Annotated in this window: 59 protein-coding genes (2 of these 59 running past the window's edge); 20 read left to right on the top strand and 39 right to left on the bottom strand. The window is 71.4% G+C overall.

All coding sequences use genetic code 11. The features are described from left to right. Positions 1-540, top strand: the 3' portion of a protein-coding gene (locus tag AAC944_RS20735) for a betaine/proline/choline family ABC transporter ATP-binding protein (protein WP_030621741.1). Its footprint begins 624 nt before the window's first position; the window shows 540 of its 1164 coding nt (coding positions 625-1164); the start codon falls outside the window, past its left edge; it ends in the stop codon at positions 538-540. A 70-nt stretch (positions 541-610) separates the two neighbouring features. Here AAC944_RS20735 and AAC944_RS20730 read toward each other — a convergent pair whose 3' ends face one another. The 6 genes from AAC944_RS20730 to AAC944_RS20705 form a co-directional block, all read right to left on the bottom strand. Next, on the bottom strand, positions 611-1093 hold the full coding sequence (locus AAC944_RS20730; RefSeq protein ID WP_030621742.1) for a DUF3180 domain-containing protein: 483 nt from the start codon (positions 1091-1093) through the stop codon (positions 611-613). A gap of 115 nt (positions 1094-1208) precedes the next feature. Next, on the bottom strand, positions 1209-1802 hold the full coding sequence (folK, locus tag AAC944_RS20725) for a 2-amino-4-hydroxy-6-hydroxymethyldihydropteridine diphosphokinase (protein WP_030621744.1): 594 nt from the start codon (positions 1800-1802) through the stop codon (positions 1209-1211). Further along, complete coding sequence (gene folB / locus AAC944_RS20720) at positions 1799-2158, bottom strand: dihydroneopterin aldolase (protein WP_030260356.1); 360 nt, start codon at positions 2156-2158, stop codon at positions 1799-1801. Before folB ends, folK begins: the two co-directional genes overlap by 4 nt. A gap of 317 nt (positions 2159-2475) precedes the next feature. Continuing rightward, complete coding sequence (locus tag AAC944_RS20715) at positions 2476-2964, bottom strand: nuclear transport factor 2 family protein (RefSeq protein ID WP_030621746.1); 489 nt, start codon at positions 2962-2964, stop codon at positions 2476-2478. Between the two features lie 139 nt (positions 2965-3103). Then, the gene (gene folP, locus AAC944_RS20710; protein WP_196943228.1) at positions 3104-3985 is read right to left on the bottom strand and encodes a dihydropteroate synthase; all 882 of its coding nucleotides are present in this window, start codon (positions 3983-3985) and stop codon (positions 3104-3106) included. A gap of 153 nt (positions 3986-4138) precedes the next feature. Further along, a complete protein-coding gene (locus AAC944_RS20705) occupies positions 4139-5983 on the bottom strand; it encodes a phosphatidylglycerol lysyltransferase domain-containing protein (RefSeq protein WP_030621750.1) in 1845 nt (614 codons plus the stop codon). Between the two features lie 147 nt (positions 5984-6130). Between AAC944_RS20705 and AAC944_RS20700 the strand changes: the two genes are divergently transcribed. Next, complete coding sequence (locus tag AAC944_RS20700; protein ID WP_030621752.1) at positions 6131-7249, top strand: alpha/beta hydrolase; 1119 nt, start codon at positions 6131-6133, stop codon at positions 7247-7249. Positions 7250-7490: 241 nt separating this feature from the next. Here AAC944_RS20700 and folE read toward each other — a convergent pair whose 3' ends face one another. The 6 genes from folE to dacB all read right to left on the bottom strand — a co-directional run bounded on the left by folE (position 7491) and on the right by dacB (position 15313). Next, positions 7491-8096, bottom strand: a complete 606-nt coding sequence (gene folE, locus AAC944_RS20695) for a GTP cyclohydrolase I FolE (RefSeq protein WP_030621754.1) — start codon at positions 8094-8096, stop codon at positions 7491-7493. 187 nt (positions 8097-8283) lie between these two features. Beyond that, positions 8284-10314 carry an ATP-dependent zinc metalloprotease FtsH gene (ftsH, locus tag AAC944_RS20690; RefSeq protein WP_051872226.1) on the bottom strand — a complete coding sequence of 677 codons (2031 nt, stop codon included), beginning with the start codon at positions 10312-10314 and terminating at the stop codon, positions 8284-8286. A 279-nt stretch (positions 10315-10593) separates the two neighbouring features. Continuing rightward, positions 10594-11133: a hypoxanthine phosphoribosyltransferase gene (hpt, locus tag AAC944_RS20685; protein ID WP_030621759.1), complete on the bottom strand. Its 540-nt coding sequence runs from the start codon at positions 11131-11133 to the stop codon at positions 10594-10596. 77 nt (positions 11134-11210) lie between these two features. After that, positions 11211-12224, bottom strand: a complete 1014-nt coding sequence (gene tilS / locus AAC944_RS20680; RefSeq protein WP_030621761.1) for a tRNA lysidine(34) synthetase TilS — start codon at positions 12222-12224, stop codon at positions 11211-11213. 256 nt (positions 12225-12480) lie between these two features. Further along, positions 12481-13626, bottom strand: coding sequence for a zinc-dependent metalloprotease (locus tag AAC944_RS20675; protein ID WP_030621763.1), 1146 nt, complete (start codon positions 13624-13626; stop codon positions 12481-12483). A gap of 88 nt (positions 13627-13714) precedes the next feature. Beyond that, positions 13715-15313 carry a D-alanyl-D-alanine carboxypeptidase/D-alanyl-D-alanine endopeptidase gene (gene dacB / locus AAC944_RS20670; protein WP_030621765.1) on the bottom strand — a complete coding sequence of 533 codons (1599 nt, stop codon included), beginning with the start codon at positions 15311-15313 and terminating at the stop codon, positions 13715-13717. Between the two features lie 87 nt (positions 15314-15400). Here dacB and AAC944_RS20665 point away from each other — a divergent pair, with 87 nt between their 5' ends. Beyond that, on the top strand, positions 15401-15895 hold the full coding sequence (locus AAC944_RS20665) for an inorganic diphosphatase (protein ID WP_030260327.1): 495 nt from the start codon (positions 15401-15403) through the stop codon (positions 15893-15895). A 142-nt stretch (positions 15896-16037) separates the two neighbouring features. On the opposite strand, the gene AAC944_RS20660 is transcribed toward AAC944_RS20665, so the two are convergent. The 3 genes from AAC944_RS20660 to AAC944_RS20650 all read right to left on the bottom strand — a co-directional run bounded on the left by AAC944_RS20660 (position 16038) and on the right by AAC944_RS20650 (position 20188). Continuing rightward, a complete protein-coding gene (locus AAC944_RS20660) occupies positions 16038-17732 on the bottom strand; it encodes a threonine/serine exporter family protein (protein ID WP_030621771.1) in 1695 nt (564 codons plus the stop codon). Between the two features lie 227 nt (positions 17733-17959). Next, complete coding sequence (locus AAC944_RS20655) at positions 17960-19249, bottom strand: VTT domain-containing protein (RefSeq protein WP_051872227.1); 1290 nt, start codon at positions 19247-19249, stop codon at positions 17960-17962. A gap of 180 nt (positions 19250-19429) precedes the next feature. Then, positions 19430-20188: a MerR family transcriptional regulator gene (locus AAC944_RS20650; RefSeq protein ID WP_030621776.1), complete on the bottom strand. Its 759-nt coding sequence runs from the start codon at positions 20186-20188 to the stop codon at positions 19430-19432. A gap of 114 nt (positions 20189-20302) precedes the next feature. Here AAC944_RS20650 and leuE point away from each other — a divergent pair, with 114 nt between their 5' ends. Next, a complete protein-coding gene (gene leuE / locus AAC944_RS20645) occupies positions 20303-20965 on the top strand; it encodes a leucine efflux protein LeuE (RefSeq protein ID WP_030621778.1) in 663 nt (220 codons plus the stop codon). Between the two features lie 16 nt (positions 20966-20981). On the opposite strand, the gene AAC944_RS20640 is transcribed toward leuE, so the two are convergent. The 4 genes from AAC944_RS20640 to AAC944_RS20625 form a co-directional block, all read right to left on the bottom strand. Next, the gene (locus tag AAC944_RS20640) at positions 20982-21632 is read right to left on the bottom strand and encodes a PadR family transcriptional regulator (RefSeq protein ID WP_030621780.1); all 651 of its coding nucleotides are present in this window, start codon (positions 21630-21632) and stop codon (positions 20982-20984) included. Positions 21633-21680: 48 nt separating this feature from the next. Continuing rightward, entirely contained in the window at positions 21681-22262 is a 582-nt protein-coding gene (locus AAC944_RS20635; protein ID WP_030621781.1) for a DinB family protein, read from the bottom strand. Between the two features lie 118 nt (positions 22263-22380). Further along, positions 22381-23838, bottom strand: a complete 1458-nt coding sequence (locus tag AAC944_RS20630; protein WP_030621783.1) for an aldehyde dehydrogenase family protein — start codon at positions 23836-23838, stop codon at positions 22381-22383. A 62-nt stretch (positions 23839-23900) separates the two neighbouring features. Continuing rightward, positions 23901-24764: a Sco1979 family transcriptional regulator gene (locus AAC944_RS20625; RefSeq protein WP_030621785.1), complete on the bottom strand. Its 864-nt coding sequence runs from the start codon at positions 24762-24764 to the stop codon at positions 23901-23903. Positions 24765-25088: 324 nt separating this feature from the next. Between AAC944_RS20625 and AAC944_RS20620 the strand changes: the two genes are divergently transcribed. Next, on the top strand, positions 25089-25637 hold the full coding sequence (locus tag AAC944_RS20620; RefSeq protein WP_196943229.1) for an ATP-binding protein: 549 nt from the start codon (positions 25089-25091) through the stop codon (positions 25635-25637). Positions 25638-25730: 93 nt separating this feature from the next. Here AAC944_RS20620 and AAC944_RS20615 read toward each other — a convergent pair whose 3' ends face one another. From AAC944_RS20615 to rpmG, 5 genes are all read right to left on the bottom strand, one after another. Further along, positions 25731-25970 carry a DUF397 domain-containing protein gene (locus tag AAC944_RS20615; protein ID WP_030621788.1) on the bottom strand — a complete coding sequence of 80 codons (240 nt, stop codon included), beginning with the start codon at positions 25968-25970 and terminating at the stop codon, positions 25731-25733. A 182-nt stretch (positions 25971-26152) separates the two neighbouring features. Then, positions 26153-26389 (bottom strand): 30S ribosomal protein S18, encoded by a 237-nt coding sequence (rpsR, locus tag AAC944_RS20610; RefSeq protein ID WP_030621789.1) that lies wholly within the window; start codon positions 26387-26389, stop codon positions 26153-26155. A 94-nt stretch (positions 26390-26483) separates the two neighbouring features. Further along, positions 26484-27638 carry a CobW family GTP-binding protein gene (locus tag AAC944_RS20605; protein ID WP_030621791.1) on the bottom strand — a complete coding sequence of 385 codons (1155 nt, stop codon included), beginning with the start codon at positions 27636-27638 and terminating at the stop codon, positions 26484-26486. Next, the gene (locus AAC944_RS20600; RefSeq protein WP_030621793.1) at positions 27638-27928 is read right to left on the bottom strand and encodes a type B 50S ribosomal protein L31; all 291 of its coding nucleotides are present in this window, start codon (positions 27926-27928) and stop codon (positions 27638-27640) included. The genes AAC944_RS20605 and AAC944_RS20600 overlap by 1 nt, the downstream gene beginning before the upstream one ends. Positions 27929-27936: 8 nt before the next feature. Next, positions 27937-28101, bottom strand: coding sequence for a 50S ribosomal protein L33 (gene rpmG / locus AAC944_RS20595; protein WP_030260286.1), 165 nt, complete (start codon positions 28099-28101; stop codon positions 27937-27939). A 61-nt stretch (positions 28102-28162) separates the two neighbouring features. Here rpmG and rpmB point away from each other — a divergent pair, with 61 nt between their 5' ends. From rpmB to AAC944_RS20560, 7 genes are all read left to right on the top strand, one after another. Beyond that, the gene (gene rpmB / locus AAC944_RS20590) at positions 28163-28399 is read left to right on the top strand and encodes a 50S ribosomal protein L28 (RefSeq protein ID WP_030621795.1); all 237 of its coding nucleotides are present in this window, start codon (positions 28163-28165) and stop codon (positions 28397-28399) included. 1 nt (position 28400) lies between these two features. Next, positions 28401-28706: a 30S ribosomal protein S14 gene (gene rpsN / locus AAC944_RS20585; protein ID WP_030621797.1), complete on the top strand. Its 306-nt coding sequence runs from the start codon at positions 28401-28403 to the stop codon at positions 28704-28706. A 170-nt stretch (positions 28707-28876) separates the two neighbouring features. After that, positions 28877-29086: a Sec-independent protein translocase subunit TatA gene (tatA, locus tag AAC944_RS20580; protein ID WP_030621799.1), complete on the top strand. Its 210-nt coding sequence runs from the start codon at positions 28877-28879 to the stop codon at positions 29084-29086. Positions 29087-29160: 74 nt separating this feature from the next. Next, positions 29161-30303 (top strand): winged helix DNA-binding domain-containing protein, encoded by a 1143-nt coding sequence (locus AAC944_RS20575; protein ID WP_030621800.1) that lies wholly within the window; start codon positions 29161-29163, stop codon positions 30301-30303. Positions 30304-30369: 66 nt separating this feature from the next. Then, positions 30370-32046: a bifunctional 3'-5' exonuclease/DNA polymerase gene (locus AAC944_RS20570; protein WP_030621802.1), complete on the top strand. Its 1677-nt coding sequence runs from the start codon at positions 30370-30372 to the stop codon at positions 32044-32046. A 182-nt stretch (positions 32047-32228) separates the two neighbouring features. Beyond that, positions 32229-33110 carry a DeoR/GlpR family DNA-binding transcription regulator gene (locus AAC944_RS20565; RefSeq protein ID WP_368396378.1) on the top strand — a complete coding sequence of 294 codons (882 nt, stop codon included), beginning with the start codon at positions 32229-32231 and terminating at the stop codon, positions 33108-33110. A gap of 66 nt (positions 33111-33176) precedes the next feature. Next, entirely contained in the window at positions 33177-33578 is a 402-nt protein-coding gene (locus AAC944_RS20560; protein WP_030621805.1) for a RidA family protein, read from the top strand. A 19-nt stretch (positions 33579-33597) separates the two neighbouring features. On the opposite strand, the gene AAC944_RS20555 is transcribed toward AAC944_RS20560, so the two are convergent. The 4 genes from AAC944_RS20555 to AAC944_RS20540 form a co-directional block, all read right to left on the bottom strand. After that, positions 33598-34422 (bottom strand): arylamine N-acetyltransferase family protein, encoded by an 825-nt coding sequence (locus tag AAC944_RS20555; RefSeq protein WP_030621813.1) that lies wholly within the window; start codon positions 34420-34422, stop codon positions 33598-33600. Between the two features lie 85 nt (positions 34423-34507). Beyond that, entirely contained in the window at positions 34508-35689 is a 1182-nt protein-coding gene (locus tag AAC944_RS20550; protein WP_030621814.1) for an acyltransferase family protein, read from the bottom strand. Between the two features lie 181 nt (positions 35690-35870). Continuing rightward, positions 35871-36761 carry a glycerophosphodiester phosphodiesterase gene (locus AAC944_RS20545; protein WP_030621816.1) on the bottom strand — a complete coding sequence of 297 codons (891 nt, stop codon included), beginning with the start codon at positions 36759-36761 and terminating at the stop codon, positions 35871-35873. 237 nt (positions 36762-36998) lie between these two features. Continuing rightward, positions 36999-40061, bottom strand: coding sequence for an AfsR/SARP family transcriptional regulator (locus tag AAC944_RS20540; protein ID WP_030621817.1), 3063 nt, complete (start codon positions 40059-40061; stop codon positions 36999-37001). A gap of 214 nt (positions 40062-40275) precedes the next feature. Between AAC944_RS20540 and AAC944_RS20535 the strand changes: the two genes are divergently transcribed. From AAC944_RS20535 to AAC944_RS20525, 3 genes are all read left to right on the top strand, one after another. Continuing rightward, positions 40276-40584: a hypothetical protein gene (locus tag AAC944_RS20535; RefSeq protein ID WP_368396377.1), complete on the top strand. Its 309-nt coding sequence runs from the start codon at positions 40276-40278 to the stop codon at positions 40582-40584. 1100 nt (positions 40585-41684) lie between these two features. Next, positions 41685-42446, top strand: coding sequence for a hypothetical protein (locus tag AAC944_RS20530; protein WP_030621822.1), 762 nt, complete (start codon positions 41685-41687; stop codon positions 42444-42446). Between the two features lie 92 nt (positions 42447-42538). Next, the gene (locus AAC944_RS20525; protein ID WP_196943231.1) at positions 42539-42793 is read left to right on the top strand and encodes a hypothetical protein; all 255 of its coding nucleotides are present in this window, start codon (positions 42539-42541) and stop codon (positions 42791-42793) included. Between the two features lie 164 nt (positions 42794-42957). On the opposite strand, the gene AAC944_RS20520 is transcribed toward AAC944_RS20525, so the two are convergent. The 6 genes from AAC944_RS20520 to AAC944_RS20495 all read right to left on the bottom strand — a co-directional run bounded on the left by AAC944_RS20520 (position 42958) and on the right by AAC944_RS20495 (position 46702). Continuing rightward, a complete protein-coding gene (locus AAC944_RS20520; RefSeq protein WP_030621823.1) occupies positions 42958-43341 on the bottom strand; it encodes a rodlin in 384 nt (127 codons plus the stop codon). 426 nt (positions 43342-43767) lie between these two features. After that, positions 43768-44046: a hypothetical protein gene (locus AAC944_RS20515; protein WP_030621825.1), complete on the bottom strand. Its 279-nt coding sequence runs from the start codon at positions 44044-44046 to the stop codon at positions 43768-43770. A 314-nt stretch (positions 44047-44360) separates the two neighbouring features. After that, positions 44361-45164: a chaplin gene (locus AAC944_RS20510; protein ID WP_030621828.1), complete on the bottom strand. Its 804-nt coding sequence runs from the start codon at positions 45162-45164 to the stop codon at positions 44361-44363. Between the two features lie 135 nt (positions 45165-45299). Further along, positions 45300-45533 carry a chaplin gene (locus AAC944_RS20505; protein WP_030621836.1) on the bottom strand — a complete coding sequence of 78 codons (234 nt, stop codon included), beginning with the start codon at positions 45531-45533 and terminating at the stop codon, positions 45300-45302. A gap of 326 nt (positions 45534-45859) precedes the next feature. Next, the gene (locus tag AAC944_RS20500; RefSeq protein WP_030621837.1) at positions 45860-46246 is read right to left on the bottom strand and encodes a rodlin; all 387 of its coding nucleotides are present in this window, start codon (positions 46244-46246) and stop codon (positions 45860-45862) included. 210 nt (positions 46247-46456) lie between these two features. Beyond that, positions 46457-46702 carry a chaplin gene (locus tag AAC944_RS20495; protein WP_030621838.1) on the bottom strand — a complete coding sequence of 82 codons (246 nt, stop codon included), beginning with the start codon at positions 46700-46702 and terminating at the stop codon, positions 46457-46459. Between the two features lie 357 nt (positions 46703-47059). Between AAC944_RS20495 and AAC944_RS20490 the strand changes: the two genes are divergently transcribed. Beyond that, entirely contained in the window at positions 47060-47299 is a 240-nt protein-coding gene (locus tag AAC944_RS20490) for a chaplin (protein ID WP_030621840.1), read from the top strand. Positions 47300-47415: 116 nt separating this feature from the next. Here AAC944_RS20490 and AAC944_RS20485 read toward each other — a convergent pair whose 3' ends face one another. From AAC944_RS20485 to AAC944_RS20470, 4 genes are all read right to left on the bottom strand, one after another. Continuing rightward, positions 47416-47643 (bottom strand): hypothetical protein, encoded by a 228-nt coding sequence (locus AAC944_RS20485; RefSeq protein WP_030621842.1) that lies wholly within the window; start codon positions 47641-47643, stop codon positions 47416-47418. Positions 47644-48314: 671 nt separating this feature from the next. Beyond that, complete coding sequence (locus AAC944_RS20480; protein ID WP_030621844.1) at positions 48315-49148, bottom strand: DUF2382 domain-containing protein; 834 nt, start codon at positions 49146-49148, stop codon at positions 48315-48317. Between the two features lie 689 nt (positions 49149-49837). After that, a complete protein-coding gene (locus AAC944_RS20475; protein ID WP_030621846.1) occupies positions 49838-50398 on the bottom strand; it encodes an LmbU family transcriptional regulator in 561 nt (186 codons plus the stop codon). A gap of 291 nt (positions 50399-50689) precedes the next feature. Beyond that, positions 50690-51376 (bottom strand): response regulator, encoded by a 687-nt coding sequence (locus tag AAC944_RS20470; protein ID WP_030621848.1) that lies wholly within the window; start codon positions 51374-51376, stop codon positions 50690-50692. 210 nt (positions 51377-51586) lie between these two features. Between AAC944_RS20470 and AAC944_RS20465 the strand changes: the two genes are divergently transcribed. Continuing rightward, entirely contained in the window at positions 51587-51823 is a 237-nt protein-coding gene (locus AAC944_RS20465) for a hypothetical protein (RefSeq protein WP_078888864.1), read from the top strand. Here AAC944_RS20465 and AAC944_RS20460 read toward each other — a convergent pair. Beyond that, on the bottom strand, positions 51736-53649 hold the full coding sequence (locus tag AAC944_RS20460; protein WP_368397298.1) for an AfsR/SARP family transcriptional regulator: 1914 nt from the start codon (positions 53647-53649) through the stop codon (positions 51736-51738). The genes AAC944_RS20465 and AAC944_RS20460 overlap by 88 nt on opposite strands. 87 nt (positions 53650-53736) lie before the next feature. On the opposite strand from AAC944_RS20460, the gene AAC944_RS20455 reads away from it, so the two are divergent. From AAC944_RS20455 to AAC944_RS20445, 3 genes are all read left to right on the top strand, one after another. Further along, a complete protein-coding gene (locus AAC944_RS20455) occupies positions 53737-54594 on the top strand; it encodes an LmbU family transcriptional regulator (protein WP_368396376.1) in 858 nt (285 codons plus the stop codon). A gap of 84 nt (positions 54595-54678) precedes the next feature. Continuing rightward, positions 54679-55212: a PH domain-containing protein gene (locus AAC944_RS20450; RefSeq protein WP_051872229.1), complete on the top strand. Its 534-nt coding sequence runs from the start codon at positions 54679-54681 to the stop codon at positions 55210-55212. Beyond that, a protein-coding gene (locus AAC944_RS20445; protein WP_051872230.1) for a PH domain-containing protein crosses the window boundary here: on the top strand, positions 55209-55221 show its 5' end (the start). The gene runs 1589 nt beyond the window's last position; 13 of the gene's 1602 nt are visible here — the first part of the coding sequence; the start codon lies at positions 55209-55211; the stop codon falls past the right edge of the window. The genes AAC944_RS20450 and AAC944_RS20445 overlap by 4 nt, the downstream gene beginning before the upstream one ends.

The raw sequence follows: 55221 nt of genomic DNA, 5'->3' as shown, positions 1-55221 counted from the left end.
GTCTACGGGTCCGGACGCATCGAACAGTTCGACACCCCGGCGACGGTGCTGGGCGCGCCGGCGACACCGTACGTAGCGGAGTTCGTGGGCGCCGACCGGGGCCTGAAGCGGCTGTCCGTCACGCCGATCGAGACCGGGGACCTGGAACAGCCGCCGGTGATCCACCTGGACGACCCGGTGGGCAGCGCGCTGGCGGGCATGACGGCGGACGGCGCCCGCTGGGCGGTCGTCCTGGACAACGAGGACCGGCTGCACGGCTGGGTCGCCGCCGAAACCCTGGCGCAGGCGCCGGACGACGGCACGGTACGCGGGCACGCGCGGCGCATGGAGGCCTGGCTGCCGGTCGGGGCGCCGCTGAAGCAGGCGTTCAGCACGATGCTGCAGCACGACGCGGGCTGGATCGCGGTCCTGGACGGCGACCGCTTCCTCGGCGTCCTCACGCCGGGCCGGCTCCACGAGGCGCTGCGCCGCTCGACCACGGCGGACGCGGCCAACATCCCCCGCGCGGACGTGGACCTGCAGACGATCCTGGACGCGTGAGGGCCGGGGCCGGGCGCCGGCGCACCGGCCCCGTCCGGCCACGCCTCGCGCGGCCCGTCCGGCCGCCCCTTCAGGCCGCCGCCACGCCCGCCTCGTCGTCATCGTCCGGGAGCTTGCAGACGCGCTCCAGGAAGACCGCGGCCGCGACCACGGCCGCGCCGGCGAGCACCGACAGGCCGGCGTACACCGTCTGATCCGTACGTCCCTGGGCCGCCGAGCCCGAGGTCAGCAGGAAGACCGCGACGCCGCCGTACAAGCCGCTCACGAGCGCGGCGACCAGCGCGCTCGCCTGGCCGAAGAGCACGGCCCTGGCCGCCATCATCGGCTCGACACCCTTGGCGCCCGGTACCCGCTCGCGCTGGGCCTTCAGGCGGCTGCGCAGCGACAGGGCCGTCGCCGCGAGCACGGCGGCGATCAGCGCCAGCACGACCGGAGCGGCCAGCGGCACGCTGGGCAGGCTGCCCAGCGCGTCCCACAGCCGGGCGCCGGCCCAGGCCGGCACGCCCGCCACCACGAACAGCCCGACCAGCACTTTGATCCGTAGCTGCTTCACCGAGCTCTTCGCCCCTCACACCGTCCTGGCCGCACGCGCCGCGCGGGCGCGGCGGCCTTCATGTCCACCGGACCATCATCCCTCCGGCGGCCCTCACGGGCCGCACGGACAACGATCACTCGGGCAGTCGGAGTTCCAGGTCCGCACGGGCGGCGACGCCGTCCCGGCCCAGGTCCTCCAGCAGCTCCGCCACCGGACCGTGTCCGGGCACCTTGGCCTCGGGGTCGATGTCGTGCCACGGCACGAGGACGAAGGCGCGCTCGTGGGCGCGCGGGTGCGGCAGGGTCAGCACCGGGTCCTGGGAGACGACGTCCTGGTAGGCGACGATGTCCACGTCGATCGTGCGCGGGCCCCAGCGCTCGTCACGGACCCGCTCGAACGCCTCCTCGATCGCATGGCCGCGCTCCAGGAGCGAGTCCGGCGGCAGCGTCGTCTTGATGATCACCACGGCGTTGAAGTACGTCGGCTGGGAGCCCGGCTCGACGCCCCACGGCTCGGTCTCGTACACCGGCGAGACGGCCTTCACGCGCACGCCCGGGGTGTCCTCCAGGGCGTCGACGGCCCCCTGGAGCGTCTCCAGGCGGTTGCCGAGGTTGCTCCCGAGGGAGATCACGGCGCGTTTGGGGTTGGTGAGCGTCACGTCCGCCGCGTCGACCTGCTCCACCACGGAAGCGGGCACCGGCTGTACGGTCGGGTCACTGCTGGTCATACTCGGCTCCGGGTGATGGTGATGGTCACGTCGTCAAAGGGGACCGTGATCGGGGCGTCGGGCTTGTGGACGACGACCTCGACCTCCTCCACCCCCTGGTGCTTCAGGCACTGGGCGGCGATCCGCTCCGCGAGCGTCTCGATGAGGTCGACCGGCTCGCCCTCGACGATCGCCACGACCTCCTCCGCCACGATTCCGTAGTGCACGGTCTTCGCGAGGTCGTCGGTCGCCGCCGCGGGACGGGTGTCCAGACCGAGCACCAGGTCCACGACGAACGCCTGGCCCGCCTCGCGTTCCTGGGCGAACACCCCGTGGTGTCCCCGGGCCTTCAGCCCGCGCAGCGCGACACGGTCCACGCGAATCACTCCCACTGGTACCACTGATCGTCGGATTACCGGACACGCTCCGGACACCGTCCGGAACCGCCCGGTCATCGAATTTACCTGCGAACACTGACAGTGCTCGCTCACGGGTGCCATGAACAAGCGCCCCGCACAGCCGGGTCCCCGTCCGCGCGGCCACTTACCCCGGGGTCCTTCGGCCCACCCCTACCCGGGTACGACTTGGCTCGAACGAGTGCTCCCCCGGTCACCCCGCTGACCCCGGCCGCTGACCTGCGGGCCACGGTGTACGCGCACGTCAACGCGGTGCACGGACTGCTCCGTGGCCGGCCTCACAGACCGCCCGGCAGACCGCCCACGCCGTCGTCATCGTCGTCGGGGCCGTCCTCGTCGTCCTCGTCGTCCCGGTCCGCCAGCACCGGCGACCCGTGGTGCGACCACACCCGCCAGCCGTCCTCCGTGCGCCGGAAGACGTTGGTCGCCACCACCAGCTGGCCGATCAGCGGGCCCACCGAGCCGTCCTCCTCGGCGGGGCCACCGCTGAGGATGTTCTCCGTGCAGGTCACGAGCGCGGTGTCGGCCACCACGTCGATCTCCACATCGGTGAGGAAGAACTGGATGTACTCGGTGTTCGCCATGATCAGCGCATAGGAGCGCAGCACTTCGCTGCGGCCGCGCAGCACCGGCCAGCCAGGATGCACGACACTGACCTGGCCGTCCAGCCACAGCTCGGACATCGCTTCGTGATCACCGCGCTCGATGGCCTCGTAGAACGCGGTGTTGGCCTGTTCCACCAGCTCGATGTCCGTACGTGGGCTCAATCCGCTCACACCGCTCCCGTCGTGATCCTCGTGCGTGCTACCGGCCGTGCGCAGGCATGTGCACGCCGTCCTGCCTGCGCGGCGGGCACCGGGCGTCCCGTGCGCCGCCTGGCTGCCCTGTGCCCTGCCGGGCCCCCTTCTACGCCGGGCCCGGGTCCCCGGAACGAGCGGCCTCCACGGCCCGGGCCACCCGTACCGCGTCGGCGCTCGCCCGCACTTCGTGCACGCGCACCGCCCAGGCCCCCTCGCGCGCCGACAGGGCGGTGACCGCCGCCGTCGCCGCGTCCCGCTCCCGGGCCGGCGGCACCGAGGCCGAGGCGCCGGAACCGGCCAGCACCCGCCCCAGGAACCGTTTCCGCGAGGCGGCCACCAGCAGCGGGCGGCCCAGCTCGTGCAGCCGGTCCAGGCCCGCGATCAGCGCGAGGTCGTGCTCGGCCGCCTTCGCGAAGCCCAGCCCGGGATCGATCACGATGCGCTCCGGGTCGATACCGCCGGACACCGCCCGGTCCATGCCGGCGCGCAGCTCGGTCACGACCTCCCCGACGACGTCGCCGTAGACCGCCCGGTCGTTCATGTCCACGGACTGGCCGCGCCAGTGCATCACCACGAACGGCGCGTTCGCCGCGGCCACCACCGGGATCATCGCCGGGTCGGCGGCGCCCGCGCTGACGTCGTTGACCAGGTGCGCGCCGGCTTCCAGCGACCGCTCGGCGACGGACGCCCGCATCGTGTCGACGGAGACCACCACGCCGGCCGCGGCCAGCTCCCGTACGACCGGGATCACCCGGCGCAGCTCCTCGGCCTCGTCCACCCGCGCGGCGCCGGGCCGGGTCGACTCGCCGCCCACGTCCACCAGGTCGGCCCCCTGGGCCACCAGGTCCAGCCCGTGCTTGACCGCGAGCTCGGTGTCGAACCAGTCGCCACCGTCGGAGAACGAGTCAGGGGTCACGTTGACCACGCCCATGACCGCGCACCGGTCCCATTCGGGCAGACCGGCCACCCGGCCACGCAAGCTACTCATACTTCCAGCCTAGGCGCTGTGGCCGGTCTCCTCGCCCCGCGCACCCCTCGTACCTGGGCGAACGCGGACGTATAGGCACATCTGTACGCCTGTGTCCGCTCCCGTGCGCGCTCCGAGCGGCCGTTCCCGGACGTCACCGTGCCCGCCCCGGTCTCAGGCGGCCCGCTCGACCGACGCGCCGCGCAGCGCCGTGTGCTGATGCACGCACGGACGCGCCACGGGCTCGGCACGCCGCCGGCGCAGCAGGGGCAGCCCCAGCTGGACGAACCCCTCGGCCTGCATCGCCGCGAAGCCGATCCGCGGCAGGTCGCGGGTGTTGCGGAAGACCACGAAGCGCGGCTCCCAGCGGGGCTGGAACTTGGCGTTGAACTTGTACAGCGATTCGATCTGGAACCACCGCGAGAGGAACACCAGCAGTCCGCGCCACGTCCGCAGCACCGGCCCCGCACCCAGCTTCTCGCCACGGGCCAGCGCCGAGCGGAACATCGCGAAGTTCAGCGACACCCGCTCCACGTCCAGCTTCGGCGCCGCCTGCAGGGCCGCGACGATCAGCAGCTCGTTCATGCCGGGGTCCGCGCTGCGGTCGCGCCGCATCAGATCCAGCGACATGCCGTCCGCTCCCCACGGCACGAAGTGCAGTACGGCCTTCAGGTCCCCGTACGGGCCCGGCGCCTCGCCCTCCTCGGGCGCGCGGTGCGCCGTGGCGATCACCGCGTCGCCGTCCCTGGGGTCGCCGATCCGGCCCAGCGCCATCGAGAAACCGCGCTCGGTGTCGGTCCCCCGCCAGTCCTCGGCGGCCCGCTGGACCGCCTGGAGCTCCTCCGGGGACAGCTCGGCCACCCGGCGCACCTTGGTCTCGTACCCGTTGCGCTCGATGCGCTTGACCATCTGCCGTACGTTGCGCATCGCGCGCCCGGAGAGCGTGAAGTCCGCCACGTCCACGATGGCCTCGTCGCCCAGCTCCAGCGCGTCCAGCCCGGTCTCCCGGGTCCACACCTCGCCGCCGGTCTCCGAACAGCCCATCACCGCGGGCGTCCAGGAGTGCGCCCTGGCCTCCTCCATGAAGCGCTCGATCGCACCGGGCCACGCCTCGACGTCGCCGATGGGGTCACCGCTGGCCAGCATCACCCCGGAGACCACGCGGTAGCAGACCGCCGCCTTGCCGCTGGGCGAGAAGACCGCCCCCTTGTCGCGGCGGAGCGCGAAGTGCCCGAGCGAGTCCCGGCGGCCGTGCTTGGCCAGCAGCGCCCGCAGCCGGTCCTCGTCCTCCTCGGTGAGCCGCGCGACGGGCCGCTCGGGCCGGAACGCGAGGTACGCGGTGGTGATCAGCGTCAGCAGGCCGAGCGCGCCCAGGGAGTAGCCGACGGTGTAGTCGACGTGGTGGGTGAACGCCACCGGGCCCTCGAAGCCGAACAGCCCGACCACGACGTGCTCCAGCTCCGCCCGCACCGACGGGTCGCCGACGGTGCGGTGCGGATGGGAGTTGACGATCACCATGCCCAGCGCGACGCTCACGCCGCCGAGCACGACGAAGTTCAGCAGCGCCTTCCAGCGGCTGCGCGGGTCCGGCAGCGCGGCGAACTCACGCCGGTGCCGTACGAGGTAGGCCAGCAGCGCCAGGGAGAGCACCGCGCCGAAGACGGAGTGGCGGTACGCGAACTGCGCCACGGCCCCCACCGGGAGCAGCGCGACGGCCGCGACCCACACCCGCCGCTTGCGCCGCTTCAGACCGTGCGCCAGCAGCAGGAGCACCAGGCCCACCACGATCGAAGCGGCCGCGGCCAGCGGGCTCACCGCCCCCGGCAGCACCTCCGCCAGTGCGTGCATGCGGCTGTGCCGGAAGCGCGGGAACACCCCGGACGCCACGTCGAGCAGACCGATCAGCGTGCAGGCCGTACCGACGGCCGTGGGCACCGACTCCGGGCGCGGCCCCCGCACCCAACGTGCGCGACGCCACGCAACCACTCCGGACTTTTCGCCCTCTAGCCTGTCAGACATCACTTTCCCGTCGCCCGCTCCTCAGGTCGCCTGGTCTTCAGAACGCGGAGCAGTTACCTGGACAATTCGCGCCCAGTAGGACGGCGCTTCAGGGCCCCGGGTTCCATCAAGCGGTCCGGCCGTCCGGCCGCCCGTCAGGAAGTGGACATGGATCTCACCAGTAAGACCGTTCTGCTGCTCACCGTGCTGGCCGCGGTGGCGCTCTTCGCCTCCACCGTGCTGCTCTGGCCGCGCCTCGCAGGCCGTACCTGGCGCGCCGTGACCGGCCGGATCGGCCTGCTGCTGGCGACCCAGCTGACCCTTTTCGCCTCGGTCGGCCTCGTGGTCAACAACGCCTTCGGCTTCTACGCGTCCTGGGCCGACCTGTTCGGCCAGGAGACCGAGGCCGGTGTCGTGGTCGACCACCCGACCGGCCGGAACGGCACGGACCTCGGACGGCAGGGCGTCCAGCGCACCGGCCTGCCGCACGACAACCGGCGCGCCGACGTCGCCGGCCGCCTGGACAAGGTCCTCGTACGGGGCGAAGAAACGGGCATCACGAGCCCGGCGTACGTGTACCTGCCGCCGGAGTACTTCCATCCCCGGTACGCGAAGAGACGTTTCCCCACAGCCGTCGTCCTCACCGGCTACCCCGGCACCGCCGAAGCCCTCTACGCCAAACTGCACTACCCGCAAACGGAACGCCGCCTGGTCGCCCAGGGAAAGATGCAGCCGACGATCCTGGTCATGATGCGCCCCACGGTCGCCCCGCCCCGCGACACGGAGTGCATGGACATACCGAACGGCCCGCAGACCGAGACCTTCTTCACCAGGGAACTCCGCGCAGACATAGCAGCCCACTACCGGACCGGCACACAGGCCCGTAACTGGGGCATCATCGGCGACTCCACCGGCGGCTACTGCGCACTCAAGATGACCATGCGCCACCCGGAGGCCTTCTCGGCGGGCGCCGCGCTCTCCGGCTACTACAAGGCCCCGCTGGACCCCACCACCGGCGACCTCTTCGCCGGCGACCCCCAGCTGCAGCGCGAGAACGACCTCCTGTGGCGCCAGCGCCACCTACCGCCCCCGCCGGTGAACCTCCTGGTCACCACCAGCAAGCAGGGCGAGACCAACTACACCGACACGATGCGCTTCATACGGGGCACCAAGGCCCCCACCCGGATCTCCTCGATAGTCCTGGACAGCGGCGGCCACAACTTCAACACCTGGCGCCGAGAAATCCCCCCGGCCCTGACCTGGCTGAGCACCCGCCTGAGCGCATGACGATCAGCTCAGCCCCCACCACGTCTTTCCACCCACCACCGACGGGAGGGGACGGGCCGGAGCGGTAGGGGGTCCGGACGTGAAGCGAAGCAGTCCGGACCCCCTGCCGCGGAGGCCCGTCCCCGTAACGCCAAGCCCCGCGCAGCGGCACAGCCCGCCGCAGGCGCAACGGCGCCGCCCCCGGCAACGTACGAAACCCCCCGCGGAGCGACCCCGCGGAGCGACCCCGCGGAGCGAACCCTCAGCGAGCCAGGATCAGACTCATCGCTTCAGCGCGCGTAGCCGCGTCCCGCAACTGTCCGCGCACAGCCGACGTAGTCGTCTTTGCGCCCGGCTTACGCACTCCCCGCATAGTCATGCACATGTGCTCGCACTCGACCACGACGATCACCCCGCGCGGCTCCAGGATCTCCATCAGCGAGTCGGCGATCTGCGTGGTCAGCCGCTCCTGGACCTGCGGACGGCGGGCATAGACATCGACCAGCCGGGCCAGCTTCGAGAGCCCCGTGATCTTCCCGTCGGACGACGGGATGTAGCCGACGTGCGCGACGCCGACGAACGGCACCAGGTGGTGCTCACAGCAGGACATCACCTCGATGTCCTTGACCAGCACCATCTCGTCGTGACCGAGGTCGAAGGTCGTCGTCAGGACGTCCTCCGGCTTCTGCCACAGGCCCGCGAATATTTCCCGGTACGCCCGCGCCACCCGCGCCGGCGTCTCCAGCAGGCCTTCACGGTCCGGGTCCTCGCCGACCGCGATCAGAAGTTCACGCACGGCGTCCGCGGCACGCTTCTCGTCGTACTCGCCGATCGTGCCGTCGCCGTCCAGCGTCACCGGGTCGGTCATCTGGTGCCTCGTTCCTTCTCCATTCCGCTACGAACGCGGAATGCCGCGCCCCCCAGGCTAGAACCTGGGGGGCGCGGCATTCATTCCGGGGCCGGTGTGACACCCGGCGGGCCGGTCACCGTGGCGGTCGGCAGACCGGTCACCGTGGCGGTCGGCGAGCCGGCCACCGTGGTGACCGGCCAACCGGTCAGGCCTCGCCGCTGCCGGAGCTGCCGCCGCTGCCGGAGTCCTCCGGCAGCTCGGCCTTCTCCGTGGAGACGGTCGGCGTCACGGCCGTCGAGCCGTTGGCCGCGGCCAGCTCCTTGGGTGCGAGCACCGGCGGGCGGGTGGACGGCGTACGCCGCGAGGAGCCGGTCCACGCGGGGCGGGACGGGCGCTTCACGATGTGCTTGAAGATCTCCGCGATCTCCTCCTTGCCCAGGGTCTCCTTCTCCAGGAGGGCCAGGACGAGGTTGTCCAGGACGTCGCGGTTCTCGACCAGGATCTCCCACGCCTCGTTGTGCGCGGTCTCGATCAGCTTCTTGACCTCCTCGTCCACCAGCGCTGCGACCTCTTCGGAGTAGTCACGCTGGTGGGACATCTCGCGGCCCAGGAAGGGCTCGGAGTTGTCGGAGCCGAACTTGATCGCGCCGAGCCGCTCGGTCATGCCGTACTGCGTGACCATCGCGCGGGCCGTGGCGGTCGCCTTCTCGATGTCGTTCGCCGCACCCGTCGTCGGGTCGTGGAAGACCAGCTCCTCCGCCGCGCGGCCGCCCAGCATGTACGCCAGCTGGTCGAGCATCTCGTTGCGCGTGGTGGAGTACTTGTCCTCGTCCGGGAGCACCATCGTGTAGCCGAGCGCGCGGCCGCGGGACAGGATCGTGATCTTGTGGACCGGGTCGGAGTTCGGTGAGGCCGCCGCGACCAGGGCGTGTCCGCCCTCGTGGTACGCGGTGATCTTCTTCTCCTTGTCCGACATGATCCGGGTCCGCTTCTGCGGTCCGGCCACGACCCGGTCGATCGCCTCGTCCAGGAAGTGGTTGTCGATCAGCTTCTTGTCGCTGCGAGCCGTCAGCAGGGCGGCCTCGTTCAGCACGTTCGACAGGTCCGCACCCGTGAAGCCCGGCGTACGGCGCGCGACCGCGCCCAGATCGACGTCCGGGGCGACCGGCTTGCCCTTCTGGTGGACCTTGAGGATCTCCAGACGGCCCTGCATGTCGGGGCGGTCGACGGCGATCTGCCGGTCGAAGCGGCCCGGACGCAGCAGCGCCGGGTCCAGGATGTCGGGCCGGTTCGTGGCGGCGATCAGGATGACGCCGCCCTTCACGTCGAAGCCGTCCATCTCGACGAGCAGCTGGTTCAGCGTCTGCTCGCGCTCGTCGTGGCCACCACCGAGACCCGCACCACGGTGCCGGCCGACGGCGTCGATCTCGTCGACGAAGACGATCGCCGGAGCGTTCGCCTTGGCCTGCTCGAAGAGGTCACGGACACGCGAGGCGCCGACACCCACGAACATCTCGACGAAGTCGGAGCCGGAGATCGAGTAGAAGGGCACGCCCGCCTCGCCCGCGACGGCGCGCGCGAGGAGCGTCTTGCCCGTACCGGGCGGGCCGTACAGCAGCACGCCCTTGGGAATCTTGGCACCGACGGCCTGGAACTTCGCCGGCTCCTGCAGGAACTCCTTGATCTCGTGGAGTTCCTCGACGGCCTCGTCCGACCCCGCGACGTCCGAGAACGTCGTCTTGGGGGTGTCCTTGGTGATGAGCTTCGCCTTGGACTTGCCGAAGTTCATGACCCGGGAGCCGCCGCCCTGCATCTGATTCATCAGGAACAGGAAGACGACGACGATCAGGACGAACGGCAGCAGCGAGAGCAGCATGCCCACGAAGGGGCTCTGCTTCTGCGGCGAGACGGTGTACCCGTCCTTGATGTCGCCCGTCTGGTACTTGGCCTGCAGGGTCTTGGCGAGCTCGACGCCCTGGTCGCCGATGTAGCTCGACTGGATCTTGTCGGAACCCTCGACCTTGCCGTCGGAGAGCTCGACCTTGATCTTCATTTCGTCGCCGGTGGTCAGCTCGGCGGACTTGACCTTGTTGTCAGTGATCGCCTTGACGACCTGACCGGTGTCCACCGTCTTGTAGCCGCCGGACGAACTGACGACCTGCATCAACACGACCACGGCGAGGACGGCCAGCACGATCCACATGACCGGCCCACGGAAGTATCGCTTCACGTCCATCCATACGGAGCCTTGAGGCCCCGTCCCTCCTGCCACAGTGAGGCACTCCAGCCCTCGGGGAGGTCTGGTCGTGCGTACGGTGTATTACTGGCCCGAAAAAGACTGACCTTCGGACGGTACCCCAGCATTGTCACCCGACGCCGCTGCCCGTGATGAACAATGCGGCTTGGATTCCGCCCTCCCTGCTCCAACGGCGGGAGACCGCGAAGGGTTCCCGCCGTCCGGCGTGAGGGGCTGACCGGGGGTTCTCCGGGCCCTTCCGTCGCTTCCGACGGGCTGTCAGCCGCCGTAGACGTGCGGCGCGAGCGTCCCCACGAACGGCAGGTTGCGGTACTTCTCGGCGAAGTCCAGGCCGTACCCCACGACGAATTCGTTGGGGATGTCGAAGCCGATCCACTTCACGTCGATGTCGACCTTCGCGGCCTCCGGCTTGCGCAGCAGCGTGCAGACCTCCAGCGAGGCCGGCTCGCGCGAGCCCAGGTTCGACAGCAGCCAGGACAGCGTGAGGCCGGAGTCGATGATGTCCTCGACGATCAGGACGTGCTTGCCCTTGATGTCGGTGTCCAGGTCCTTGAGGATGCGCACCACGCCGGAGGACTGGGTGCCCGCGCCGTACGACGACACGGCCATCCAGTCCATCGTGACGGGGGTGGACAGCGCACGCGCCAGGTCCGCCATCACCATCACGGCGCCCTTCAGGACGCCGACGATGAGCAGCTCCTTGCCCGCGTACTCCGCGTCGACCTTCGCGGCCAGCTCGGCGAGCTTCGCGTCGATCTCTTCTTTGGTGATGAGCACCGACTGAAGGTCGGAACCCATGTCCTTGTCGTCCACCCGTGCCACTCTCGCTCGGTTCGGTGTCATGAGACTCGTCCGGCCGGGCGGTCCCGCGCGGCTCAGCCCTGCCGGATGACCAGTTTGCCACCCTGCCGTCGCACACCCACCAGCCCGGGGAGGTCGATCGCTCCCTGGCCGCGCCAGGCGGTGATCAGCCGGTCGACCTCCTCGATGTGCCGGGCGAAGAGCGAACCCGCAGGTGACCCCGCGCGCAGCAGGGCCCGGCGGAGCACTCGGCGGCGGACCGCCGCGGGGAGGGCGTACAGCGCGGCGACGTCCAGGGCACCGGTGGCGTCGGCCACACCGCGCTCGGCCTCGGCGGCCCAGGAATCCAGCGCGTCGGCATCGTCACGGGAGAGCTGGGCCGTACGGGCGAGCGCCTCGACGACCCCCTTGCCGAGCGCCTTCTCCAGGGCGGGCAGGCCCTCGTGGCGGAGCCGGGAGCGGGTGTACGAGGGATCGGTGTTGTGCGGGTCGTCCCACACGGGCAGCGACTGGATCAGACAGGCCTTGCGGGCGGTCTGCCGGTCGATCTCCAGGAACGGGCGGCGGTAACGGCCCTCGGTACCGGATACGGCGGCCATGCCGGACAGTGAGCGGGTCCCGGAGCCGCGGGCGAGGCCGAGGAGCACCGTCTCGGCCTGGTCGTCGCGGGTGTGGCCGAGGAGGACGGCGTCCGCGCCGTGCCGCCGGGCGGCGGCGTCCAGGGCGGCGTACCGGGCCTCGCGGGCGGCCGCTTCGGGGCCGCCGTCCCTGCCGACCTCGACGGCGACGGCCTCGGCGGGCTCCAGCCGGAGCGCCTGCATACGGAGGACGACCTCTGCGGCCCGGGTGTCGGAGCCGTGCTGGAGACCGTGGTCGACCGTGACGCCTCCCGCGCGGACACCGAGCCGCGGGGCTTCGAAGGCGAGCGCGGAGGCGAGCGCCATGGAGTCGGCGCCGCCGGAACAGGCGGCGAGCACCAGGGGCGGCGGGGCGTCGGGGCCGGACCGCCGGGCGTGTGACGTCAGGACGTCGTGGAGTACGCGGCGGACCGCCAGGCGTATTGCGGCGACCGCTGGATGGGGACCCATGTCCGTTTCCAATCGTTCAGCTGGGGGGAGCCTCGGGCCGGCCGGCGTGTGCCGGCCGGCCCACCGGGACCATCTCGGGAGCGAGCGCCGGGGGATCGCCGGGCGACCCCGGAGCGGTCACTCAGAGTGTCTCGATGGTGACAGAGATGAGCAGTTACCCGAGCATTGCACGCCTCTCCCCGGGCCACGGTCCCTCAGAAGGGTGATTGATGGGGCGTTCTTCTGCCCTACGGAGCGTCCACGGTCCCCCGCCTTCCTACGGCGCACCGTCCGCCTTGCGGTGCACCCGCGCGACCCAGTCCGCCGGTTTGGCGATCTCCTGCTTGGTCGGGAGGGTGTTCGGCGAGGTCCACACGCGGTTGAAGCCGTCCATGCCGACCTCGTCGACGACGGCCCGCACGAAGCGCTCGCCGTCCCGGTACTGGCGCAGCTTGGCGTCCAGGCCCAGCAGCTTGCGCAGCGCCTGGTCCAGGCGTCCGGCGCCGCTCGCCCGGCGCTGCTGGAACTTCTCCCGGATCTCCGTCACCGACGGCACGACCTGCGGGCCCACGCCGTCCATGACGTAGTCGGCGTGCCCCTCCAGCAGGGACATCACGGCGGTCAGCCGACCCAGGATCTCGCGCTGCGCCTTGGTCTGCACGAGGTCGACGAGGCTGCGGCCGCCGTCCTCGCCCGCCTCGCCCTCGGGCTTGGCGCCGGTGAGCGACTGGGCGGCCTCGCGCAGCCGCTCCAGGAGCGTGCCCGGGTCGATCTCCGTCTCGGCGAGGAACGCCTGCACCTCGCCCTCGATGTGGTCGCGCAGCCACGGCACCGCCGTGAACTGCGTGCGGTGCGTCTCCTCGTGCAGGCAGACCCACAGCCGGAAGTCGTGCGGCTCCACCTCCAGCTCGCGCTCGACGTGGACGATGTTCGGCGCGACGAGCAGCAGCCGCCCGCCCCGGGCGCCCGCCGGGAGGTCCCGGGTGGGCGGCGCGAACGTTTCGTACTGGCCGAGCACGCGGGAGGCCAGGAACGACAGCAGCATGCCCAGCTCCACGCCGGTCACCTTGCCGCCGACCGCGCCTATCACCGCGCCGCCGGGGAGCGAGGAGCGGCGCTCCTGCATCTTCTCCAGCAGCGGCTTGAGCACGGCGCGGAAGCCGGCGACATTGGCGCGGATCCAGCCGGGCCGGTCCACGACCAGGACGGGCGTGTCGTGGGCCGCCTCGCCCTCGCTCCCCGGCGGGATCATGCGGGTGAACGCGCGCACGTGCTCCTCGGCGGCCTTGGCGTGCCGGCGCAGCTCGGCGACGACCGCGCGGGCCTCGTCGCGGCTCACCTCAGGGCCTGGCCGTACGAAGCGGGAAGCGGTCGTCACCGCGAGATTCCAGTCGACCATCTCGGCACCACCGATGCTCGTCATGACTTCACGGTACGGGTGTGCCCGGCCGGGGGGTAGCCGATTCGCGGCGCTCGGCCGTACCCGGCCGCCCGTGACGGGGACACCGGAGTCACCGGCAGCCGCAGTTGGCCACCGCCGAGGCGAGCCGGTCGAGGGACTGCTGGGCCGCGGTGCCGTCACTCGTGCCGTTGGTCATGAACGCGAAGGTCAGCAGGCGGCCGTCGGCGTCGACGACGGTGCCCGCGAGGGTGTTCACGCCGGTGAGGGTGCCGGTTTTGGCGCGTACCGCACCGGCGCCCGCCGCCTCGTCGGCGTACCGGGCCTCCAGGGTGCCGGTGAAGCCGGCCACGGGAAGGCCGGTGAGCACCGGGCGCAGCTCCGGATGGTCCGGCGCCGCGGCGAGCAGCAGTACGTGGGAGAGGAGGCGGGCGGAGACCCGGTCGCCCCGGTCCAGGCCGCTGCCGTCCTGGAAGGCGGTCTTCTCCACCGGGATGCGGAGCTGCTCCAGAGTGCGCTGCACGGCGCGCCCGCCGCCCTTGAAGGTCGTGGGCTGTCCGGTGGCCACGGCCGTCTGGCGGGCCAGCTGCTCGGCGATGTCGTTGTCGCTGTGCGTGAGCATGCGCTCGACGATGGCGGAGAGCGGCAGGGAGGGCGCGGCGGCCAGCCGGGTGGCCGAGCGGCGCGCTTCGGTCTCCCCGGTCTCCCCGGTGACCTTGATGCCCTGGGAGCGCAGCGCGTCGGCGAAGGCGCGGGCGGCCTCCTCCGACGGCTCGGCGGCGCGGGGCGCGGGGCCGTGGCCGCTGTCGTCCAGGCGCCCCTCGTCGGCGGTGAGGGCCGTGACGGGGGCGAGGTTCTCGTTGGGGCCGATCGGGTGCTGGGCCGCCCCCTCGTACAGCGAGTCGTCGTAGCGGAGGGTGATCTTCTTCGTGCCGTGCTTCTTGAGGGCGCGGGCGGTGTCGGCGGCGAGGTCGCCGAGCGCGGCGGGGCGCTGCGCGACGGGGGTCCCGCGCTTGCGGGTGCGTGCGGTGAGGGTGGGGTCGCCGCCGCCGACCAGGACGACCTTGGGGGTGCCGTCCTTCGTACGGCCGTCCTGTACGGCCTTCGTGGTGAAGCGGTGGTCGGGCCCGAGTGCGGTGAGGGCGGCCACGGCCGTGCCGAGCTTGATCGTGGAGGCGGGGGTCGCGGGCCGGCCCGGGCGGCTGGCGAAGATTTCGCGGCCGGTGGCGACGTCCACGACCGAGGCGGTCCGTACGGGACCCAGCGCGGGAGCCTTCAGCAAGGGCGCCAGGGCGTCCGCGAGGCCGCTGCCGGTGGGCGGGGGCGCGCCGTCCCCGCCGCCCTTCACAGGGGCACCCAGGGCCGCCAGGACCGGTGCCGCACCGGGAGCCGCGGAGCCGCCCCCGTGACTCTCGCCACCCCTGCCGTCCCAGCGGGCCGCGCGGGCCCGTTCGGCCGTACGCTGACCGGAGTCCCACGGCCCGGCCGTCGCCACCGCACCGGCCGCGACCGCGAGACCGGCGACGGCGGAACCCGCCGTCACCTGCCACGTCCGTTTGCGCTGTACCGGGGTCCGCCGCCACCACTGGCGGGCGAAGAACCATTCGTCGGCCACGAACTGTGCGGCGCCCCGGCCCGCGCCGGCTGTCGCCCGTATGCAGGTACGGCCCCAGCCCACCCACCTGACCTGCCACGACCTGGTCTCCGGCACCTTTGACCCAGCCCCTTTCGCCACCACACACCTGCGTGGGGGACACTTAATCACCAGACGTATGTGTTGATCATGGAGGAGCCACCCGTGGAGTTCGACGTCACCATCGAGATCCCGAAGGGTTCGCGGAACAAGTACGAGGTGGACCACGAGACCGGTCGGATCCGCCTGGACCGTCGACTCTTCACCTCGACCAGCTACCCGGCCGACTACGGCTTCGTCGAGAACACCCTCGGCGAGGACGGCGACCCGCTGGACGCGCTGGTCATCCTGGACGAGCCGACCTTCCCGGGTTGCCTCATCAAGTGCCGCGCCATCGGCATGTTCCGTATGACCGACGAGGCCGGCGGCGACGACAAGCTGCTGTGCGTGCCGGCCTCGGACCCCCGCGTGGAGCACCTGCGCGACATCCACCACGTGTCGGAGTTCGACCGCCTGGAGATCCAGCACTTCTTCGAGGTCTACAAGGACCTGGAGCCGGGCAAGTCGGTCGAGGGCGCCAACTGGGTCGGCCGCAGCGAGGCCGAGGCCGAGATCGAGGCCTCGTTCAAGCGCCTGGAGGCCCAGGGCGGCAAGCACTGAGCCTGGCGGCTCGGTTCTTCCGACCACACGCCGGCGCCGGTCGCCGGTGATACCGAGGGGCGGGCACCTGCGGGTGTCCGCCCCTCGGCGTACAAGACGTCCTCGAGCGCCGGACGGGCCGGATTCGGCCGGTCCCGGCGCCTCAGAAGCCGCGGGTGCGCTTGGCCGCCCGGCGGTTGGCCGCGTCCTCACCGCTCGGTGCCTTGATGAAGAGGCGGGCCACCTCGGCGCCGAGGTTCACCCCGACCGCGATGGCCAGGGCCAGCGAGATCGCCTTGATGAGCGAGGAGACGCCGGAGTCCAGATGGCCCTGGGCGAAGTTGAGCAGGGCGAAGTACGTCGCGCTACCGGGCAGCAGCGGCCCGATGGCCGCCGTGACGTACGGGAGCGCCGAGGCGTAGCGGTACCGGGACAGCAGCTGGCCGAAGAGGCCGACCAGGCCGGCCGCGATCACGGTGGCGACCACCGCGTGGACCTTGGCGTGCACGAGGACGCCGTACACCACCCAGGCCACGCCGCCGTTGAAGGTCGCGAACAGCACGGTGTGACGTTCCTGCTGAAGCAGCACACAGAAGGCCAGCGCCAGCAGCAGCGCGGCGATGATCTGTGGCACCGGCTCGTCGTACGTGCCCAGCGCCTCTTCCGGATTCAGCGTACGGGCGCTGATCTGGACACCGATGTACAGCACGCCGAGCACACCGATGACGATGCCGACGATGAGGTAGCCGACCTCCAGCAGCCGTGCGGCCGCGGTGATGTAGTAACCCGTCAGGCCGTCCTGCACGCCGGACACCAGCGCCCGCCCCGGGATCAGCGCGAAGAGGCCACCGGTGATGACCGCCGACGCCTGCACCCCGGTGTGCGCCATGCTCAGCGCCACGCCCATCGCGGCGGGCGGCATCGCGGCGGCCACGAACTGGTAGAACTCCGGCAGCCCGCGCGCCGAGGCCAGCCACGCCAGCCGGTCGCCGAGCATCGACCCTATGGCGGCCGCGAGGAAGACCGTCAGCCCACCGCCGACCAGCATGCTCGCCGCGCCGGACAGCAGACCGGACGCCACGGTGAGCGCCCAGCTGGGGTACGGGTGGCGGTTACGCCGGATCTCGGCGAGGCCGCGGTACGCCTCCTCCAGCGTGATGCCGTCGGAGGTGATGTCGTCGACCAGCCGGAACACCGCGGACAGCCGGGTGTAGTCCACGCCGCGCCGGCGCACCGTACGGCTCGCCGTCACCGGGTCGTCCACCAGCGACGGCTGGTGCGAGATCGACAGCAGCGTGAAGGTGACCGTGGGCTCGACGCGCTCCAGACCGTACGCGTGCGCGACACCGAACATGGCCGCCTCGACGTCCTCGGCCCCCTCGCCGCCCGCGAGCAGGATCTCGCCGATACGGAGCGTGAGGTCGAGCACGCGCGGCACGGCGGGCCCGGACTCGTCGGCGCGCTCGATCCGCTCCGGCGCCGGGCGTTCGGTGACCGGCATCCGCAGCATCGTGCGCATCCGGTCCTGCCACGGAACGTTCTTGGTCAGGCTGATGACAGGTATGCCGTGCGGCGGCGTGAAGGCCGGCCAGCCGGCGGGCGTGGTGGGCAGCTGGTGCGTGCCCGTGGTGGATCCGTTGCCGCCACCGCCCGTGCTGCTGCCCGGGGGCGCGAACGCGGAGCCCTCCGGCTCGGCGGGCGCCTCGGCCCGCATGCCTTCAGGAAGGGCGAACTCCGACGTGGGGTGCTCGTCCTCGGGCAGTGGGGGGTAGGGCATGCCGAGCGGCGGGGTGAACGCGCTCCGTGCCTCGTCCGATGGGGGTTTGCGGTCCTCGTGGGACTCCGCGTCCGACGCCACTGCTCCTCGCTCCTCGTGCGCCTCTGCCGTCCGTCGTCACGTGCCACCATGCCTGATCGCCGCCCCTGGCGCTCGGAGCGGGGGTACACAGGGTGGTAAATAGGGGGTGTGGGGGGTGAAAACCCGCCCTGGACGCCGTGAAGGCGCCCCTGGGCCGCTCCGCGGCATGCGGAACGGGAGGGACGCCGGAGGGCGGTGCGGTACGGGGTGAAGGGCTGCGCAGTCCGTCAGCGCTTGGCGTGGCGGCCGCGGCGGCCGTCACCCGGCGGCTGCTGCTGATCCTGCGGGTGCGGCTGCTGCGCCCCCTGCTGAGGCTGCTGCGGCTGAGAATAATACTGCTCCGGCCGGTCCCCTTGCTGGGCGGGACCGCCGTACGGAGCGTCGGCCGACTGCCCGCCGTACGGGGGCTGCTGGGGGTGCTGCGGCTGCTGCCCGTAGGGCGCCTGCGGAGCCTGCGGGGGCTCCTGCCGGCCGTACTGCGGCTGCTGCGCCTGCTGCTGCCCGTAGGGCGCCTGCTCCGGCCGCCCGTACGGGGCCTGACCGTGGCCCTGGCCGTACGGGGCCTGGGAACGGTCCTGGCCGTAGGGCGTCTGCGCCTGGCCCTGTCCCTGGCCGTACGGGGCCTGGCCGTGACCCTGGCCGTAGGGCGGCTCCTGCCGGCCGTACGGCTGCTGCTGGTGGCCGTACGGGGGACGCTCCTGGCCGCCGTACGGGGACGCCTCGTGACCGCCCTGGCCGCCGCCGTACGGAGCGCGCTGCTGTCCGCCCTCGGCGCCGTACGGAACACGCCCCTCGCCGCCGTGCGGGACGCGCGGCATCGGCTGGGTGGCGTCCGCCGGGCCGCCCGCGGCCGGGCCCTCGCCGGACGGCGTGTCCTCGCCCGCCGCGGTCTCCTTCTTGGCCTTGCCGCGGCTGCGCAGGTACTCGATGACGATCGGGACGACGGAGATCAGCACGATGAGGACGAGGATCGCCTCGATGTTCTTGTGCACGAACTCCACGCCGCCCAGCGCGGCGCCCAGCAGCGTCACGCCCGCGCCCCACAGGGTGCCGCCGATGACGTTGTAGGTGATGAACGAGCGGTAGTTCATCCGGCTCACGCCCGCGATGATCGGCGTGAACGTGCGCACGATCGGCACGAAACGGGCCAGGATCAGCGACTTCGGACCGTGCTTCTCGAAGAACTCGTGGGCCTTCTCGACGTTCTCCTGCTTGAACAGCTTGGAGTCGGGCCGCTTGAACAGCGACGGTCCGACCTTCCGGCCGAAGAGATAGCCCGCCTGGTCACCGAGGATCGCGGCCAGCACGATCAGCACGCACACCAGCCACAGCGGCCGGTCCAGCTTGCCCGCCGTGACCAGCAGGCCGGTCGTGAACAGCAGGGAGTCGCCGGGCAGGAAGAAGCCGATCAGCAGGCCGGACTCCGCGAAGACGATGACCAGCACGCCGATCAGGCCGAACGTGCCGATCAGATAGTCCGGGTCGAGCCACTGGGGGCCGAGCGCGAGAGTGTTCACGGTGTGCAGGGCTCCTGGGTCGAGGGCGCCGGATCGGGCAGTACGCGGAATGCGGGGTACAGGCGCATTGTGCGGCCCAAAGCTATCAACGCCTCATGACGCCCCTTGGTTCCAGCTGTCAGGTAAACCCGTCCGGGAGCCGGAACCGGACGGTCCGCCGCCCCGCTCCGGCCCCTGCTCTCAGGAGTGACGGACCGCGTTCGCCAGCATCGCGTCCCGCATGTAGACCGCGAGGCCCGGCTTGATCGCCTCGTACGTGGCGGTGAACCGCTCATCCGAGACGTACATCTCACCGAGACAGCTGTGCAGCTCGTGCGAGCACTCGTAGTGCTGTCGGCAGATGAACCGGCGGTGCTCCTCGGCCACGTCCATCGCCGCCTCGGAGTCGGCGGGCACGCCCTCTCCCAGCAGTTCGCCCATCCGACGGTGGATCGCCTCGAACTCGGCCGTCAGGCGCTTCCAGTCCTCCTTGGTGTACGTGGCGGCGCGGCGCTGCGACTCCTTGTACGCCTCCGTGCCGCCCCAGCGCCGCTCGGCCTCCTCGGCGTGGTCGTCCGGGTCGAAGTCCCCGAAGACCTCGAACTTCTCCTCGGGGGTGAGGTTGATGCCCATCCTGCGTGCCTCCATCGCGGTCTCCACGGCGGCGGCCATCTTCCGCAGCTTCTCGATCCGGGCGGTCAGCAGTTCGTGCTGGCGCCGCAGGTGGTCCTGCGGGTCCGCGTCCGGGTCGTCCAGAAGGGCCGCCACCTGGTCGAGCGGGAAGCCGAGCTCCCGGTAGAACAGGATGCGCTGCAGCCGGTCGAGGTCGGCGTCGTCGTAGCGCCGGTGGCCCGCACGGCTGCGCGCGCTCGGCGAGAGAAGCCCGATCCCGTCGTAGTGGTGCAGCGTGCGCACCGTGACGCCGGCGATCCCGGCGACCTGTCCCACGGAGTACGTCATCCCCGCTCCCTTCTCGGTACGCCTTCACGGTGGCTCCTCACGTCGCGTGAGGTGCAAGTCCGGATGCCGGAAGCAGAGTGGCGGGCGGATACATCCAATGGCATCCTGCGCCCCATGCTGGGGATAACGGATCTTTCGACGTACCTCGCGGGCCTTGCGCTGATCATCCTGCTGCCGGGCCCGAACTCGCTGTACGTCGTCTCGGTCGCGGCGCGGCGCGGCCCGAAGGTGGCCTACCGTGCGGCGGCCGGCGTGCTGTGCGGCGACACGGTGCTGATGACGCTCTCGGCCGGTGGCGTGGCGTCACTGCTGCAGGCCAGCCCGCTGGCCTTCGGGATCGTGAAGTTCGTGGGCGCGGGCTACCTGACCTGGCTGGCCATCGGGATGCTGCGCGGCGCGGTGGCCCTCTGGCGCGGCCGGGAGGCCCGTAAGGCCGCGGGGGAGGACGCGCCCGCGCGGCCCAAGGAGGAGACCGAGCGGCCGTACCGCCGTGCCCTCGTGGTCAGCCTGCTCAACCCGAAGGCGATCCTGTTCTTCATCTCCTTCTTCGTGCAGTTCGTCGACCCGCACTACGCGCATCAGACGCTGTCCTTCCTGGCGCTCGGCGCGTGGGCCCAGCTGTTCAGCTTCACCTACCTGTCGGTCCTGATCTTCAGCGGTACGTTCCTGGCGGCCACCTTCCGCAAGCGGCGGCGCCTCACCGCGGGCCTGACGGCAGGCGCCGGAGCGGCCTTCCTGGGCTTCGCGGCGAAGCTGTCGATGGCCGGTACGAGCTGACCCGTACGGCCGACGGCTAGGAGGAGGACGGGCCGCCCCCGCGGAAGGGCGGCTTGTCCGCGTACGGGTTCTCCGTGCCCTCCGGGAGGACGCCGACGAACGGCTCCCCCTCGCCCGCGAAGACGTACGCGCCCCCTTCGATGCGGGCGATCAGGGAGCGGGCCCACTGCGCCCCGGTGTCCGAGGCGTGCACCCACATGTTCATGATCTCGCCGATGTGGCCGAGCTGCTCCGGGCCGTCCTCGGGGACGTAGTGCCCCGTGACCTCCGCGCGCCAGGCCTCCAGGTCCCGCACCCGCTCCCGGAGCAGGGCCACCGCCTCCTCACGCGGCAGGTCGACCATGAAGCCGATGCCGGCGCTCAGCACATCCAGCTTCTGGTCGTGCCGGGAGAGCGCGGCCCGCAGCAGCGTGAAGTACTCCGCCTCGCCGGCGTCCGTCAGCTCGTACTCGGTACGCGGCGGGCCGCCGGCCGTGCTCGGCGCCGTCTCGTGGGCGTACAGCAGCCCTTGCTTCGCCATCTGCTTCAGCGCGTGGTAGATCGAGCCGGGCTTGGCATGGGACCACTCATGGGCGCCCCAGTACTCCAGGTCGTTCCGCACCTGGTAGCCATGGGTCCGGCCGTGCTGCCGCACGGCTCCCAGTACCAGCAGCCGGATCGCCGACATCGCTCCGCGCTCTCCTCGTCCCCGGACGTGACCTCTCCGGTGAGCACGCTACTGCCCGGCGGCGGCCGCCCCCTGCTGCCCCTCCTTCTCGCGCAGCGCCCGCTCCTCGTCCACCAGGCCGAAGGCGGTCCTGCCGTCCAGGGACTCCCGGATGATGTCGGCGTGGCCCGCGTGCCGGGCGGTCTCCTCAATGAGGTGCAGCACCAGCCAGCGCATGGACTGCCGGGCCTCCGGCGGGAACCAGGGCGCCTCGGGCAGCGGGAAGGTGTCGTCCAGGCTCGGCACGGAGCGGATGAACTCCTCGGTCTCCTGTGCCACCCGCTCGTAGAAGGCGAGCATGCCGGCGACCGTCTCGTCCTCCGCCAGCCGGAAGCCGAGGTGCCAGTTGCTCTGGTCCCGCTCGATGGTGGACGGCCGCTGCTGGGCCAGGTCCAGCCAGTTCAGCTCGGTCTCCGCGACGTGCTTGAGCAGCCCGGAGAGGGACAGCTCGCTGGCGCTGGGGCGGCTCGCGGCCGCCTCGTCGGTCAGCCCGAGCAGCGCGCGGCGGAGCCCGCCGCGCTGGGCCTCCAGGAACCGCAGGAGCGCGGTGCGCTCGTCACCGTGGGGCTCGGCAGGTACGTGCGTCGGCATGGCAGCCGCCTTTCGTCGCTACGGGTCGCCGGGGAGGAATCCTCCGGCACCACTGAAGCTACGACCCCTTGCGGTCAGGTTCGGTCCGCAAGGGACAGCCGGCCGGATCCACCGGATGTCAGAAGGGGAACAGCGTCCGCTCGTGCTGGATCGACACCCACTTCTGCGTCGTGAACGCCTCCACCGTCGAGTCGCCGTTCAGCCGTCCGACACCGGACGCCTTCTCGCCGCCGAAGGCCACCAGGGGCTCGTCGTGGACCGTGCTGTCATTGATGTGGATCATGCCGGTCTCGATCTCCCGCGCCACCCGCGCGCCGCGCTCCACGTTGCCCGTGTGCACCGCGCCGCTCAGGCCGTACGGGGAGTCGTTGGCCAGCCGTACCGCCTCGTCCTCGCCGTCGAAGGAGCCGAGCAGCACCACCGGCCCGAAGATCTCCTGGGAGTGGAGCGGGGAGTCGGCGGGCAGGCCGGTCAGTACCGTCGGCTCGACCAGATTGCCCTGCGTACGGCCGCGCACGAGGGGCGTGGCGCCCTCGGCGACCGCGCGCTCCACCAGCGCGGTCAGCGCCTCGGCCTGGAAGCTGTTGATGAGCGGCCCGATGTGGGTGTCCGGGTCACGCGGGTCACCGGTCCGCAGCTTCTTCACCTTGGCCACGAACTTCTCGGTGAACTCCTGCTCGACCTTGCGGTCCACCAGGACGCGGTTGGCCGCCATACAGACCTGGCCCTGGTACACGAAGCGGCTGAAGACCGCGGCGTCCACGGCGTAGTCGATGTCCGCGTCGTCCAGGACGATCAGCGCGCTGTTGCCGCTCAGTTCGAGGACGGCACGCTTGAAGTGGCCGGCGGTGACCGCGGCGACATGGCGCCCGACCTTGTCCGAGCCCGTGAAGGAGATGACGCGCGGCACCGGGTGCTCGATCAGCGCGTCACCGATCTCGGCGATGTCGGTGATCAGGACGTTCAGCAGACCGGCCGGCAGGCCGGCGTCCTCGAAGATCTTGGCGATCAGGCCGCCGCCGACGACGGGGGTGTTCTGGTTGGGCTTGACGACGACGGCGTTGCCCAGCGCCAGCGCGGGCGCGACCGACTTCAGGGTCACCAGGAACGGGAAGTTGTAGGGGCTGATCACGCCGATGACCCCGACGGGGAGGCGGTAGACGCGGTTCTCCTTGCCGTCCACCGGGGACGGGACGATGCGGCCCTCGGGGCGGAGCGCGAGCTGCACCGCCTCCCGGAGGAACTCCTGCGCCGTGCGTACCTCGTAGGCGGCCTTGATGCGCGTACCGCCGAGCTCGACGACGATCGCCTCGATGATCTCTTCCTCGCGCTCCTGGATGATGCGCAGCGCGTTCTCGAATATCAGCCGGCGGCTGTACGGATTGGTCCGCGCCCACTCGCGCTGTGCGCGTTCGGCCGCCCGGTAGGCCTCGTCGACCTGGTCCACGCCCGCGACGGTGACCGAAGCGAGTTTCTCCTGGTCGTACGGGTTGAAATCGATGATGTCCCACGAGCCGCTGCCGACCCGCCACTCACCGTCGATGTACTGGAAGGCCAGGTCGGAGAAGAAGGACATGGTCGTTCCTACTCTGTGCGGCGCCTGTGGGGTGGCTGATCCGGCGTCATTCTACTGGCCGGTCACGTCAGTTGGAGCAGACCACGGAGAAGATCCCGGGTACGGGACGGATCGAGGCTTTCCTCCTGGAGGCTGGACATCACCCGCTCGTACTGCCCGACCTCCTCCGCCTTGTCCAGATACAGCGCGCTGGTGAGCTGCTCCAGATAGACCACGTCGGAGAGGTCGGACTCGGGGAAGCGCAGCATCGTGAACGCACCGCTCTCGCCCGCGTGCCCGCCGAAGTTGAACGGCACGACCTGCAGCCGGACGTTCGGGCGCTCGGAGATGTCGATCAGGTGCTGGAGCTGGCCGCGCATGACGGTGCGGTCGCCGTACGGGCGGCGCAGCGCCGCCTCGTCCAGTACGCAGTCGAACTGCGGGGCCCGCTCGGCTATGAGGAGCTTCTGGCGCTCCTGGCGCAGCGCGACGCGGCGGTCGATCTCGGACGCGGCGGCCTCCGGCATGCCGCGGCTGACGACGGCGTGCGCGTACCCCTCCGTCTGCAGGAGCCCGTGCACGAACTGCACCTCGTACGTGCGGATGAGGGAAGCGGCTCCTTCCAGCCCCACATATGTCTGGAACCAGCCGGGAAGCACATCGCCGTAACTGTGCCACCACCCCGCCACGTTGGCCTCACGGGCCAGTCCGAGGAGGGAGTCACGCTCGGCCTCGTCGGCCACGCCGTAAAGGGTGAGCAGGTCCGCCACATCCCGCGCCTTGAAGCTCACCCGCCCCAGCTCCATACGGCTGATCTTCGATTCCGAAGCGCGGATCGAGTAGCCGGCCGCCTCACGTGTTATCCCGCGGGACTCTCGCAGCCTCCGCAGCTGCGACCCCAGCAGGATGCGCCGCACCACAGATCCGCTCGACTCACTTGCGGTCACAACTCAGACCCTCCCGTGACCCACCCCGTCCAACAGTGAGCGGCAGTCTGCCACGTCTGGGCTCCGTTGCGTGCTCAACCGGTTACGGATATGAGCCCCTTCTCGCACTGCCGGTAAAGAGCTGGACAAGAGGGCGTAGGAAGAATTACGCCTCAATACCTACGGCCGTACACAAAGTGGACGTCTGCACGTGCATCTGCCCTTGCATCTGCCGTACGCATTCGGAACCATGGAGCTCGCACACATGCACGCTCGTGAAAGACCCGCGAGATCTGGGCACACCCGTCTGGATCGTGACGTCCGCGAACGCCAGGAGTGCCTCGCATGGGGACCAAGGTTTCGACCATGCTCGCGCCGTTATGGCAGGGGCTTCCGCCAGTCGACCCCGCAGCCATATCGGGCTCCGTCACCTGGACCCTGCGGCCGCAGTACGAATCGGTACGTGGCGCCCGCCAGTTCACCCGCGAGACGCTGCAGCACTGGAACATGGACGAGCTGTTCGACAGCGTCGCGCTCGTCGTTTCCGAGCTGGTCACCAACGCCCTGCGGCACGCGACACCGCCGGAGCGGGGCGACCGCACGGACGGCACCGCGTACGGGGCCGCCGACGAGACTCCCCCGAAGCTGCACCTGATCCGCTGGGCGGGCCGGCTGGTCTGCGCGGTACGGGACTGCAGCGACGCCTCACCGGTCGAGGGTGAAGCCGACTTCTCCGCCGAATCCGGACGCGGGCTCTACCTCGTGGACTCCTTCAGCGACAGCTGGGGCTGGCACCGCCTGGAGGACGCCGCGCACGGCAAGGTCGTCTGGGCCCTCTTCCACCTCCCCCAGATCCCGGCCCAGGCGACGGCCCCGGCTTCCCAGGCGAGCTGACCCTCGCATACATGCAGCGCGTGCACGTGCATGTGCCGCATGTATGCGGAGAGGCCCCGACTTCCGGGTAGCTCACCCCCGCACCCGGAGAGCTCACTCCCGTATCAGGTGGTCGAACTCCCCGTCCTTGATGCCGAGCAGCATCGCCTCGATCTCGGCGGGCGTGTAGACGAGCGCCGGACCGCCGGGGAAGCGGGAATTGCGCACCGCCACGTCACCGCCGGGCAGCTTCGCGAACTCCACGCACGTGCCGTTGGAGTTGCTGTGCCGGCTCTTCTGCCACACCACTCCGTCGAGATCCGATGCGGCCATGCCGTTGTACGCGTGGGGCACTGGTCTCTCCCGGTGAGGAATGGCGTCAACTGCCCGGGATCATAACTCTGTTCATATGCCAATGCTCGCGCAGATGCACGTGCACGACAGCCCGTGGCCGGTCCGTCACAGCTCGCCCGACAGGTCCGCGTCAGCCGGGCGCCTTCCCCGCCGCCCCCTCTCCCATGCCCGGCGGAGTACGGTCAGCGGGATGCGTACGGCAGCAGCGCCATCTCCCGGGCATTCTTGATCGCTGCGGCGATCTGCCGCTGCTGCTGCGCAGAAACCCTGGTGATGCGGCGGCTGCGGATCTTCCCGCGGTCGGAGATGAACTTCCGCAGCAGATCGGTGTCCTTGTAGTCGATGTACGTGATCCCGGCCGCGTCGAGCGGATTGGGGCGCGGCGCGCTCTTCTTGCGCGGGTCGGGGCGACGGGGCATGGCAGACATTTCCTTACGCAGTCGTACGGTCAAAAGACGACCGAGAATTGATGTAGTTGCACGACACACTCGTATCGCGGTTGGCGGACGCGGCCTACGGCACCGGGTCGAGGAGTTCGTCGAACGCGGTGGACAGCCGCCGCCAGTGGTCGCGGCCCCGCGCGTACTCCTCATCGGTGAGCAGGCAGGAGTCCAGCAGCGCCGTCAGGCCCTCCCGGTCCAGGCCGGGAGAGGTGAACACCAGGTGCTGCGCCCGGTCACCGTGCTCCGGGTCCCAGTCCAGCGCGGCCGCGGCCCGGCGCATCGGCGGCACCATCTCCCAGGCGGCGTCCGGCAGCGCGGCCAGCCACGGCCCGGTGTTCTCCACGCAGAGCGCGCCGCCCGCCGCGTCCCAGGACAGCAGCGTGTCCGGCCGGTCGGCCAGCCAGAAGCGGCCCCGGCTGCGCGCGGCGGCACAGCACAGGTCCTCCAGCGCGGCGTGCAGCCGGCCCGGGTGGAACGGCCGCGTACGGTGCCACACCAGCGTCGAGACGTCCTCCTCCTCGGCCTTCTGCGGCAGCAGCGCACAGGCCGGATGCTGACGCGCGGCGGCGGCCGCCACGTCGAAGCCCGCCGTCGCGGCTGCCGCCAGCTCCGGCGACTCCACCGGGATGCGCTGCGCCGTGGGGTGCAGCTGCCTCAGCAGCGCGAGGTCGGACTCGTCGCCCGGCTCCTCGCCGGGCGCGACGACGAGCACCGGCGGGTACTCCAGCTGGCGCGCCCAGGTGTCCGCGACGGTCCGCTGGTCGGAGGCGGCGGCCGCGAGGCCCGCCTCGGCGAGGTCGTCGCCGCAGCCGAGGTACGGCAGCAGCAGCGCCGGGTCGACGGCCGTCATGACGCCGGTCAGCGCGAGCGACTCGCCGCCGCAGGCGTCGATGACCTCGGCCATCGCCTTGGGCTCCACGGAGTCCCACAGCTCCACGACGGCCAGCCGGCAGGTCCGGCCGTCCGCCAGCCGCTCCAGCTCGGGCACCAGGTCCTCGCGCAGCGCGCAGCACGCGCAGTCGTTGACCAGCGGCGCCTCACCGCTGTCCAGCAGGCCCGTGGCGTCCCGCACGGTGCGCTGCACGCGGCCGTCGGCGGCGGTGGCGAGGTCGTGGTGGAGCGCGACGCTGCCGGGGACGCTGCGCAGCAGCTGCTCGACGGCGGCCCGGCGGGCTTCCGCGTGCAGCCCGCCGACGATCACCACGGAGAGCCGGTCGCCGTCCATCAGCGGTCCCCGCGCTCACCGTCGGCCGCGCGCCGGCCGCCGGGCGTCCGCTTGCCGTACCGGCGCTCGAAGCGCTCGACGCGGCCCGCGGTGTCCAGTACGCGCGCCGTCCCCGTGTAGAAGGGGTGGCTCGCCGACGAGATCTCCACGTCGATCACCGGGTAGGTGTTGCCGTCCTCCCACTCGACCGTCTTGTCGCTGGTGGCGGTCGACCGGGTGAGGAAGGCGAAGTCGGCGGCCCGGTCGCGGAAGACGACGGGGCCGTACGCAGGGTGGATTCCAGGCTTCATGACGCTGCTCAGCGCTCCTCTCGGAAGTCGACGTGCCGGCCGGCGACCGGGTCGTACTTCTTCAGCACCAGCCGGTCGGGGTTGTTACGGCGGTTCTTGCGGGTGACGTACGTGTAGCCCGTGCCGGCGGTGGACCGGAGCTTGATCACGGGACGTAGTTCGTTGCGGGCCATACGAGCTACTATACAGAAACGACAGTCATTTTCATTAAGCGCTCAGCAGGAGGTAGCTCACTTGTCCGCCCACTGCCAGCTGACCGGCCGCGCGCCGGCCTTCGGCAACACGATCTCCCACTCGCACCGGCGTACGTCCCGCCGCTTCGACCCGAACATCCAGCGCAAGCGCTACTGGCTGCCCAGCGAGAACCGCTACGTACGCCTGCGGCTGAGTGCCAGGGCCATCAAGACCGTCGACACCATCGGCATCGAAGCCGCCGTCGCACGGATCCGGGCCCGAGGGGAGCGCGTCTGACATGGCGAAGAAGAGCAAGATCGCGAAGAACGAGAAGCGGCGCGTCGTCGTCGCCCGCTACGCGGCCCGCCGGGCCGCCCTGAAGGCGATCATCCGCGACCCGAAGACACCGGACGAGGAGCGCCTGAGCGCCCAGCGCGAACTGGCCCGCCAGCCGCGCGACGCCAGCGCCACCCGCGTCCGCAACCGCGACAGCGTCGACGGCCGCCCGCGCGGCTACTTCCGCGCCTTCGGCCTGTCCCGCGTCAACCTGCGCGGACAGGCGCACGCCGGCCATCTGCCGGGCGTGACGAAGTCCAGCTGGTAGGCGAACGCCGCAACCGGGGCCGGGGCCGTCGTTCAGGCGGTTCTCGGCCCCGGTTTCCCTTTCGTACCCCTGTACGGGGCATACTGAGCGGAACAACCGATTCCGTACCGCGCGTACGGGCGCGCGGCTGCGCACCCCACGGGAACGCACCCCTACGAGAGCGAGCCCTCATGTTCCGCAATGCCCTCGAGCCCTGGCACCTGGTGCTGATCCTCGCGGTCCTCGTCCTGCTCTTCGGCTCCAAGAAGCTTCCCGACATGGCCCGCGGCCTCGGCAAGTCGATGCGCATCCTGAAGTCCGAGACGAAGGCCATGAAGGCCGAGGCCGTGGCCGAGAGCCCCGAACGGCCCCGGGCGACTGCCGACGCCGGCCGGGAGTAACAGCCTGAACACCTCTGCCCCCGGCGTGGCTTGCGCACCGGGCGGCTGTCAGTGGCGTGCGGTCCAATGGGGCCATGCATTCGACCTTGAAGGTGTCGCACGGCCAGGTGCTGGCCTGGCGGCTGCGGCAGCAGAGCCTCGTCCCTCGCGGTGACGCGACCGTCGCGGAGCTGGCGGGGCGGCTGGCCGGGGTGCAGGCGCAGGTCGCCTCGTCGGCCGAGCTGGCCGTCGCCACCCGCCGACGCGATCCCGTGGCCGGCTCCGTGGACGCCGCGCTGGCAGACCGCTCGGTGGTCAGGACCTGGGCCATGCGCGGGACCCTGCACCTGCTGCCCGCTCCGGTGCTCGGCGCGTACCTCTCGCTGCTCGGCGCCGCCCGTACATGGGAGAAGCCGTCCTGGCAGAAGGCGTTCGGGGTGAGCCCGCGGCAGCTGGCGGCGCTGGGCGAGGCGGTCGACGAGGAGCTGGCCGGGCGGCAGCTGACCCGCGAGGAGCTGGTGGCGGCCGTCTGCGCCCGCAAGGGTTTGGCCGGGCTCGGCGAGCAGCTGTCCTCGGGCTGGAGCGCGGTGCTCAAGCCGCTGGCGTGGACCGGGCGGCTCTGCCAGGGCCTCCCCCGCGGGCGGCACGTCACGTTCACGGCGCCGCACTCCTGGCTGCCGGACTGGTCCGGAGTGCCGGACCCCGAGGAGGCGGCCGGCACGGTGCTCTCCGCGTATCTGGGGGCGCACGGCCCGGCGACGCCCGCGGCCTTCGACGCGTGGCTGCTGCGCGGCGCGACCCGCAAGGCCGTCCTGCGCGGCTGGTTCGCGGCGCTCGGTGACGCGCTCACCCCGGTCGAGGTGGACGGCGTGCCCGGCGCGTACATACGCAGCGAGGACGCCGACGTGCTGGCGGCCGTGCGGCCCTCCGGCGAGGTGCGGCTGCTGGCCGGCTTCGACCAGTACGTCCTCGGGCCCGGCACGGCCGATGACCGGCTCGTCCCGGCGCAGCACCGTAAGGAGGTCAGCCGTACGGCCGGGTGGATCTCCCCCGTCGTCGTGCACGGCGGCCGGGTCGCGGGCGTCTGGGCCTTCACCGACACGGCCGTGGAGGTCAGCCTCTTCAAGGACCACGCGGCGGAGCACGGCCCCGTGCCGGACGAGGGCCTGGCGGCCGAGGCCGCCCACCTGGCCCGCTGCACGGGGGCCGACCGTCCGGTGTCCGTCCGGGTGATCTGACGGCGAGGGGGCCAGGGCGGCCGTCTCCGAGGCCGGAATGTCGTACCCCGGTGCGAAACTCAGGTCATGCGGTGGGTGGTGGGCGAGTCGGCGAACGGGGGTGTCCGGCTGTGTGCGGTGGACGAGGCGGGGCGGGTCGCCGGGGAGGTGGCCGAAGAGCCGGATCTCGTCACGGCGGTGCGGGCGCGGCCCGAGGTGGAGCGCTGGGTGTGGCGGTCCACGGCGGAGTCGTACCGCAAGCTGCTGGCGGCCGGGGTCCGCGTCGAGCGCTGTTACGACGTCGAGGCCGCCGAGTCGCTGCTCATCGGGTACGAGGAGGGCCAGTCGGGCCAGCCGAGGTCGCTCGCCGCGGCCTGGGCCCGGCTGCACGGCCTGCCGGTGCCCGAGGACCCGCCCGTGCGGAGCGCGGAGACGCAGCCCTCGCTCTTCGATCCGGGCCCGGTGCCGCTGCCGCCGGGGACGGACGAGTTCACGGCGCTGCTGGAGGTCTATGCCGGTCAGCTGGCGCGTACGGAGAAGACCGAGCGGCCGGAGCGGATGCGGCTGCTGCTCGCCTCGGAGTCGGCCGGGATGCTGGTCGCCGCCGAGCTGCACCGGGCCGGCGTGCCCTGGCGCGCGGACGTGCACCGCGCACTGCTGGACGAGCTGCTCGGCGAGCGCTATCCGGGCGGTCTGGAGCCGCAGCGGCTGGCCGAGCTGGCGGACGAGGTGTCCCGCGCCTTCGGGGCGGACGCGCGGGTCCGCCCCGATCTGCCCGCCGACATCATCCGGGCCTTCGGCCAGGCCGGGATCAAGCTGACCTCCACCCGCAAGTGGGAGCTGCTCGGCATCGACCACCCGGCCGTCGCCCCGCTCCTGGAGTACAAGCGGCTCTACCGCCTGCACACCGCGCACGGCTGGTCCTGGCTGCAGCAGTGGGTGCACGAGGGCCGCTTCCGCCCCGAGTACCTCCCGGGCGGCACGGTCTCCGGGCGCTGGACGACCAACGGCGGCGGTGCGCTGCAGGTCCCCAAGGTGATCCGGCGGGCCGTGATCGCCGACCCCGGCTGGCGGCTGGTGGTCGCGGACGCCGACCAGATGGAGCCGCGGGTGCTGGCCGCCGTCTCCCGGGACCCCGGGCTGATGGAGGTGGCGGGCAGCGGCCGGGACATGTACGCCGACCTGGCGGCCCGCGCCTTCGGCGGGGACCGCGCGCAGGCCAAGCTGGCGCTGCTCGGCGCGATCTACGGCCAGACCTCGGGCGACGCGCTCAAGCACATGGCGGACCTGCGGCGCCGCTACCCGGCAGCGGTGGCGTACGTGGACGACGCGGCGCGGGCGGGCGAGGAGGGCCGCCTGGTGCGCACCTGGCTCGGCCGTACGAGCACGCCCGCCTCGGTGGCCGCGCCCGACGAGGCGGGCCTGCCGCAGGAGGAGGCCCCGGCTTCGTACGGCAGCACGGCGGGCGCCCGGGCCCGCGGCCGCTTCACCCGCAACTTCGTCGTGCAGGGCAGTGCCGCCGACTGGGCGCTGCTGGTGCTGGCCGCGCTCCGCCGGTCGCTGCACGAGTCCGGCATGCGGGCCGAGCTGGTCTTCTTCCAGCACGACGAGGTGATCGTGCACTGCCCCGAGGAGGAGGCGCCCGCGGTGGCGGCGGCCATCGCCACGGCCGCCGACCTGGCGGGCCGCATCGCCTTCGGCCGCACCCCGGTCCGTTTCCCGTTCACCACGGCGGTGGTGGAGTGCTACGCGGACGCGAAATGACGTACGGCACCGCGTCGTGCGGCGCGGTGCCCGGGGACCGGTCGCGGCGGGCACGGGGCCGCGCCCGGGCCAGGGGAAGGCGGCCCGGCAGGCTCTAAACTCCGAGGAGGCCCCGGTGCGGCCGGCCGGGCCGTGCGGACGTGTGAGGACGTGGCCGATCGCCATCCGGGAGAGGACGAGCGTTGACCGGTACCGAAGGGACTGCCGACGGCACTGCCGAGGGGACTCCTGACGCCGTGCCCCCGGCCGACGACGCCGCGCCCGCCGCCGGCGACGCCGCGTCCCCGGCCAAGCTCGGCCCCAAGGACCGCCGGAAGCGGATCGCGGACCGGGTGCTGGCCGAGGGCCAGGTCAGCATCGAGGACCTGGTCAAGGAGCTGGGCGTCAGCCAGATGACCGTCCACCGCGACCTGGACACGCTGGAGCACCAGGGCTGGCTGCGGAAGGTGCGCGGCGGCGCCACCGCGGCGCCCAACGCCCTGTTCGAGTCGAACGCGCGCTGGCGCGGCAGCGAGCACGTCGCCGCGAAGGAGGCGATCTGCGCGGCCGCGCTGGCCATCGCGGAGCCCGGCCAGGCGGTGATCATCGATGACTCCAGTACGGCGCTGCCGCTGGCCCGCTCGCTGTCCGGGCGCGGCGCGTACACCGTGATCACCAACTCGCTGCAGGTGATCAACGAGCTGGCCGACGAGCCCGACATCCGGGTGATCGCGCTGGGCGGCGAGTACCACGCCGCGTTCAACGCCTTCCTCGGCATGTCCACCGCCGACATCGCGCGCAGCTTCCGCGCCGATGTCGCCTTCCTGTCCACCTCCGCCGTCGACAACGGCCACTGCTACCACCAGGCCCAGGAGAACGTCCTGGTCAAGCGGGCCCTGATGGCGGCGGCCCGGCGCAAGGTGCTGCTGGTGGACCACTCCAAGTTCAGCCGCCAGGCGCTGTACGAGCTGGCCCCGCTGGCCGACTTCGACCTCGTCATCTCCGACCAGGATCTTCCGCAGGCGGAGCAGGAGGCGCTTCAATCTCTGGGTGTGCGCTACGAACTGGTGGCGACCGGCGGCTGAAGCGGAGGCGGCGGACGTGCGTGAACTGCGGAGCGGACCGGCGTGGACGGCGGGACGGAGCGGCACATGACCGGCCTGGAACGGATCAACCCGCCGCAGCTGTCCCCGCCGACCGGCTTCAGTCACGCCGTACGGGCCGCTCCGGGCACCCTCGTCCTGCTCGCCGGGCAGACCGCGCTGGACGGCGCGGGCCGGATCGTCGGCACGGACGTCGTCGAGCAGTTCGCACAGGCGCTGACGAATCTGCTGGCCGCCGCGGAAGCGGCCGGGGCCGGCCCGGCCGACCTGGGCAAGCTGACGGTGTACGCGGTGGACGTGGCCGACTACCGCCGCAACGCCGCCGCCATCGGCCGGGTCTGGAAGCAGCTGGTCGGCACGGACTACCCCGCGATGGCGGTGATCGGCACCACCCGGCTGTGGGACGAGGCGGCGCTCGTGGAGATCGAGGGCATCGCGGTCGTCCCCTGACCGCGCCGCCCGCCGGCTCTCACCCTCCGTACCAGCCCACCAGCGTCTTCTCGTCCGTGTCCGTGAGCGTGATCCGGAAGACCTCGGCGAGCACCCGCGGCAGCTCGGCGCCGGACACCTCGCGCACGTCGCGGACGTGGTCGGTGCCGGTCAGCGTCAGCTCCGTACCGACCAGGGTGCGCCGCAGGCCGTGGTCGGGGCGCTGCACCACGAGGCGCTGCACGAACGGCGAGCGCGGGTGGGTGGCTATGTAGTGGTTGAAGACGGCGAAGTCGACGGCGTGCCGCGGCTCCTCCCCGAAGGAGTACAGGTCGAACCAGCCGTCGGCGTGCAGCGACCGTACGACCCACGTGCCGTCCGCTTCCCGGCCGATGCCGAAGGTCCAGCCGCCCTGCCGCTCCTGGTACCCCGCGCGCAGCGGCAGCGGCGCGAGGAGCGCCTCGCCGCCGAAGCCGACGTCGGTGATCCACTCCTCGCCTTCCAGCCGCACCTTCAGCAGTGCGTGGGTGGTCGGGCGGATCCTGTCCTCGCCCATCCGGATACGGGCGCCGAGCCCGGAGACGGCGAAGCCGAGCCGTTCCAGGGCGGCGGCGAAGAGCAGGTTGTGTTCGTAGCAGTAGCCGCCGCGGCCGCTGCCGACGAGCTTGTCCTGGAGGCTCGGCACGTCCAGCGGCACCGGCCGGCCCAGCAGGACGTCGATGTTCTCGAAGCCGATGGCCGTGACGTGGGCGGCCTGGACGGCGCGCAGCGTCTGCAGGGTGGGCGTGCGGTCCCCCGCGTACCCGATGCGCTCCAGGTAGGCGTCCAGGTCCAGCTGTTCACCGGACCAGGCCGACTCGGGCATGGTGTCTCCTCCGGACGACGACGGGGCCCGGTCCGCGCGCGAACCGGGCCCCGGATGGCACAGGCGATTCTGCCTGGCCGTCGTGTCACTTCCGGTGGCGGGCCACCTCGGCGGCGTCCTTCTTGAACGCCCAGTTCATCTTGGGCTCCATCGCGAACCGGAACATCCGCTGCACCGGTGGGGTGCACAGCACCGTGATGATGGTGCCGGCGATCAGCGTCAGCGCGATCGCGCCGAGCGGGGTGTGCACCCAGTGGAAGTCGTCGTACCAGCCCCAGAAGCGCGACCCCTTGGCCAGGAAGCCGTGCAGGAGGTAGCCGTACAGGGTGCCGGCGCCGAGCGCGGTGAACCACATCTTCCGGCCCGGTACCCAGGCGAAGAAGCACGCCACCAGGACCAGCGAGCAGCCGAACATCGCCAGCGTCATGACGGCGCCGGACCACCACGGCGCGGCGAGCTCCTGGGCGCTGTCGCGGTGGTAGAACCACGCGGCGTTCATCCGGGGCGCGGCCCAGTACGCGAAGACCAGCGCGGCCGCGAAGACCGGCACGGCCAGGATGCGCGCCCGCTTGTTGCGCACGAGCAGGAAGTGCTCGGGCTTGAGGCACAGGCCGATGACGAAGAACGGCAGGAACTGCAGGACCCGCTGGAGGTCCAGGTCGTCACCGATGTCCGGCGAGACGGACGCCAGCACGGCGATGGCGAGCGCCAGCGGGACGGGCCAGCGCACGATCTTCCAGATCGGCGTGGTGAGCCGCCAGATGAACAGCGCGACCAGGAACCAGGTCAGGTACCAGGGGTCCAGCAGGCTGATGGGATACCCCGGGTCGTCGTCCGCCACCCGCTTGAACAGCGTGTACGCCGTCTCGAAGAGGATGTACGGCACGGCGACGCCGGTGATCAGCCGCTGCAGCCGGTCCTTGCGCATGTCGAAACTGCGCGAGAAGTAGCCGGAGATGATGATGAAGGCCGGCATGTGGAACGCGTACACCGTGATGTAGAGCGCCGCCGCCGAACGGCTGCCGTCCCGCAGCGGCTCCCACGAGTGGCCCATCGCCACCAGCACGATCGCCAGGTACTTCGCGTTGTCGAAGAAGGCGTCGCGCTGCTTGCCGTTCTTCGCCGGTGCGTCCGGCTTCCGTCCGGTCTGCCGCGCTCCACCCGTGACCGGGGCGTCCTTGACCGCGGTGTCCGCGGAGTCCGGCGCGGTCCGGGTGGGCGGAAGAGGGGTGCGCCGCTCACTGTGCGGCTGCGCGAGATTGTTCACGTCCCCTCCCCCAGGCAACCCAGGGAGAGAATTCTCCGTCTTACCGGAATTGCGGGGAGCGAGGCAGCTGAGAACATCAGAGGCACCCTAGCCCGGCACGCCGAATCCCGTAAATCGTCTCCTCACTTGCTTCACATGCCATGTACGTCACACGGCGCGCGACGGAAGCGGAAGCTCCAGGTCAGAGGATTACGCCGTCGATACCGTACGACGAGAAGGCCCGTTTGGCCTGACTGACCGACACGCCCCAGGTGTGCACTTCCATCCGCTCGGCGTGCGGGCCCCACAGGCTCTGCACAGCGGACACATAGGCCGAACTCAGGTCCTTGTACGGCGGATTGATCCAGTCGGCGAACCGGGCGTACTCCGGCAGCTTCGCACGGCTGGGCGTGCCGAGCACCGCCGTACGGACGTCCGGCTGCCGCGAGTGCACCTCACGTACGGCGTCACCCCCGAAGCTCTGGACGACCAGCCCGTCCATCACGTGCTCCGCGTCGAGCCAACCGGAATCCCGCAGCTGGGCGAGGACCTGCTTCACGATGCCCGGGTACTGCTCCGGGTTCTTGATCTCCAGCAGGAGGTGCTGGCCGTTGCGGTCCACCCGGTTCAGGTAGGAGGCGAGGGTGGGCACGCGCTCGCCCGCGAACTCCTCGTCGAACCAGCTGCCGGCGTCCAGCCTGGCGATCTCGGCGGCGGTGAAGTCCCCCACCCGCCACGGCGATCGCTTCGGGTAGACCTCCTCGGCGTCGGTGGTCCGCTTCAGCGTGGTGTCGTGGATGACGACCAGCTTGCCGTCCTTGGTGCGCTGCACGTCGTTCTCGACCCACTCCACGTCGCGCCGGTCGGCTTCGTCGACCGCGGCGAGGGTGTTCTCGGGGGCGTACTTGGCGGCTCCCCGGTGCGCGATCACGGAGGCGCCGTAGAGCGGCAGCCCCTTCTGGGCGGAGACCAGGCGGACCGGGGCCGGCGGGGCGGCGGCACCACCGCCCCCGGCACCCGCGTCGGCGGCGAGCACCGCCGCGAAGAGAAGGACGAAACCGGCTGCGGCGCTGCGGACGGCGCTTCGGAGCATGGGGCCTCCTGGACGCTGGCGGCGGGCCTCGCGTGCCAGGCGGAGCGGACCGCCCCTCCCAGGTACCGGAGCCCATGACAACTCCCACCACAATTGCACCAGTTTATCCGTTTTCCCATTTCTGTGCGCCAGGCGGGCTAAGCGGGCCGCACAATCAGGACACGGAGGGACAACGGCCAGGCACGAACACTCCGAGTGAGGCATTAACCAACGATTGGCCTCTTCTGCCCCACCACGTCACACGAGGGACCGCAACTCGGGCAGCACATCGGCATCCGTACCGTCCAGCGCCGCCAGCGACAGCCGCCACTGCTCACCGGACTCGGCACCGCGCCCCAGGGTGCGCAGCACATGCCCGTACTCGTACCGCGCCTTCCCCGCCGTGTACGCGTCGCCGCGCACCTCGGCCAGGTCCAGCAGCGCCCGGCACTCGTCCGCCGCCCGCTCGTCCCGCGCCAGCCTGCGGAGCGCGCGGATCAGCCCGAGCCGGCTCTCGGAGACCGTGTGCCAGTCGGTGGCCTCCTCCAGGGAGCGCAGCGCCGCCTCGAAGTGGGCGACCGCGGCTTCCGGTTCGCCGAGCGAGAGGTAGGCGCAGCCGATGTTGCAGCGCGCCGTCTGCTGCAACCGTGCGCTGTCCAGCCGTACGCCCGCCTCCAGGCTCCGACGGTGGTACTCGATGGCCTTGCGCGCGTCCGCCAGCTCGTAGAGGTTCCCCAGGTGGCTGAGGCAGACCGCCACCGCGTGGTCGTCACCCAGCCGGTGCGCGTACGCCAGCGCCTCCTCCTGGGCCGCCGCGGACTCCTCGGGGCGCCCCAGCACGTACAGGAGCAGCCCGCGGTTGCTGAGCACCCGCTGCAGCCACTCGTCGTCGCCCAGCAGCCGCGACCGCGCGATCGCCTCGTCGATCAGCACGAGCGCCTTCTCGTAGCGCCCCGACATGTAGTACGCACCGGCCAGGTCGCTCATCGCGACCACCTCGGCCCCGGCGTCACCCGACTCCCGGGCCCCGGCCCGCGCCAGATCGCTCAGCTCGGCCAGTTCCTGCGTCCGCCCGCGGCGTTGCAGGTACGGCTCCAGCATCCGTGCCAGCGTCACGGCCGCGTCCCTGCCGTGGTCCGTACGGATGTGCCGCGCCACCAGGTCGCGCATCACCGCCAGTTCCCGGTCGCCCCAGCCGAACGCCTCCTCGGCGTCCGCGAACGGCGCGGCGCACTCGGCCGGTTCGCCCGCCAGCCGCAGCGTCCGGAGACGCGACGCCGGCACGAACACCCGTACGGACTGGGCGGCGCGGGCGGCGAACCACTCCACGCCGCGCCGCGCCGTGGCCGCCCGTTCCGCCCCGTCCTCGTGCCGCGCCGCCAGTTCGCGCGCGAAGTCCCGTACGAGGTCGTGCGGCGCGTACCGGCCGAAGGCCACCTCCTCCAGCAGCGCCACGTCCACCAGCCGGTCCAGCGCGGCACAGGCCCGCCGGTCGTCGGCCGCCATCAGCCGGGCCGCCAGCCCCGTCTCGTACGCCGGCAGGTCCAGCACGCCCATCCGGCGCAGCGCCAGCGCCGCGTCCCGGTCGACGGGCCGGTCCGAGGCCACCAGTGCGTCGTACGCGACCGCCAGCGAGCGGCGCACGCTGAGGTCGTCGTACTCCAGGTGGTCCAGCCGCCCGTCCTGCCCGTCCAGCAGCTCCACCAGCGCCTCGACGGTCAGCGCGCGACGGGCCGCCAGCCGCGCCGCGACCACCCGCAGCGCCAGCGGCAGCTGTCCGCACAGCTCCGCCAGCCGCCGGACGGCCGGGCTGCCGGCCGGCACCCGGCCCTGCCCCGACACCCGGCTGATCAGGTCCACGCTGTCCCGCTCGGCGAGCCGGGCCAGCGGCAGGTGCACCGCGCCGTCCAGCGCGGCCAGCGGCGACCGGCTGGTGACCAGTACCGCACAACCGGGGGCCGCCGGGAGCAGCGGGCGCACCTGGGCCGCGCCGGCGGCGTCGTCGAGGACGAGGAGGACGCGGGCCCCGTCGAGCGTCGAGCGGAACAGCGCCGACGCGGCGTGCACCTCGTCCGGCACCCGCCCGCGCGGCACACCGAGGTCGCGCAGCAGCACCTCCAGTGCCTGAAGGGCGCTCATGGGCGCGCCTCCGGGGTTGGCGCCGTGCAGATTGAGGAAGAGCTGCCCGTCCGGATAGCGGTCGCGCAGCCCGTGGGCGACGTGCACGGCGAGCGCGCTCTTGCCGACACCGGCCATGCCGCTCAGCACTGCGGTGGCCGCCCGGTCCCCGCGGGGCGCCAACGCCTCGTACAGCACGGCGATCTGGTCGTCGCGCCCGATGAAGGGGGACGTTCGCGGCGGGAGTTGCGCAGGGCGGGGTGCGGGCTCCGTCAAGGGGGCGGAGTCCGGCACAGCGCCAAGAGGTGCGGCTCCCGCTGCCTCCGTGGCGGAGCGCTCGTCGGCACACTCGGGCGGGGGCCCATCGGCTCCTCCTGGGACAGCCCACGCAGCTGCCCTGGGGACAGCCCCCGCAGTTGCCCTCCGGGCGGGGACGTCCACCCCGGTCTCCGGGTCCTCCCGCAGCACCTCCTGGTACGCCTCCTGCGCCGCAGCGCCCGGTTCGACGCCCAGTTCGTCCACCAGCCTCCGGCGCAGCGCGTGGAAGACGGCGAGCGCCTCCGCCTGCCGCCCCGTACGGCGCAGCACGAGCATCAGCTGCCGGTGGAAGCCCTCCCGCAGCGGATGCTCGGCGACCAGCCGGGACAGTTCGGGCGCCAGGCCGCCGTGCCGCCCGAGCCGCAGCTCGGCGTCGTACCGCCACTCCAGCAACTGGAGTCTTTCCTCCTCCAGTTGCCGCACGAAGGGCTGCGCGTCCAGCGCCTCGGAGACCTCCTCGGGCAAGCCGTCCAGCGGCCGGCCGCGCCACAGTGCGGACGCGTCGGCGGCCTCCTGGAGCACCGCGGCCCAGTCGCCGCGTGCGTACGCCTCCCGGGCACGGCGGACGGCCGCGGTGAATTCGGTGCTGTCCAGTTCGCCCGCGCGGACCCGCAGGAGATAGCCGGGGGCCACCGAGCGGAGCCGTCCGTCACCGTCCGCGCCGAGCGCCCTGCGCAGCCGTGTCACGTGGTTGTAGAGCGAGGCGTTGGCCGACGCGGGGGCACGCTCGCCCCACAGCGCTTCCTTGAGCACCTCGACCGGTACGACGCGGTTCGCCCGTAACAGGAGGGCGGCCAGCAGCGCCTGGCCCTTCGCGCTGTTCAGCGGTCGGGCCGCGCCCGCCGCATCGTGCACCGTCAGCGGGCCCAGCAGGCCGAACCGCATGTTGCCCCTCCGTACGGGCCGACCCGTCGGCCCCGTCGTCACATCGGATCCGGCCCGTCGGTGCGCCGGCGCGCACACCGTCGTCGGGGGAGCGCAACCGCCGAGCCGGATCCGGAGCCGGACCGCCGCCACCCGACGCCCTGCTGGAGGTTTTGGCGGCGGCCGAAGAGTGACAGGCTCTGGGGGATCGGTCACTCTCGACAGGGAGCCTCGCTTGGACAGCGACCACAGCGGAAACGGCGACGACGACGGCTGCAGTGCCCTCATGGACGCTGCCGTACGGCAGCGGGCCGTCGCCCTCGTCCAGCGCATCCTGGACCGCGCGTACCAGGGTGAGGCCGAGCTCTACGCCCATCTGGACTGGCTGGAGCAGGCCCTGCGGTGCCGTTACGTCAGCGACTTGATCTTCTGGCCCGACGTGCCGCCCACCGCCGAGGAGGTCGTGCGCCAGGCACTGTCCTTCGGACCGGCCATCCCCCGGCCGCGCGGCTGCCCGCCGGACCGTACGAACGCCAGGCACTGAGGGCGCGCGACAGGCGCCGCGTACCGCCCGCGCGCCGGCTTCGCCTCAGGGCCGCCTCACAGCGGGTGCGTGGAGGTCACCGGACGCGGCGCGACGGGCACCCGGCCCATCCGCCCCACCGGTGCCATCGGCGCCCGCGCCGCGGCCCGGACCGGCGCCGCGGGCCGGGGCATCGCCCCCGCCCGGACCGGCGCGACGGGCCGCGCAGGCGCCGCAGCTCCGGCCGGTACCGCAGATCGGGGCGGTGCCACAGACCGGGGCGGTGCCGCAGCCCTGGCCGGTACGGCGGGTCCGACCGGTACCGCGGGCCTGGCCGGGGCCGTCACCACGGCCGGCAGCCGCGAGCCGGGCGCCGCCGCGGGCCGGCCGGGGCCACCGGACCGGCCGGGACCGCCGGTGCGCCCCGGACCACCGGGCCCCTGGCCGGTGCCGCGTACCGTGACGTCCTGCGGCCACCGGGCAGCCGGCCGCCGGACGGTGCCCGCCCGCCACTCGGCCAGCAGCCGGTCGTAGATCGGGGTCGGCTCCGTCCCGGGGCGGGGCACGGCTCCCGGACGCTGTCTGTCGAGAAAGAACTCCACGCCAGGGTTCAACTCGAAGCCATGGCCCCAGGTTGCGGGCGGCGCCCGGACCGGGGTCCGAATACGCCTGCCTCAGGGACGGTGTGAAGATACGTTCCCGCACTGCCGAACAGGCCCGCACCGCACGAGAGGCGGGACGGTGCCGGAGGGTGAAGGACCGGCACCGCCCCGCGAAGGCCCACGCATCACGGCCGGTGACACGCTCCGCCACACCCAGTGCAACGCTGCCGCGTGCCGGGAGGTAATGATTCCGGGCCCGCCGCCACCCGGCCGTGCGCCACGAATGGCCGCAGCCCCGTCCCCCTCGCCGCTCCGGACGAAACGGCAGGTCAGGCAATATGACCGGGAGCGACGTCCCCGCACGGCGGGTAGCCGATGAATTGCGCCCGGCGACCGCTCTTTGCACCGTGACGATATCTCGGCGTCCCTCCGACGCACCGCTCGGCAGTGCCGCCCCCAGGTACCGCCGTGCCCCTCGGCTACCGCCACGACCGGTCATCCGAAAGGACCACCATGCGCATGCTCCGGAAGCCTGGACTCGTCGTCACCTCCGCCGTCTGCGGCGCCCTCGTCCTCGGCGCGGCCGGTCCGGCCGCCGCGGCTGCCACCGAAAGAACCGCCGCCCCTCCCGACGTGGCCGCCCCGGTCCCTGACACCGACGCCCCGGCGAGCGACAAGGCCTCGGGCGGCCTGCTGGGCGCCGTCTCCGACGTGCTCCACGTGGTCGGTGACGCGCTGACGAAGGACGACAAGAAGTCCGATGCGGAGACCAAGGCCGAGGCCCAGGCCATCGCCGACGAACTGGCCAGGCTCCAGGGCCGCGACCTGATGTCCACCCCGGAGTCCCTGGAATCCCCGGAGTCCCTGGAGTACCCGGCGGACCAGTCCGGCCTGACCGGCACGGACGCCCCCACCGACATCTACGCCGAGGCCGCCCCGTACGCACCGACCGACCACGCCGACGCGGACAACAGGAACCCGGAGCTCCCCGGCAACCGGGCACCGGCCCCCGAGACGTCGCAGGAACAGGCCGTCGGCACCCTGCACGCGAAGCTCCTGCGCCTGGTGGCGGCCCTTGATTCGAAGGACCGGGAGGACCTGATGACCGCCACCGAGGAGACCGTCTTCGCCACCACCAACCTGGCCAAGACCATCCTCAGCAGCGCCCAGGACCCCTGGACCCGGCCCTCCGGCACCTCCGGCATGCCGCAGCAGTCGCCGTACGCCCAGCCGCCCGCCTTCCAGGAGCCGGGCGCCGAGACCCCGGACGTGGACTACTGAGCGACCCGCTCCCTCGGGGCCCGCGCTAACCCCTTCGGCCCACATCCGCCATAACCCGCGGCAGGGACCGCCGGTTGTACGGGGACGTGGACATGAAGGACGACGACGAGTACGCGGACCCGCAGCCCCCGCGCGTGCCCCGGCCCGGCCGCTGGGTGCGGGAGGAGCCGACGCCGATCTACGACCGGCTGCTGGCCGAGTGGCACGCGCGCGGCCCGTTCCCGCCCCGCCGCGAACTCCCCGACGACGCCGAGCCGCCGGGCGGCGGTCCCGTCCCGCCGCCCGGGGCACCGCAGGTGCCCGACCCGCCGCGCCGGCCGCCCCGCCAGCGCCCGTACGAACTCTGACCGTACGGACCCGGCCGTCCGTACCGCCCGTCCCGGCCGCGGCGGCCGGGGCCGTCGCCGTGCCGGTACCGTGCCGGCGTGCCGCTCCCGTCGGCCCACCCGAACGGCGAAAGGCCCGGGCCGGCCCTCCGGAGAGGTTGCGGCCCGGGCCTCCGACGGCATTCCTAGTGGTTGCCGACGCCGTTCTCGGAGAGCACCGGGACGTTCTCGAGGAGGTGCGACAGCGACTGGTCTCCCTTGTCCTGCGAGGCGTTCTCGGTGCACTGCATGTTCTGCTGGTCCGAGAGGATCGGGATGTCGTCGACGAGAGCGATGGGGATCTTGTAGAAGGCGATGCAGGGCTTGTTGAAGGAGCCCTGGATCAGGCCGATCTGCGGGCTCATGTTGCCGTGCGTGGTGGTGTTGCCGAAGGCCTCGGCCGCGCCGTTGCCGGTGGCGCTGGCGGGTCCGTGGTCGTCTCCGAGAGCAAGCGCCTGCGGGGCAGTCGCGGCCGACACCCCGACGACGGACGCCGCGACCGCGGCGGAGGCCATGAACTTCTTGATCACGATTCACCCTTCTTGTTACTGAATGCCCGCATCCGGAGCGCTCTGCCCAACTCGCCTCAGTGGATTTGGTTGTGCAATTTCACCCATATGGTTCTTGGTCCGGCTCCCGAATTCACTGTTGCGACACAGCCGCCCCGGAGGAATAACGGCACGGACGTTCGCCCATACGTTCAAGAAATCTCGCACGCCATTCCGCGAAATCGATGCGCCGACTCGCATCCGCCGTTCGACGGTAAATTCGGCGGTGCGCCGGACAACGGGCCCCAGCACGGTATGTTGAACGAGCGGCCGACCGGCGAGGACGATTCCGTTCCCCTTCATCCGGAACCGTCCTCGCGGTCGCGGGCCCGGACGGGCCGTACGCCGTCCCGCTGCGCGGCGGCCGATCCTTGCGCCGGATCGGCCGCCCGGCGGTGCGGGCCAGGACTACCCCAGCGACACCAGCGGCGCGTTGTCCACGAGTCCGGTGGCCCCGTCCACCAGCCTGTCGGTGTCGCCGTGCTTCACCGCTCCGGTCGTCTCCGCCAAGCTGTCCAGCACCGGATCGATCTCTTCGCCCCTCGTCCTGGCGAGGGCGTCGTACACCCCGCCGTTCAGGCTCATGCGCGGTGAGGTCGTAGGGGAGGCATCGGCGAACGCAGGGGTCGCACCCCCCAGCGCCACCACGGAGCCGGCGAGGATCGCCGCGGCCTTCGCGAGCTTCATCTTCAGCGTCCTTTCCACAACACGGTCTTGCCACAACGGCGCCCTGTGCGTCGTGCAGGTACTGCGGAGTGCCGTACATTCCGCTGCCGACGCTCTGGGTAACGACCCGGCCTCCATACGGAAACTACGCCCCTGCCGCTTTTTCCGATGACACTCGAACGACGCGAATCATGACCGATTTCCAGGCCTTATCCACTGCCCCGCACCGGAGCAATGCCGACCGCCCATAAGGAAAATCTGAATTTCTACCCGGTGGCCTGCACCGGTTCCGTACCGTGCTGCCCGGCGCCGCATCGGGCACCGGGCAGCGGGCCTCAGCGCCGCGCCGTACGTGCCCGGCGGTACAGGATCGCCCCGCCCACCACCAGCGCGGCACCGGTACCGGCCGCCACACCGATCCGCTGGGTACCGGTGCGGGCCAGCTGCGTCGCCACGGACTCCGGTTCGGTGGCGCGCGATGCCCCGTCCGCCTCCTGGTGCGTCAGGCGCGTGCCCGCCCCCTCGTCGGCCCGCGGCTTCTCCCGCCCGCCCGGCCGCGGCTTCTCCGGCTTGCCCGGCCGCACCTTCTCCGGCCCGTCCGGCCGCGGCGACTCGGGGGTCACATGCTGCGGTACGGAGTCGTCGGCGTGCTCCTGCTCGCTCGACGAGGAGTCGCAGCGGTTGCCGAAGGCGGGATTCAACAGGCCGACGACGTCGACGGAGTTGCCGCAGGCGTTGACCGGGACGTCGACGGGTGCCTGGGCGTTGTTGCCCGAGCCGACGCCCGGTGAGTTCTGCGCCGAGCCGGTCGCGCTCGCGCCCCCACCGCTGTCCTCGCCGCCCTCCGCCGTACGCTGCCCGTGCTGCGCCTCGTGCGCCTGCCCGTCGTCGTCTCCCCCGGCACTGGCACAGCCGTTGCCGAAGCTCGGGTTGAGCGCCCCGACGGCGTCCACGCTGTTCCCGCAGACGTTCGCGGGCAGCTCCACCGGCGCTTGGACGGTGTTCCCGGAGAGCACGCCCGGGGAGTTCCCGCTTCCGCTGCTCGCCCCCGCGTCCGCGAACGCGCTCCCTCCGGCCACCCCGAGCACACCCGTGGTGGCCGCGGCGGCGAGGAGACCCTTTGCCAGGACCTGTCGCATTGGTCTTCCTGTCTTCGCTTGCCGTCGCGTAAGGGCTGCTGCCCGTACGCCCGTAACTACAAGGCGGCCCCGGGGCGCATGGCATGCGTCCCGAGGCCGTCCAGGTCGAACTCGCACCTGCGTGCGTCGCGGACGTCAGTCGTTGACGCAGGTGTTGCCGAAGGAGGGGTTCAGCAGGCCGATGATGTCGATGGTGTTGCCGCAGAGGTTCACCGGAATGTGAATCGGAACCTGGGCGACATTGCCGGACAGCACGCCCGGAGAGTTGTTGGCGGCACCGCTGGCACCCGCGTCGGCGAACGCCGGCGCGGCGGCGCCCGCAGCCATCAGCGTTCCAGCGGCGACCGCGGCGACCTTCGTGTACTTCACTTTCAGCCCTTTCTGCAGCGAAGTTCGTAACGGTCACGACCTTCGTGCCGCACGAGCGCTATCCCGATCGCCCGTAACAACGCTGCCGTGTCTGGTAACGAGCACCCTGGAGAATCGAAACCCCACCGCCCGAACTTTCCGCAGAACCCCCTCTAATGACCCAACGAGTCGGCCGGACATCATGCTTGTAGGACTTTCCGTTCGTCGCCTCTTCGGGGCAGAATTCGGCGGCCGGCGGTTTGCCGCGGAATCTGCCCGAGAACATGAAACGGCCCGGGCCGCCAGCGGAGAGAACTGGCGGCCCGGGCCTTCGCGAACGGTCAGGATCAGCCGTTGCCGGTACCGTTCGCCGACAGGATCGGCACGTTCTCGAGGACGTCCGCCAGCGACTGGTCCTGCTTGTCCTGCGAGGAGTTCTCCGCGCACTGCATGTTCTGCTGGTCGGAGAGGATCGGGATGTCGTCCACGAGAGCGATCGGGATCTTGTAGAAGTTCAGCAGGCACATGTCGTTCAGCGTGCCCTGAGTCAGGCCGTCCTGGGGGCTCATGTGGCCGTGCGTCGTCTGGTTGCCGTAGGCCGACGAGGAACCGTTACCGGTCATCGAGGTGGGGCCCTCGTCGTCACCGATCGCCAGCGCCTGGGGAGCGGAGGCCGCCGCCATTCCGATGATGGATGCCGCCACGGCTCCCGTGGCGAGGATCTTCTTGAACACGATTCACCCTTCTCAGTGCAGATTGCCCGTAGTCGGAGCGAACTGGTCAACGCAATCCGGTGGGTTTGGTTCTGTACTGTCACCCGAATGAACGCGCAACGGCGCGGCAGCCTGACGCCGGAAAGGCATTCAGACTGCCGCGCCGTATGGAAAACGGACCGCAGCCGTATCGCCGTAAGCCGGCTCATCGGCCGGCGCACGGCTCAGCTGTCATCGGTTGAGGCACGGGTTACCGAAGGTCGGGTTGAGCACCCCGACCACGCTGACGGTGTTGCCGCAGGCGTTCACCGGCACGTGGACGGGAACCTGGACGAGATTTCCGGAACCGACCCCCGGGGAGTTCTCGGCCGCGCCGAACGCGCCCGAACCGGAGGTGGCGGACGCCATACCGGAAGCACCGAGTACCGCGGCTCCGGCCACGGCGGTGAGCAGGGCGGTCTTGGCAACGCGCGACATAGCAGTACCTCTTCACTGAACAGCGGACAGTAACGTCGGCTTCGATTTCCGTCGCCCAGTTGGGCTAACAAACCGATCAACGCATCAACAGCCGGACGGGTGCGGTTCCGATCGGGTGAATCACTGGTCAGGTGTACGGATCGCAACACGCCGAAGGCCACTTCGGCGATCGATACGCACTCCGGCGTTCCGAACCGGCCAGAATTCGGAACGCAGCCGGTCGGCCCCGTCACATTCAGCGCATTGAGCCGATCGAAGGTTTATCGGCGGCTGCCCGTAGCCGATGGACCGAAACTGCGTTCAGCACGGTGCGGCGCCCTTCCGGAGCCGCGGTAACCATCCCTGGAGGGATTCCCCATGAAGAATGCCCACAAGGCCGCTCTGGTCCTGGCCGCCGCCGGCCTCGCCACGGGTGCCGCTTCGGGTGCCGCGCTGGCCGACAGCGGCGCCTCCGCCGCGGCCGTCGGTTCGCCGGGCGTGCTGTCCGGCAACGCTTTGCAGATCCCGGTCCACGTGCCGGTGAATGTCTGCGGCAACAGCATCAATGTCATCGGTCTGCTGAACCCCGCCTTCGGCAACAACTGCATCAACGACTGACGTTCCGCAGGCAGCAGGCATACGGGAAGGGCCCCGCGCGAGCGGGGCCCTTCCGCTTTTCTGCCCGTTTTCCCTCGTGACTACCGGCCCCCCCATGACTACCGGCCAGTCCTCGCTCAGAGGAGGCTGATGCCGATGTCGATGAGGTCGTAGTCGTAGTAGTGGTGGTGGTGATGGTCGTGGCCCCAGCACCCACCCCACCAGCAGGGGCTGGCTGCCGAAGCCGAAGCGGACGTCGGCGCGGCAGCCTCCTGGGACTGCGCCGAGGCGACACCGGAGAGCGGGACGACGGCTGCCGCGGTGAGCGCGGCGGTGGCGGCGAAGCGTCCGATGAACTTGCGCATGGTTCTCTCCTTCTGCGCAGAAATGGGACATAAGAATGATGACAGCCGCACCCGTTCGGCGCTCGCCCAGACATACGAATAACTCCACTGGCGCAATTTCCCGGCCCGTCCCGTGCGACTCCGGCAGTGCGGAGTTATGCTGCCCCGACAATTGCAAACGTTTGATCATTCAATCACCCGGCCGAACCGCCGCCACCCGGTCGGCGGACCGCACCGGAAAAAGAAAGAACCCCGGCTGTTCCGGGGTGATTCCTCCGGGGGATATCGGGGGATACGGGCGTGCCGCGCCGGCGAGGGGTCGCCGCCGGGTACGTGAGTCGGCTCCGGCGGCGACCGTGCGCGAGAAGGCGTGGCTCCCCGTCCCCGTCTTCTGGCGCTGTTTTCGCCCGTCACCGGCCGCCGGGGGCGCGGGATGACCCCGGCGGGACAAGTCCGGGAGGGCGGGGCCGGAAGACCGCGACGTCGCCGCAGACTCGGCGGATCTCCGGCCGTCTGTGGGCCCGGATGAAACGATCTCGGGGGCTCGGAGATCCAAGTACCTGTACGCGAGTTCCGTTACGCCGTACCTGTACGCGAGTTCCTTGCATCTCCGAGCCTAGGGTCTCCGCGCGCGCCCGCACAGCACCATTCACGACACCCTCGACGGGCTCCACGAGCCGGTGCGGCGCCCCTCAGCGCTCGCGGCCCTCGTCCCGGCCGGACCGGCCGGCGTCCCGGTCGGCGTCCCGGTCGGAGACCTCGACCCCGATCTTCTCCTTGCGGACCTCGCCCCGGACGGTCTCCTCGCCCGTACGCTCCTCGGTCGTCATGCGCACCTGCTCCACCGGCACGGTCTCGGTCTCCATCACCGGCCGCTCCTCGTGCAGGGTCACCTCGTGCTCGGCCTCGGAGATGTCCGGCCCGGTCATCGCCGCGTCACGGTTGGCGTCGGTGATCGGTTCCCGCTCGATCCGGACCTCCTCGCGGGTCACCGGAACGGTCCGCTGGACCTCCTCGGTGACCACGTACTTGCGCAGCCGCGCCCGCCCCACTTCGCGGCGCTCGGTCCCGACGTGCAGCTGCTCCTCGGAGCGCGTCATCGCGTCGCCGCCGGCCTCCTCCACGGTGCCGGGCTCCTGCGTGGCCGTTTCCGGGCCCGCGCCCGTTTCCGTGCCCGCGCCCGTCGCCGCGGTCGTGGCGGAGCGCCCGCCGCCGAGCCCGTAGTACTCGAACAGCCGGTCCTCGTCGGCCCGGGACAGATGACCGCCGGCGTCCACGTCGACGTTCGGGGCGTCCTTGATCCGGCTCTTGGGGTACGGGACCTCCAGGTGGTCCTCCACGACGGTGGCTTCCTGGGTCGGCACGAAGGTCTCCTTCGTGCCGAACAGACCGGTCCTGACGGTGACCCAGTCGGGCCGGCCTGTGATGTCGTCGAAGAAGACGTGCCTGGCGTCCCCTACCTTGTTCCCTTCGGCGTCGTACACCGGGTGGTTCAGCACCACCGCGATCTGTTCCTGAGTGAGCACTTCGTCCTCCTTGCCAGGGTCCGACCGCAGACGCGTAGCCAGCCCCCTCGCCAGGAAACAGAACTGGACGGCCGGAAACACCTCATCCGGGGACCGCTCCGCCGCCACCCGCCGCGCCCGCACACGCCTGCGGGCAGCACGTGGCCGCCCGCCGAGCGCCCGACCCGGCCACCGGCCCAGCTCGGACGCCCTGCGCCCGCCGGCCGGGGTTCATCCGGACCTCGCCCCGTCTACGCGGCCGGGCGGAGCGGTAGCCCTCGGTCCGGTACGCCGCGCAGCAGAAGCGCGCACACCCCGGACGCCAGATGACGCCGGACCGCACCCCCAAGAAGAACGTACCGAACCGGCCTCCCGGTCCACGGCACCGCGCGGTACCTCCGCCCGGCCGACCGGTCGCCCTGCTGCCGGCCCTTCTCCTGCATCACACCCGAAGCGACGTGCACCGAGCGCCGGCACGCCACTCATTGAGGTCGCCCAGCGGTACGGGGTGTCCCGGCAGTCGGTCCGCACGTGGCAGGCGGAGAGCGCCGCGGGTGGTGAGGTGTGCGGGAGACGTCCCGACGGTCCCGGGGACTCCGAGACCCGGTAGGGCCAGGGCAAGTGCCCCGGCCCTACCGGCAGTAGAACCACTCCTCGGCGGTACAGGCCCCTTCACGGCACATTGCCGTGGGGCGTCGGTACGCCGCTGGTCACTCCCTGAGCGCGGCGGCCGCCGCGTAGTCGAGGATCGACTTCGCCCAGCCCTGGAGGTCCTGATCGGCCTCGGCCGCGGCCTGGGCCCAGCGTCGGCGCCGGTCCTGCGAGACGTTCACCTGGATGCGCATGCTGAGGGCCTTCCGCTCCGCCGACTCCTCGACGGGCCGGCGGGCCGCCTTGACGCGGCTGCGCAGGAAATTCCGTGACCAGCTGAGCCGCTCGGCCCGGTCCAGCCAGTACTCCTGCTCGGTCTCCGGAAGGCTCGCCAGCTCGGCGTGGTGCTGGAAGCTCAGCGCGGCGCGCCTGCGCGGCGGGGCGAACCGCCGGGCGACCCAGGCGTAGTTGCGCAGCGTCTGGTAGTCGAGCCGGGTCTCCTCCACCGCGCGCTGGTAGCGGCCCGGGTAGGCGGTCCGGCCGTAGATGAGCCAGTCGCCGAGCCACCAGGCCGAGGAGTCGGCGGCGACGTAGAGCTGGTTGCCGATGCGCTGCCAGTCGTCCAGAGATATACCGGCCGGCAATTCGAGAGTGGTGCGGTGTGCGGTGGTCCTCCGCACTGAAGCCGCCGTTTTCCGGCCGGCTCCGCGCAGCGCGGAGCGGTCTTCGCTCGCACGGCCGCGGACTTTCAGTTCCCCCATGTGGTGCCCCTGTTGCAGTGGTCAGTTGACAACGGTGCATGCACCCTAATCAGCCACGTGGGAGGCCTGTCCATGGCTCTTCTTCGAGTTCTTTCATCCGTTCACCGGCACTCGTCACCGCTGCTCCGCTCGGTAACAGCGGGGTGGCTTTCCGTCGTGGCCGGAGGGCGGAAACCCGCCGCGCGGGAATGCCCGGCCGCGGTCACGGCCTCAGCCGTGATTTTCCACTTCCCCGGAGTCGTGCACCAGCAGCGCGATCTGGACCCGATTGTTGAGACCGAGTTTGGTCAGGATGCTCGACACGTATGTCTTGACCGTGGAGACGCCGAGGAAGAGCGTCCCGCTGATTTCCGCATTGGACTTCCCCTGGCCGATGCCGAGGGCGACCGCCCGTTCACGGTCGCTGAGCACCGCCAGCCGCTCCTCGGCCGCCCGGCGGCGCCCCGTGTGGTCCTGTGCGGACACGACTCGGTCGATGAGGCGCTGTGTGACGGCCGGTGAAAGCACCGGCTGCCCCTCGGCCACCCGCCGGATGGCCGAGACGATCTCCGGCGGCGGGGTGTCCTTCAGCGCGAACCCGGCCGCACCCGCGCGCAGCGCGCGCAGTACGTACGCGTCGGCGTCGAACGTGGTCAGGACGAGCACCTCGGGCGCGTCGCTCATGGCACGCAGCTCCTCGGTGGCGGCCAGACCGTCCATGACCGGCATACGGATGTCCATGAGGACCACGTCGGGGCGGTGCTGCCGGGCCAGCCGGACCGCCTCGGCGCCGTCCCCTGCCTCGGCGACGACGCGCAGGTCCGGTGCTCCGCCCAGCATCACGGCGAGGCCCGCGCGGACCAGCGGGTCGTCATCGGCGATCAACACGTCGACCGGGGAGGATGCGGCAGTGGGCATGGGGTCAGCGTAGCTGGTGACCACTGCCGCACCCCCGAGGATCGGCCGCGGCTGAGCAGCTGGGGTAACCCCCTTGCGCGGTGGGGTACTTCGGTCGGCGCGGGCAAGTACTTTGGTCTGGCCGACGGGCCCGATTTCCGGGACTTCGGTCGGTGCGGGGCACACCAGTGACCGATACGCCCGGCCGCCGGACGCGCTTAGCGTGCGGACATGACAAAGATATGGCAATTCCTAGGAGTTTTTCTGATCGCCGCCGGAATCAGCGGTACGATTGACCAGCTGGCCACGCAGCCCCTCCTGAGCCCGGTGCTCAATTTCGTCAACCGCTACGTCATCCCGCACATCGAGCCGCTTCAGGGTTACGAGATCATCTGTAATCTCTCGTTGTCGGTGCTCGGCACGATCGTGGTGATCGTCGCCGACCGGCCGTCGGCTTCCGCGCGTTGACCCGCGACCGAGGACTGCTGTCCGGCCAGCCGCCGTGCGTAGGCGAGCACGAGGCCGCCCAGGCGGAACCGGTCGGGAGCCGCTTCACGGAGGAGTCCCGCGTCGACCAGCGTGTGCAGGGCGCGGCGGCAGTCCGAGGGCTCCGTACCGCTCAGCGTGGCCGCCAGCCGGAGCGTGACCATCCGCTCGTGCTGCCGGCCGAGCGCCGTGAACACCAGGGCGGCTTCGGGCGGGAGCGCCTCGTAGGACGAGCCGATGACGGCGCTCAGCGAGGATTCCCGGTCACCGGGGAGCTCCAGGAAGTCGACCAGGTCGCCGTCGTCGAAGCCGGCGAGGGCCGCCTCGGCCGAGGGCGCGACCTTGAGCCGGGTCGCCGCGATGCGGATGGCGAGCGGCAGGCCGTCGCACGCGGCGACGAGCCTGCGCACCGCCGGGCGGTGCCGTGCGACGAACGGCTCGCCCATGAGCCGGCCGAACAGCCGGACGGCGTCGTCCTCGGGCAGCCCGTCCAGCACGATCCGGCGTGCCCCCTCCCTGGCGATCAGGCCGGGCAACCCGTTCCGGCTGGTGACCAGCACCAGGCTGGACGAGGTGCCGGGGAGCAGGGCCCGGACCTGCTCGGCACAGGCCGCGTTGTCCAGAACGATCAGCAGCCGACGGCCGGCGACCAGGCCCCGGTACGCCGCCCACACGTCCACGCCGGCGGACGGCGCCGTCTGTCCCAGTACGGCCACCAGGTGCCGGAGTGCGGCGTCGGGGGCCTTGTGCCCCGGCACCTGGGGATGGGCCGCAAGGTCGACGTGCAGCTGGCCGTCGGGGAACCGTGGTGCCGCCGCATGCGCGAACCGGGTCGCCAGAGCCGTCTTCCCCACGCCGGCACCGCCGGTGAGGAGAAGCAGCGCGGGTCTGCCGGTCTCCTCGACCGCCAGCCGGTCCAGCAGCGCCAGCTCTTCCGTGCGGCCGGTGAAGTGCGGTACCGCGCGGATGAGTTGGGAGGGCAGTGCCACCGGTCCGGCGCCGGGCGGGGAGGGGGCGGACGGCTCGCGGGACGGCCGCGCGCGCGACCGGTCGCCGCGCAGCACCTGTTCGTACAGCCGCCGCACGTGGTCGCTCGGTTCGATGCCCTGCTCCTCGGCCAGACGGGACCGCAGACTGTGGTACTCCCTGATGGCGTCGGCGTGCCAGCCGAGTTCGGCATAGCAGCGCATCAGGAGGTACCGCAGCCGCTCGCGCAACGGGTGCAGGCGGACGAGTCCGGCCAGTTCGCCGACCATGTCGACGGGCTGACCGAGTGCCAGCAGCATCTCCATGCAGTCCTCCAGCGCCAGCACGCGCAGCTCCGCCAGCCGGGTGCGCTCCGCCTGGACGAAGGGGCCGACGGCGCCGCCGTACGGCATTCCGTGCCACAGCGCCAGCCCCGCCCGGAGCTCCGCGACGGCGCTCTCCACGGCGTTCTTGGCGCGCAGCTGTCGCGCGGTCGCGAGGGCGGTGGTGAACCGCTGGACGTCCGTGCCCTCCGGCTCGATGCGCAGCCGGTAGCCGAGGCGGTCCGAGATCAGCACCTGCGGACGTCCGCCGCTGGAGCGGTCAGGTTCCAGCGAGTTCCGCAGCCGGGCTATGTAGGTGTAGACGCTGTTCACCGCGGTGGCCGGGGCGCTGCTGCCCCATATCGCGTCCACCAGTTCATCACGGCCGACCCTGCGGTTCGCATGGGCGGCGAGTACTGCGAATAACGTCCGCTGTCTCGGCGAACCGAGCTCTATCGGTTTTCCTTCCCATTTCGCAAGAACGGGACCGAGAAGTGTCACGGTCAGAGAGGCACGCATCATTTAACCCCCTACTCGCCTCCGCCGCGATCATAACTGACCGGCCAACTCGTTTCGGTTGCTCCGTTTCTGGCTCGTACGGACGGAATGAAGCCGTGTTCCGCGGGTGTCCGTACCGCCTCCGCTTGCCGTCCTGGGCCGGCCTTCCGTCCCGCCGGCGAGACGGCTGCGCGCCGTCCGGAACGCGCCACCGGCTACCCGCCCGTCCGTCTCAACTGGCCGTTTAGACGTTGTGTAGGTCTCTTCACGAGGGATGTGGAAGCTTTCGGAGTCGTACGACGCAACGCAGCACTACAGCGAAAGGCGGTGGGGGCAGTGCTCCATGGAGTTCTGCGCAGTTCGGTGAGTGAGGCCGTACCCAGGGGGCGGCCGGAACCCGACCCGACAGCCGTGCTCGACCAGGCGATGCGAAGAAGAACGGCCCTGTGCCTCCCCCGCGGGATGACCATCGACACGTGGCGCAGCCTGGGGCGGCAGATCCACGAGATTTCCAGCTCCTCCGCATGGTGGCTCGGCGACTGGCTCCTCTACGGTCAGTCCGAGTTCCCCAACCGCTACAAGCACGCGATGGCACAGACCTCGCTCGACTACCAGACCCTGCGGAACTACGCATGGGTGGCCCGGCGGTTCGCGCCCGACGAGCGGTACGGCGACGTCAGCTTCCAGCACCATGCCGAGGTCGCCGGCCTGCAGCCGGAGGAACGGGGCCGCTGGCTGCGGCTGGCACAGGAGCACGGCTGGTCACGGAACGAACTGCGGAGGCAGGTCCGCGCGCAGCGCGGCAGCGCAGGCGGTGAGCATCCCGCCCTGCTGAAGATCAAACCGGACGGGGACCAGCGGGAACTGTGGCAGGCCGCCGCCCTGCACACCGGCAAGGACCTGCTGACGTGGATCACCGCGGTGCTCGACGACGCCGCGAAGTGGGCGCCCGTAACCAGCCGTTGAGTCGGCGGGCAACCGGCGGCCGGGGAGGGGAGGGATCCCTTCATACCGTCGCAATGAGGGATAAACGGGGTGCAACATAACGGTATGACTGGAGAAGGAGTGCCCCCTCTGGCGCTGGTGGCCGATACCGGCCAGGCCCTCGTACGCCCGCCCCGCCACCGCGTCGAGCGACGGGCCATCTGGTGGTGGACGATCCGCGTGGTGCTGTCCATGGCCGTCGTGGTCGGCGCACTGGTCCTGACGTACTGGCTGTGGGAGGAATCCCGGCCCTGGACCGGGCCGGTGCTCGTCTGTACGGCGGCCGTCCACGTGGTGACCGGGGCGGTCATGCCCAGGTGGCGCTACCACGTCCACCGCTGGGAGTGCACCGACCAGGCCGTCTACGAGCTCAAGGGGTGGCTGGTGCGGGAGTGGCGGATCGTCCCCGTCTCCCGCATCCAGAGCGTCGATGTGGCCCGCGGCCCCGTACAGCAGTGGCTCGGCCTGGCCACGCTCCGGGTGGTCACCGCCTCACAGGAGGGCCACATCAAGATCGTCGGTCTGGACGCCGACGTCGTGGCGCGGGAAGCGGCGGAGCTCACCGCTCTCACCCAGGCCACTCCGGGGGACGCGACGTGACGGCCGTGG

This window comes from Streptomyces sclerotialus, assembly GCF_040907265.1.
Lineage (GTDB): Bacteria > Actinomycetota > Actinomycetes > Streptomycetales > Streptomycetaceae > Streptomyces > Streptomyces sclerotialus.
This window is presented reverse-complemented; position numbering and strand designations above follow the sequence as displayed.

Excerpts from the sequence above, each read along its gene's own strand:
- AAC944_RS20650 (WP_030621776.1), bottom strand. The coding sequence starts at position 20,188 with ATGACGTACTCCGTGGGACAGGTCGCCGGGATCGCCGGCGTCACGGTG.
- AAC944_RS20470 (WP_030621848.1), bottom strand. The coding sequence starts at position 51,376 with ATGCCCACTGCCGCATCCTCCCCGGTCGACGTGTTGATCGCCGATGAC.
- AAC944_RS20530 (WP_030621822.1), top strand. The coding sequence starts at position 41,685 with ATGCTCCGGAAGCCTGGACTCGTCGTCACCTCCGCCGTCTGCGGCGCC.
- AAC944_RS20640 (WP_030621780.1), bottom strand. The coding sequence starts at position 21,632 with ATGTCGGCGATCCGGCTGCTGGTACTGGGAGCCGTGCGGCAGCACGGC.
- AAC944_RS20455 (WP_368396376.1), top strand. The coding sequence starts at position 53,737 with ATGAAGCCGTGTTCCGCGGGTGTCCGTACCGCCTCCGCTTGCCGTCCT.
- AAC944_RS20705 (WP_030621750.1), bottom strand. The coding sequence starts at position 5,983 with ATGTCTGACAGGCTAGAGGGCGAAAAGTCCGGAGTGGTTGCGTGGCGT.
- rpmG (WP_030260286.1), bottom strand. The coding sequence starts at position 28,101 with ATGGCCCGCAACGAACTACGTCCCGTGATCAAGCTCCGGTCCACCGCC.
- AAC944_RS20510 (WP_030621828.1), bottom strand. The coding sequence starts at position 45,164 with ATGCGACAGGTCCTGGCAAAGGGTCTCCTCGCCGCCGCGGCCACCACG.
- rpsR (WP_030621789.1), bottom strand. The coding sequence starts at position 26,389 with ATGCCCCGTCGCCCCGACCCGCGCAAGAAGAGCGCGCCGCGCCCCAAT.
- leuE (WP_030621778.1), top strand. The coding sequence starts at position 20,303 with ATGCTGGGGATAACGGATCTTTCGACGTACCTCGCGGGCCTTGCGCTG.
- AAC944_RS20540 (WP_030621817.1), bottom strand. The coding sequence starts at position 40,061 with ATGCGGTTCGGCCTGCTGGGCCCGCTGACGGTGCACGATGCGGCGGGC.
- AAC944_RS20485 (WP_030621842.1), bottom strand. The coding sequence starts at position 47,643 with ATGCGCAAGTTCATCGGACGCTTCGCCGCCACCGCCGCGCTCACCGCG.
- AAC944_RS20605 (WP_030621791.1), bottom strand. The coding sequence starts at position 27,638 with ATGGACGGCGACCGGCTCTCCGTGGTGATCGTCGGCGGGCTGCACGCG.
- AAC944_RS20555 (WP_030621813.1), bottom strand. The coding sequence starts at position 34,422 with ATGCCCGAGTCGGCCTGGTCCGGTGAACAGCTGGACCTGGACGCCTAC.
- AAC944_RS20460 (WP_368397298.1), bottom strand. The coding sequence starts at position 53,649 with ATGCGTGCCTCTCTGACCGTGACACTTCTCGGTCCCGTTCTTGCGAAA.
- AAC944_RS20620 (WP_196943229.1), top strand. The coding sequence starts at position 25,089 with ATGGGGACCAAGGTTTCGACCATGCTCGCGCCGTTATGGCAGGGGCTT.
- AAC944_RS20630 (WP_030621783.1), bottom strand. The coding sequence starts at position 23,838 with ATGTCCTTCTTCTCCGACCTGGCCTTCCAGTACATCGACGGTGAGTGG.
- AAC944_RS20675 (WP_030621763.1), bottom strand. The coding sequence starts at position 13,626 with ATGACGAGCATCGGTGGTGCCGAGATGGTCGACTGGAATCTCGCGGTG.
- AAC944_RS20570 (WP_030621802.1), top strand. The coding sequence starts at position 30,370 with ATGCGGTGGGTGGTGGGCGAGTCGGCGAACGGGGGTGTCCGGCTGTGT.
- AAC944_RS20635 (WP_030621781.1), bottom strand. The coding sequence starts at position 22,262 with ATGCCGACGCACGTACCTGCCGAGCCCCACGGTGACGAGCGCACCGCG.
- AAC944_RS20560 (WP_030621805.1), top strand. The coding sequence starts at position 33,177 with ATGACCGGCCTGGAACGGATCAACCCGCCGCAGCTGTCCCCGCCGACC.
- AAC944_RS20545 (WP_030621816.1), bottom strand. The coding sequence starts at position 36,761 with ATGCTCCGAAGCGCCGTCCGCAGCGCCGCAGCCGGTTTCGTCCTTCTC.
- AAC944_RS20575 (WP_030621800.1), top strand. The coding sequence starts at position 29,161 with ATGCATTCGACCTTGAAGGTGTCGCACGGCCAGGTGCTGGCCTGGCGG.
- tatA (WP_030621799.1), top strand. The coding sequence starts at position 28,877 with ATGTTCCGCAATGCCCTCGAGCCCTGGCACCTGGTGCTGATCCTCGCG.
- AAC944_RS20490 (WP_030621840.1), top strand. The coding sequence starts at position 47,060 with ATGAAGAATGCCCACAAGGCCGCTCTGGTCCTGGCCGCCGCCGGCCTC.
- hpt (WP_030621759.1), bottom strand. The coding sequence starts at position 11,133 with ATGGGTTCCGACCTTCAGTCGGTGCTCATCACCAAAGAAGAGATCGAC.
- folP (WP_196943228.1), bottom strand. The coding sequence starts at position 3,985 with ATGAGTAGCTTGCGTGGCCGGGTGGCCGGTCTGCCCGAATGGGACCGG.
- folK (WP_030621744.1), bottom strand. The coding sequence starts at position 1,802 with ATGACCAGCAGTGACCCGACCGTACAGCCGGTGCCCGCTTCCGTGGTG.
- folE (WP_030621754.1), bottom strand. The coding sequence starts at position 8,096 with ATGACCGACCCGGTGACGCTGGACGGCGACGGCACGATCGGCGAGTAC.
- AAC944_RS20465 (WP_078888864.1), top strand. The coding sequence starts at position 51,587 with ATGACAAAGATATGGCAATTCCTAGGAGTTTTTCTGATCGCCGCCGGA.
- tilS (WP_030621761.1), bottom strand. The coding sequence starts at position 12,224 with ATGGGTCCCCATCCAGCGGTCGCCGCAATACGCCTGGCGGTCCGCCGC.
- AAC944_RS20495 (WP_030621838.1), bottom strand. The coding sequence starts at position 46,702 with ATGTCGCGCGTTGCCAAGACCGCCCTGCTCACCGCCGTGGCCGGAGCC.
- AAC944_RS20450 (WP_051872229.1), top strand. The coding sequence starts at position 54,679 with ATGACTGGAGAAGGAGTGCCCCCTCTGGCGCTGGTGGCCGATACCGGC.
- rpsN (WP_030621797.1), top strand. The coding sequence starts at position 28,401 with ATGGCGAAGAAGAGCAAGATCGCGAAGAACGAGAAGCGGCGCGTCGTC.
- AAC944_RS20525 (WP_196943231.1), top strand. The coding sequence starts at position 42,539 with ATGAAGGACGACGACGAGTACGCGGACCCGCAGCCCCCGCGCGTGCCC.
- AAC944_RS20600 (WP_030621793.1), bottom strand. The coding sequence starts at position 27,928 with ATGAAGCCTGGAATCCACCCTGCGTACGGCCCCGTCGTCTTCCGCGAC.
- ftsH (WP_051872226.1), bottom strand. The coding sequence starts at position 10,314 with ATGGACGTGAAGCGATACTTCCGTGGGCCGGTCATGTGGATCGTGCTG.
- AAC944_RS20515 (WP_030621825.1), bottom strand. The coding sequence starts at position 44,046 with ATGAAGCTCGCGAAGGCCGCGGCGATCCTCGCCGGCTCCGTGGTGGCG.
- AAC944_RS20700 (WP_030621752.1), top strand. The coding sequence starts at position 6,131 with ATGGATCTCACCAGTAAGACCGTTCTGCTGCTCACCGTGCTGGCCGCG.